49 protein-coding genes and 1 pseudogene (2 of these 50 cut by a window edge) are annotated in these 56,014 nt (G+C 68.3%); 13 read left to right on the top strand and 37 right to left on the bottom strand.

Annotated features, from left to right (window positions below):
• On the top strand, nucleotides 1-507 hold the 3' portion of the coding sequence (locus tag AC1VNX_RS29450; RefSeq protein ID WP_019656794.1) for a histone H1-like DNA-binding protein. Its footprint begins 3 nt before the window's first position; 507 of the gene's 510 nt are visible here — the last part of the coding sequence; the start codon falls outside the window, past its left edge; it ends in the stop codon at nucleotides 505-507.
• A gap of 99 nt (nucleotides 508-606) precedes the next feature.
• Here AC1VNX_RS29450 and AC1VNX_RS29455 read toward each other — a convergent pair whose 3' ends face one another.
• From AC1VNX_RS29455 to AC1VNX_RS29485, 7 genes are all read right to left on the bottom strand, one after another.
• Nucleotides 607-1,509, bottom strand: coding sequence for a carbohydrate kinase family protein (locus AC1VNX_RS29455; RefSeq protein ID WP_126021381.1), 903 nt, complete (start codon nucleotides 1,507-1,509; stop codon nucleotides 607-609).
• Between the two features lie 66 nt (nucleotides 1,510-1,575).
• Complete coding sequence (locus AC1VNX_RS29460; RefSeq protein ID WP_483161090.1) at nucleotides 1,576-3,102, bottom strand: zinc-ribbon and DUF3426 domain-containing protein; 1,527 nt, start codon at nucleotides 3,100-3,102, stop codon at nucleotides 1,576-1,578.
• A gap of 95 nt (nucleotides 3,103-3,197) precedes the next feature.
• A complete protein-coding gene (prmA, locus tag AC1VNX_RS29465; protein ID WP_483161091.1) occupies nucleotides 3,198-4,091 on the bottom strand; it encodes a 50S ribosomal protein L11 methyltransferase in 894 nt (297 codons plus the stop codon).
• Between the two features lie 19 nt (nucleotides 4,092-4,110).
• On the bottom strand, nucleotides 4,111-5,460 hold the full coding sequence (gene accC / locus AC1VNX_RS29470; RefSeq protein ID WP_125948340.1) for an acetyl-CoA carboxylase biotin carboxylase subunit: 1,350 nt from the start codon (nucleotides 5,458-5,460) through the stop codon (nucleotides 4,111-4,113).
• A gap of 120 nt (nucleotides 5,461-5,580) precedes the next feature.
• Nucleotides 5,581-6,054: an acetyl-CoA carboxylase biotin carboxyl carrier protein gene (accB, locus tag AC1VNX_RS29475; protein ID WP_483161092.1), complete on the bottom strand. Its 474-nt coding sequence runs from the start codon at nucleotides 6,052-6,054 to the stop codon at nucleotides 5,581-5,583.
• Between the two features lie 100 nt (nucleotides 6,055-6,154).
• Nucleotides 6,155-6,709 (bottom strand): TlpA family protein disulfide reductase, encoded by a 555-nt coding sequence (locus AC1VNX_RS29480; RefSeq protein ID WP_483161093.1) that lies wholly within the window; start codon nucleotides 6,707-6,709, stop codon nucleotides 6,155-6,157.
• Nucleotides 6,710-7,306 (bottom strand): hypothetical protein, encoded by a 597-nt coding sequence (locus AC1VNX_RS29485; protein WP_483161094.1) that lies wholly within the window; start codon nucleotides 7,304-7,306, stop codon nucleotides 6,710-6,712.
• A 110-nt stretch (nucleotides 7,307-7,416) separates the two neighbouring features.
• Here AC1VNX_RS29485 and mpl point away from each other — a divergent pair, with 110 nt between their 5' ends.
• Together mpl and AC1VNX_RS29495 are read left to right on the top strand one after the other, a co-directional pair.
• A complete protein-coding gene (gene mpl / locus AC1VNX_RS29490) occupies nucleotides 7,417-8,820 on the top strand; it encodes a UDP-N-acetylmuramate:L-alanyl-gamma-D-glutamyl-meso-diaminopimelate ligase (RefSeq protein WP_483161095.1) in 1,404 nt (467 codons plus the stop codon).
• Nucleotides 8,817-9,335 (top strand): cupin domain-containing protein, encoded by a 519-nt coding sequence (locus AC1VNX_RS29495; protein WP_483161096.1) that lies wholly within the window; start codon nucleotides 8,817-8,819, stop codon nucleotides 9,333-9,335. The genes mpl and AC1VNX_RS29495 overlap by 4 nt, the downstream gene beginning before the upstream one ends.
• 7 nt (nucleotides 9,336-9,342) lie before the next feature.
• On the opposite strand, the gene AC1VNX_RS29500 is transcribed toward AC1VNX_RS29495, so the two are convergent.
• From AC1VNX_RS29500 to AC1VNX_RS29525, 6 genes are all read right to left on the bottom strand, one after another.
• Nucleotides 9,343-10,461 carry a 3-deoxy-7-phosphoheptulonate synthase gene (locus tag AC1VNX_RS29500; RefSeq protein ID WP_483161097.1) on the bottom strand — a complete coding sequence of 373 codons (1,119 nt, stop codon included), beginning with the start codon at nucleotides 10,459-10,461 and terminating at the stop codon, nucleotides 9,343-9,345.
• A 240-nt stretch (nucleotides 10,462-10,701) separates the two neighbouring features.
• Nucleotides 10,702-11,241 carry a PH domain-containing protein gene (locus AC1VNX_RS29505; protein ID WP_483161098.1) on the bottom strand — a complete coding sequence of 180 codons (540 nt, stop codon included), beginning with the start codon at nucleotides 11,239-11,241 and terminating at the stop codon, nucleotides 10,702-10,704.
• An 84-nt stretch (nucleotides 11,242-11,325) separates the two neighbouring features.
• A complete protein-coding gene (gene tldD / locus AC1VNX_RS29510) occupies nucleotides 11,326-12,786 on the bottom strand; it encodes a metalloprotease TldD (RefSeq protein WP_483161099.1) in 1,461 nt (486 codons plus the stop codon).
• A gap of 33 nt (nucleotides 12,787-12,819) precedes the next feature.
• Nucleotides 12,820-13,974 (bottom strand): rod shape-determining protein RodA, encoded by a 1,155-nt coding sequence (rodA, locus tag AC1VNX_RS29515; RefSeq protein ID WP_483161100.1) that lies wholly within the window; start codon nucleotides 13,972-13,974, stop codon nucleotides 12,820-12,822.
• A gap of 32 nt (nucleotides 13,975-14,006) precedes the next feature.
• A complete protein-coding gene (locus AC1VNX_RS29520; protein ID WP_483161101.1) occupies nucleotides 14,007-15,860 on the bottom strand; it encodes a sensor histidine kinase in 1,854 nt (617 codons plus the stop codon).
• Between the two features lie 6 nt (nucleotides 15,861-15,866).
• Nucleotides 15,867-16,601, bottom strand: coding sequence for a response regulator (locus AC1VNX_RS29525; protein ID WP_483161102.1), 735 nt, complete (start codon nucleotides 16,599-16,601; stop codon nucleotides 15,867-15,869).
• Nucleotides 16,602-16,998: 397 nt separating this feature from the next.
• Here AC1VNX_RS29525 and AC1VNX_RS29530 point away from each other — a divergent pair, with 397 nt between their 5' ends.
• The 5 genes from AC1VNX_RS29530 (at nucleotide 16,999) to mtgA (ending at nucleotide 22,350) form a co-directional block, all read left to right on the top strand.
• Nucleotides 16,999-17,592, top strand: coding sequence for a YqiA/YcfP family alpha/beta fold hydrolase (locus AC1VNX_RS29530; protein WP_483161103.1), 594 nt, complete (start codon nucleotides 16,999-17,001; stop codon nucleotides 17,590-17,592).
• 126 nt (nucleotides 17,593-17,718) lie between these two features.
• Nucleotides 17,719-19,788, top strand: coding sequence for a ribonuclease catalytic domain-containing protein (locus AC1VNX_RS29535; RefSeq protein ID WP_483161104.1), 2,070 nt, complete (start codon nucleotides 17,719-17,721; stop codon nucleotides 19,786-19,788).
• A 49-nt stretch (nucleotides 19,789-19,837) separates the two neighbouring features.
• A complete protein-coding gene (locus AC1VNX_RS29540) occupies nucleotides 19,838-20,692 on the top strand; it encodes an energy transducer TonB (RefSeq protein WP_483161105.1) in 855 nt (284 codons plus the stop codon).
• A gap of 65 nt (nucleotides 20,693-20,757) precedes the next feature.
• Nucleotides 20,758-21,606, top strand: a complete 849-nt coding sequence (aroE, locus tag AC1VNX_RS29545; protein WP_483161106.1) for a shikimate dehydrogenase — start codon at nucleotides 20,758-20,760, stop codon at nucleotides 21,604-21,606.
• Entirely contained in the window at nucleotides 21,607-22,350 is a 744-nt protein-coding gene (gene mtgA, locus AC1VNX_RS29550) for a monofunctional biosynthetic peptidoglycan transglycosylase (RefSeq protein WP_483161107.1), read from the top strand. It begins immediately after the preceding gene.
• Here mtgA and AC1VNX_RS29555 read toward each other — a convergent pair.
• Entirely contained in the window at nucleotides 22,316-22,744 is a 429-nt protein-coding gene (locus AC1VNX_RS29555) for a ribosomal maturation YjgA family protein (protein ID WP_483161108.1), read from the bottom strand. The genes mtgA and AC1VNX_RS29555 overlap by 35 nt on opposite strands.
• On the opposite strand from AC1VNX_RS29555, the gene AC1VNX_RS29560 reads away from it, so the two are divergent.
• Both AC1VNX_RS29560 and AC1VNX_RS29565 read left to right on the top strand, forming a co-directional pair.
• Entirely contained in the window at nucleotides 22,745-23,626 is an 882-nt protein-coding gene (locus AC1VNX_RS29560) for a lysophospholipid acyltransferase family protein (protein WP_483161109.1), read from the top strand. It abuts the gene before it with no gap.
• Between the two features lie 7 nt (nucleotides 23,627-23,633).
• Nucleotides 23,634-24,623: a phosphatidate cytidylyltransferase gene (locus AC1VNX_RS29565; RefSeq protein WP_483161110.1), complete on the top strand. Its 990-nt coding sequence runs from the start codon at nucleotides 23,634-23,636 to the stop codon at nucleotides 24,621-24,623.
• 139 nt (nucleotides 24,624-24,762) lie between these two features.
• On the opposite strand, the gene AC1VNX_RS29570 is transcribed toward AC1VNX_RS29565, so the two are convergent.
• Nucleotides 24,763-26,841: a tetratricopeptide repeat protein gene (locus AC1VNX_RS29570; RefSeq protein ID WP_483161111.1), complete on the bottom strand. Its 2,079-nt coding sequence runs from the start codon at nucleotides 26,839-26,841 to the stop codon at nucleotides 24,763-24,765.
• Between the two features lie 150 nt (nucleotides 26,842-26,991).
• Between AC1VNX_RS29570 and ruvC the strand changes: the two genes are divergently transcribed.
• On the top strand, nucleotides 26,992-27,555 hold the full coding sequence (gene ruvC / locus AC1VNX_RS29575) for a crossover junction endodeoxyribonuclease RuvC (protein WP_483161112.1): 564 nt from the start codon (nucleotides 26,992-26,994) through the stop codon (nucleotides 27,553-27,555).
• A gap of 15 nt (nucleotides 27,556-27,570) precedes the next feature.
• Here ruvC and AC1VNX_RS29580 read toward each other — a convergent pair whose 3' ends face one another.
• Nucleotides 27,571-28,896: an aminotransferase class I/II-fold pyridoxal phosphate-dependent enzyme gene (locus AC1VNX_RS29580; RefSeq protein ID WP_483161113.1), complete on the bottom strand. Its 1,326-nt coding sequence runs from the start codon at nucleotides 28,894-28,896 to the stop codon at nucleotides 27,571-27,573.
• 128 nt (nucleotides 28,897-29,024) lie between these two features.
• Between AC1VNX_RS29580 and AC1VNX_RS29585 the strand changes: the two genes are divergently transcribed.
• Nucleotides 29,025-29,981 (top strand): LysR family transcriptional regulator, encoded by a 957-nt coding sequence (locus AC1VNX_RS29585; protein ID WP_483161114.1) that lies wholly within the window; start codon nucleotides 29,025-29,027, stop codon nucleotides 29,979-29,981.
• Between the two features lie 112 nt (nucleotides 29,982-30,093).
• Here AC1VNX_RS29585 and AC1VNX_RS29590 read toward each other — a convergent pair whose 3' ends face one another.
• From AC1VNX_RS29590 to dksA, 21 genes and pseudogenes are all read right to left on the bottom strand, one after another.
• The gene (locus AC1VNX_RS29590) at nucleotides 30,094-30,270 is read right to left on the bottom strand and encodes a hypothetical protein (protein ID WP_019656766.1); all 177 of its coding nucleotides are present in this window, start codon (nucleotides 30,268-30,270) and stop codon (nucleotides 30,094-30,096) included.
• Between the two features lie 18 nt (nucleotides 30,271-30,288).
• Nucleotides 30,289-31,212: a UDP-3-O-acyl-N-acetylglucosamine deacetylase gene (lpxC, locus tag AC1VNX_RS29595; protein ID WP_165909589.1), complete on the bottom strand. Its 924-nt coding sequence runs from the start codon at nucleotides 31,210-31,212 to the stop codon at nucleotides 30,289-30,291.
• Between the two features lie 310 nt (nucleotides 31,213-31,522).
• Entirely contained in the window at nucleotides 31,523-32,737 is a 1,215-nt protein-coding gene (gene ftsZ / locus AC1VNX_RS29600; RefSeq protein WP_483161115.1) for a cell division protein FtsZ, read from the bottom strand.
• Nucleotides 32,738-32,907: 170 nt separating this feature from the next.
• Nucleotides 32,908-34,137, bottom strand: a complete 1,230-nt coding sequence (gene ftsA, locus AC1VNX_RS29605) for a cell division protein FtsA (protein WP_081270183.1) — start codon at nucleotides 34,135-34,137, stop codon at nucleotides 32,908-32,910.
• 30 nt (nucleotides 34,138-34,167) lie between these two features.
• Nucleotides 34,168-34,956: a cell division protein FtsQ/DivIB gene (locus AC1VNX_RS29610; RefSeq protein WP_483161116.1), complete on the bottom strand. Its 789-nt coding sequence runs from the start codon at nucleotides 34,954-34,956 to the stop codon at nucleotides 34,168-34,170.
• Between the two features lie 2 nt (nucleotides 34,957-34,958).
• Nucleotides 34,959-35,942 (bottom strand): D-alanine--D-alanine ligase, encoded by a 984-nt coding sequence (locus AC1VNX_RS29615; RefSeq protein ID WP_483161117.1) that lies wholly within the window; start codon nucleotides 35,940-35,942, stop codon nucleotides 34,959-34,961.
• The gene (gene murC / locus AC1VNX_RS29620) at nucleotides 35,939-37,414 is read right to left on the bottom strand and encodes a UDP-N-acetylmuramate--L-alanine ligase (RefSeq protein ID WP_483161118.1); all 1,476 of its coding nucleotides are present in this window, start codon (nucleotides 37,412-37,414) and stop codon (nucleotides 35,939-35,941) included. Before murC ends, AC1VNX_RS29615 begins: the two co-directional genes overlap by 4 nt.
• A complete protein-coding gene (gene murG, locus AC1VNX_RS29625) occupies nucleotides 37,411-38,475 on the bottom strand; it encodes an undecaprenyldiphospho-muramoylpentapeptide beta-N-acetylglucosaminyltransferase (RefSeq protein WP_483161119.1) in 1,065 nt (354 codons plus the stop codon). Before murG ends, murC begins: the two co-directional genes overlap by 4 nt.
• A complete protein-coding gene (gene ftsW / locus AC1VNX_RS29630) occupies nucleotides 38,472-39,770 on the bottom strand; it encodes a putative lipid II flippase FtsW (RefSeq protein WP_483161120.1) in 1,299 nt (432 codons plus the stop codon). The genes murG and ftsW overlap by 4 nt, the downstream gene beginning before the upstream one ends.
• Nucleotides 39,767-41,920, bottom strand: a complete 2,154-nt coding sequence (gene murD / locus AC1VNX_RS29635) for a UDP-N-acetylmuramoyl-L-alanine--D-glutamate ligase (protein ID WP_483161121.1) — start codon at nucleotides 41,918-41,920, stop codon at nucleotides 39,767-39,769. The genes ftsW and murD overlap by 4 nt, the downstream gene beginning before the upstream one ends.
• Before the next feature lie 18 nt (nucleotides 41,921-41,938).
• Entirely contained in the window at nucleotides 41,939-43,117 is a 1,179-nt protein-coding gene (mraY, locus tag AC1VNX_RS29640) for a phospho-N-acetylmuramoyl-pentapeptide-transferase (protein ID WP_093299737.1), read from the bottom strand.
• 15 nt (nucleotides 43,118-43,132) lie between these two features.
• Complete coding sequence (locus AC1VNX_RS29645; protein ID WP_483161122.1) at nucleotides 43,133-44,575, bottom strand: UDP-N-acetylmuramoyl-tripeptide--D-alanyl-D-alanine ligase; 1,443 nt, start codon at nucleotides 44,573-44,575, stop codon at nucleotides 43,133-43,135.
• Nucleotides 44,572-46,140 (bottom strand): UDP-N-acetylmuramoyl-L-alanyl-D-glutamate--2,6-diaminopimelate ligase, encoded by a 1,569-nt coding sequence (locus AC1VNX_RS29650; protein WP_483161123.1) that lies wholly within the window; start codon nucleotides 46,138-46,140, stop codon nucleotides 44,572-44,574. Before AC1VNX_RS29650 ends, AC1VNX_RS29645 begins: the two co-directional genes overlap by 4 nt.
• A gap of 2 nt (nucleotides 46,141-46,142) precedes the next feature.
• Complete coding sequence (locus AC1VNX_RS29655) at nucleotides 46,143-47,897, bottom strand: peptidoglycan D,D-transpeptidase FtsI family protein (RefSeq protein ID WP_483161124.1); 1,755 nt, start codon at nucleotides 47,895-47,897, stop codon at nucleotides 46,143-46,145.
• Nucleotides 47,894-48,265 carry a cell division protein FtsL gene (ftsL, locus tag AC1VNX_RS29660; RefSeq protein WP_483161125.1) on the bottom strand — a complete coding sequence of 124 codons (372 nt, stop codon included), beginning with the start codon at nucleotides 48,263-48,265 and terminating at the stop codon, nucleotides 47,894-47,896. The genes AC1VNX_RS29655 and ftsL overlap by 4 nt, the downstream gene beginning before the upstream one ends.
• Nucleotide 48,266: 1 nt before the next feature.
• Nucleotides 48,267-49,190 (bottom strand): 16S rRNA (cytosine(1402)-N(4))-methyltransferase RsmH, encoded by a 924-nt coding sequence (gene rsmH / locus AC1VNX_RS29665; RefSeq protein ID WP_483161126.1) that lies wholly within the window; start codon nucleotides 49,188-49,190, stop codon nucleotides 48,267-48,269.
• An 8-nt stretch (nucleotides 49,191-49,198) separates the two neighbouring features.
• A pseudogene (mraZ, locus tag AC1VNX_RS29670) lies at nucleotides 49,199-49,626 on the bottom strand (division/cell wall cluster transcriptional repressor MraZ).
• Nucleotides 49,627-49,898: 272 nt separating this feature from the next.
• Complete coding sequence (gene hslU, locus AC1VNX_RS29675; protein WP_483161127.1) at nucleotides 49,899-51,221, bottom strand: ATP-dependent protease ATPase subunit HslU; 1,323 nt, start codon at nucleotides 51,219-51,221, stop codon at nucleotides 49,899-49,901.
• Between the two features lie 2 nt (nucleotides 51,222-51,223).
• Nucleotides 51,224-51,769: an ATP-dependent protease subunit HslV gene (hslV, locus tag AC1VNX_RS29680; protein WP_007832466.1), complete on the bottom strand. Its 546-nt coding sequence runs from the start codon at nucleotides 51,767-51,769 to the stop codon at nucleotides 51,224-51,226.
• Between the two features lie 56 nt (nucleotides 51,770-51,825).
• Nucleotides 51,826-53,508 carry an STAS domain-containing protein gene (locus tag AC1VNX_RS29685; protein WP_483161128.1) on the bottom strand — a complete coding sequence of 561 codons (1,683 nt, stop codon included), beginning with the start codon at nucleotides 53,506-53,508 and terminating at the stop codon, nucleotides 51,826-51,828.
• Nucleotides 53,509-53,557: 49 nt separating this feature from the next.
• Nucleotides 53,558-54,184, bottom strand: a complete 627-nt coding sequence (dksA, locus tag AC1VNX_RS29690) for an RNA polymerase-binding protein DksA (protein ID WP_093196966.1) — start codon at nucleotides 54,182-54,184, stop codon at nucleotides 53,558-53,560.
• Nucleotides 54,185-54,926: 742 nt separating this feature from the next.
• On the opposite strand from dksA, the gene AC1VNX_RS29695 reads away from it, so the two are divergent.
• Nucleotides 54,927-56,014, top strand: the 5' portion of a protein-coding gene (locus AC1VNX_RS29695; RefSeq protein WP_483161129.1) for a YdgA family protein. It continues 430 nt past the right edge of the window; only the first 1,088 of its 1,518 coding nucleotides appear in the window; the start codon lies at nucleotides 54,927-54,929; its stop codon lies beyond the right edge, outside the window.

Here is a 56,014-nt window from a genome sequence, read left to right on the forward strand (position 1 = left end):
GCAACTGCAAAGAAAGCTCCGGCTAAGAAAGCCGCTGCAAAGAAGGCTCCGGCAAAGAAGGCCGTGGCCGCCAAGAAGGCTCCGGCAAAGAAGGTAGCCGCCAAGAAGGCACCGGCCAAGAAGGTCGCTGCCAAGAAGGCTCCGGCAAAGAAGGTAGCAGCGAAGAAGGCAGCACCGGCGAAGAAGGCCGCTGCCAAGAAGGCTCCTGCCAAGAAGGCCGTAGCGAAGAAGGCGCCTGCGAAGAAGGCTGCTGCCAAGAAGGCCCCGGCGAAGAAGGCCGCTGCCAAGAAGGCGCCTGCGAAGAAGGCTGCCGCCAAGAAGGCCCCTGCAAAAAAGGCTGCGGCCAAGAAAGCCGCGAAAAAGCCTGCTGCCAAGAAGCCTGCTGCGAAGAAGGCCCCCAAGGCCGCTGCCCCTGCCAAGGCTGCCGCCGTAGCGCCTGCCCCTGCGGCGCAAACGACGCTGAATCCCCAGGCAGCATGGCCGTTCCCCACGGCCAGCAAGCCCTGAGTTTCTCAGCGGCCTTGAAGGCAAAAAGCCCGGCACCTCACGGTGCCGGGCTTTTTTATCGCCCCTGATCGCCCTTTCAGCGCTCTTTCAAAGAGAAGATCAGACGCCCAGCGCCTTGCGATCGATCTCGTAGTTCTGCGGGCCACGCTGAGCGATCTTGATCGCGCCGACCTTGTTGCCCAGCGCCGCGCACTGCGCGAGCGGCCAGCCCTTTTCCAGACCGAAGAGCAGCGCGCCACGCCATGCGTCGCCGCAGCCCGTGGGCTCGACCACCTCGGTGGCCACCACGCCCGGCACGTGCTCGCGCTCTCCGTCGGTCCAGATCTCGCAGCCCTCTGCCGCGAGCGTGACCACCAGACCGCGCACGCGCCTGGAGATTTCCGCAAGGCTCCAGCCGGTGCGCTGCGACAGCATCTTTCCTTCGTAGTCATTCACCACCACCCAGCTCGCCAGATCGACGAAATGGCGCAGCGCCTCGCCGTCGAACATCGGCAGCCCCTGGCCCGGATCGAACACGAAGGGGATGCCCGCGGCGGCGAACTGCTCCGCGTGCTGCAGCATCGCGTCGCGGCCATCGGGGGCGATGATGCCGAGCTTGATGTCCTCGCGCGCCGCCACCTTGGTGACGTGCGCCTGCTGCATCGCGCCGGGGTGGAAGGCGGTGATCTGGTTGTTGTCGACGTCGCTCATGATCATCGCCTGCGCGGTGAAGGTGTCGTCGAGCTGGCGCACGAACTCCGTGCTGATGCCCAGCGAGCGCATGCGCTCGAGGTACGTGGCGCCATCGCTGCCTAGCGTGGCCATCGGCAGCGCCGTGCCGCCTAGCGCATTGAGGCTGTAGGCGATGTTGCCAGCGCAGCCGCCGAAGTCGCGGCGTAGCGTCGGCACCAGGAACGACACATTGAGGATGTGCAGCTGGTCAGGAAGGATCTGGTCGGCGAACCGGCCCTCGAAAGTCATGATGGTGTCGAATGCGAGGGAACCGCAAATCACTGCTGCCATGGTTAGCCGTTGGTGTGGTGAGTGGTGGATGAAAAAGAGTAGGACGCATGCGTGCACGCGCTCGGCTCAGGGATAGAAAGCCTCGACGCGATAACCCGCGACAGGCGGCAGCGCAGCCGCTTCGGAGGCAGACAAGGTCAAGGGCAACGAGGCAGCACGATCCGCGCGCGCTGGCAGCACCGACGGAGCGCCGTAGTCCGCCGGCATCAGCACGCGGCGCACCACGGCGCGTTCCTGCGTGTCGAGCAGCGAGAGCTCGACGGCCGGCATCGCGAGCGGCACAGTGGCGCCGTTGCGCAGCGTGAAGCTCAGGCGGTAGTCGTTGCCGCCGCTCTTCTCGCGCGCGAAGGCCGCGCCTTCGATCACGATGTCGCCGATCTGGCGCAGCGCGCCGAGTTCGCAGCCCGTGTACTGGCACAGCGCCGTGAGCGCCGGCCGCAGGTTGGGCTGGCGCGCGACGATACCGTCGCGTTCGTGGCGAACGATCTGCAGGACGAGCAGTAGCGCCGCAAGCAACGCCAGCAGAACCAGCATCACGCGCACGCTCTTGCGGCGCCAGAAGCTCGGCGCCTTCTCCAGGGGCTCATCGTCTTCCGCGAAGGGATGACCCAGTGGCGGCTCGAAGATCGGGGAAAGCGCGGGATCGGGCTCGTCTCCGCTTGCCGTATCTTCACGCACCACAACAACCGGCGCCTTCGCGGCCGCACGCTCCTCGCGCGCCTTGGCGCTTGCGATCTTGTCCGACTTGATGCGTGCACGGCGCAGCGCCTTCTGCATCTGCACCTGGTCGTGTTCTTTCTCCAGCTGCTCGCGCTCGCCCGCCGCGCCATCGGCATCAGCGCCGTCATCGCTCGCGCGCTGGATGAGCGCGCGCGTCTTGATGACGCGCGGGGTGACCGGAAGCGGCGGCGCCGGTGGTGGCGGCGCGGGCGGCGGAGACGCAAGATTCAGGTCGATGTTCGGAAACGGCGGCAGCGTGCTCGGCGGCGGCTTCCAGGCCGGCTGCGTGGCGTCGAGGTCGGACCACGGCTCGTCGGCGGCGATGCCGTGTTCGGGCAGGGTCAGCGAGAACGCGGGCAGCGGCGACGCTGGCGGAGGAGCCAGCGGCTGCACCGGCGGCGGCACTGTCTGCGGTGTGTGGTCGAGCACCAGGGCATCCGGCGGAAGCAGGCGCTCGTCGTCCGTCAGCCAATCCTTGCGCTGGCGCTGATGCTCGGGCTCGTCGTCGAAGAAGTCCGCATCCTCGGCGGATGACGACGGAGATTCCTGCTCCGCAGGTTCGGCCGAGAGCGAGGGCTCCTCCGGCACAGGAGGAGGCGATGGTGGCGCAGGGGGCTCAGGCGACGGAGGCGCCGGCTCCGCAGCAGGCTGCTCGACCAGCCCCGGCATGAAGCCACTGCCCTGCACTGCTGGCGACCCACCAGGCGCGACCGCAGCGCCGCCAGCCCCTTCGGATGTCTCGTGCAGGTCGAGCGTCGCGTCGAACACATTGCTGCAGCGGCCGCAGCGCACCCAGCCATCCGAGATGCGAAGCTGGTCGCGCACCACCTTGAAGGTGGTGGTGCAGGCGGGGCAGCGCGTGACGAGACTCATGACCGGGCGATTGTAGGGTTGAGCCCTCGCCATGCGAGGGGCTCAGGGCCACGCAAGAGCCACGCAAGAAGCCGGCCGGGCGTTCCGCCGGCAGCTCAGCAGCGAGCGGTCATGAGGATCCAGCCGTCCTCGCTGTCGCTGACTTCGAGCGCCGCGTACGGCGCGTAGGCTTCTTTGAGTTCGTCGGCCTGCCGCTCGAGGATGCCGGCCATGACGAGCGATCCGCCCGCCTTCACATGGCCGCGCAGCAGCGGCGCGAGCAGTTTGAGCGGCGTGGCCAGGATGTTGGCCAGCACGATGTCGTACTCGCCCCTGGCAGCGTCGGGCAGGCCGGCCTTCAGCTTCACGCCGTTGGCTTCGGCGTTGAGCACGGTCGAGGAGACCGCTGCTTCGTCGATGTCGACGGCGTCGATGTCCGTCGAGCCGAACTTCGCGGCGCCGATCGCCAGGATGCCGGAACCGCAGCCGTAGTCGAGCACGCGCTTGCCAGCCAGGGCGCCCTCGCCGCGCGTCGCGATCCAGCGCAGGCACATGCGCGTGGTCGGATGCGTGCCGGTGCCGAAGGCCAGGCCCGGGTCGAGCCTGATGACCTGCTTCGCCTGCTCGGGCGGTTCGTGCCAAGTCGGCACGATCCAGAACTCGGGCGTGACTTCGACGGGCGCGAACTGCGATTGCGTCAGGCGCACCCAGTCCTGCTCGGGCACCGTCGCGATGCCGAGCACCTCGCAGCCTTCGTCGAAGAAATCCTGCAGCGCGAGCACCGAAGCGGCGTCCTTGGCCTGCGCCTCGTCGGGAAAGAGCGCGATCACGCGCGAACGCTGCCAGCCCTCCTTGGGCGGCGGCATGCCCGGCTCGCCGAACAGCGCCTGCTCGGCATCGGTCTGCGCGTCGGCGTCTTCCACCGACACGCTCAATGCGTCGAGCGCATCGAGCGCTTCGCACAGCGTCTCGACCCGGTCTTCAGGCGCCATCAGGCGGAGTTCGAACATCGCGCTTTCGCTTTCCGTGTCAGCGCTTGTGTGCGGCCAGCCACTCTTCGAGGTAGTGGATGTTGGTGCCGCCGCTCATGAACTTGGCGTCGACCATCAGCTCGCGGTGCAGCGGGATGTTGGTCTGGATGCCTTCGATCACCGTCTCGTTCAGCGCAGTGCGCATGCGGGCCATGGCCTGCTCGCGCGTGTCGCCGTAGACGATGATCTTGCCGATCATCGAGTCGTAGTTCGGCGGCACGAAGTAGTTGGTGTAGGCGTGCGAGTCGACGCGAACGCCCGGGCCGCCCGGCGGATGCCACATGGTGATGCGGCCGGGCGACGGCGTGAACTTCCAGGCGTCTTCGGCGTTGATGCGGCACTCGATGGCGTGGCCGTGCATCTGGATCTGGCGCTGCGTGAACGGCAGCTTCTCGCCGGCCGCGACCATGATCTGCGTCTTGACGATGTCGATACCGGTGGTGAACTCGGTCACCGGGTGCTCCACCTGCACGCGCGTGTTCATCTCGATGAAGTAGAACTCGCCGTTTTCGTACAGGAACTCGAAGGTGCCGGCGCCGCGGTAGCCGATCTTCTTGCACGCTGCGGCGCAACGCTCGCCGATCTTCTCGATCAGCTTGCGCGGGATGCCGGGCGCGGGAGACTCCTCGATCACCTTCTGGTGGCGGCGCTGCATGGAGCAGTCGCGCTCGCCAAGGTAGACGGCGTTCTTGTGCTTGTCGGCCAGCACCTGGATCTCGATGTGGCGCGGGTTCTGGAGGAACTTCTCCATGTACACGGCCGGATTGTTGAAGGCCGCGCCGGCCTCCGCCTTCGTCATCTGGATCGCGTTGACCAGCGCGGCCTCGGTGTGCACCACGCGCATGCCGCGGCCACCGCCGCCGCCCGCCGCCTTGATGATGACCGGGTAGCCGATCGCGCGCGCGATGCGCTTGTTGGTAGCGGCGTCGTCCGAAAGCTCGCCTTCGGAGCCGGGCACGCAGGGCACGCCGGCCTTGATCATCGCCTGCTTGGCCGACACCTTGTCGCCCATGGTGCGGATGTTGTCGGGCGTCGGGCCGATGAACTGGAAGCCGCTTTGCTCCACGCGCTCGGCGAAGTTGGCGTTCTCGCTCAGGAAGCCGTAGCCGGGGTGGATCGCCTCGGCGTCCGTCACCTCGGCCGCCGAGATGATCGCCGGCATGTTGAGATAGCTCTGCGCCGAGGGGGCCGGGCCGATGCAGACAGCCTCTTCCGCGAGCTTGATGTACTTCGCGTCGCGGTCGGCTTCCGAATAGACCATCACGGCCTTGATGCCGAGCTCGCTGCAGGCGCGCTGAATCCGGAGGGCGATTTCGCCGCGATTGGCAACCAGGATCTTCTTAAACATGTGCACCCCCGCGGCTGCATCGCCCGCACGCGGCGCGTGCCAGGGCAATTTGACGGCCTTCGCCCGTCCGCGCCGAGGCGCGAGCCCCCCGGTTCGCAACCAGAATCTTCTTGAACATGCTTACTCGATGATGAACAGCGGCTGTCCGTATTCGACCGCCTGGCCGTTTTCGCCGAGGATCTGGGTGATGGTGCCGGACTTGTCGGCCTCGATTTCGTTGAGGATCTTCATCGCCTCGATGATGCAGAGGGTGTCGCCCTCGTTGACCTTGCTGCCGACCTCGACGAACGCGGCGGCGCCAGGGCTCGACGAGCGGTAGAAGGTGCCGACCATCGGCGACTTCACCGCATGGCCCGACGGCGCGGCTTCGGCCGCCGCAGCGCTGGCAACGGCCGGTGCCGCCACGGCACCGGCGGCTGCGGCCGGCGCGGCGGCAGCGGCCTGAGGCGCTGCCAGGGTTTGCACATACTGCACCGGAGCGGCGCCGCCGCCCTTGACAATGCGAACCTTGCCTTCGGTTTCCGTGATTTCCAGTTCGGAAATATTCGATTCGGACACCAGATCGATCAGTGTCTTGAGTTTGCGCAGATCCATGGGACTCCAGTGCCGGCTGTGCCGGTCTTCAGGATATAACTTGTTCGAAAATCGGTGATTTTCGGCGTTCGGCGTCTAACGCCAGCGTAAGCAACTGATTCTAACCATGAACCAGTTCACGCCGCCAAGTGTCCAGGTCGCTCGTTTCGAGCTTGCCCATTTTACGGGCGGCCACCGAGCCGTTCGCGTTCAGGACCAGCGTGAAGGGCAACCCGCCACCCGTGTTGCCCAGATTCTTGACCAGTTCCGTGCCCTGCAGGCCGGCCAGGCCGGTTGGGTAGGTGACCGGAGTGCGTTGCAGGAACTTGCGCACCGCGCTTGGCTGATCGATGGCCAAACCGACCACTTGCCATCCGTTCGCGCCATTTTGACGGAAAAAGGCGTCGATCATCGGCATTTCCTCGACGCAGGGCGGACACCAGGTCGCCCAGAAGTTCAGCAGCAGCGGCTTGCCGCGCAGGCTCGACAGGGCGAGGTCACCGCCCTCCGGGCGCTCGAAGCTCTGGGCCCAGAAGGCCGCGTCGAGCATCTCTCCACCGCCCGCACCAAGGCTGCCGCCACGCTCCTTCCACCAGGCGCCGCCAAGCCCGGCGGCCGCAGCCGCTGCCGCCACGCCGGCATAGAGCATGCCGCGTCGGGTGGGCGAAGAAGTCATTCACTTGTCCTTTTCTCGTTCAATCAGTCGGCGCAATGCGGGCAGGTCGCCGCGCGGCACGCGCCCCTGGGCATCGGGCTTCAGGGCCCCGCGCAGGTCGTCGAGGTCGTACACCAGCAGGTGCACGCCGATTTCCTCGCCGAGCGCGCGGCTCGGCGCATGCACGCTCAGGGCTTCGACCTGCTCGCCGTGAAAGCCGGTCACCATGCGCGGCTCGTAGTCCACATGGTGATCGATCAGGGCTATCTCGGCCGATTTGGGATCATCGCAGAACAACTGAATATAAATGTCTGACAGCCGGGTGGCCGTTCCATGCCAGACGGCACCGCCCACATGGGGCCGGAAGGCGGCCATGCGCTCCATCCACTCGAGCGCGAGCAGGCGCAACGCATGCAATTCCTGGGGTTGCGTGTCGGCGCAAAAGAGCTCGATGTACTCGCGCACCTCGGCCTCGACCTCGTCGTTGTTCGGCAGCGCGGTGCGCGTCGAAAGGCCCAGGTCGCGCAGGGCCCGCCGCTTGGCCGGACCGTATTCGAGCCCCTCCTCGACGACGAGGCGGGCTGCTGCGGCGGCGATTTCACGCTTGGACGTGTCCATCGGGGCATTTTGCCCGCAGTAGGCGCCCCTCACATGAACATCAGTACGAAGCGCGGGACAAACGCGCGGCCCCGCCGAGGGCGAACACACCGCTTACCTAGAATCGACCGATGCACATTCATATCCTGGGTATCTGCGGCACTTTCATGGGCGGAGTGGCCGCCCTCGCGCGCGAAGCCGGCCATCGGGTCACGGGCTGCGACGCCGGCGTGTACCCGCCGATGAGCGACCAGCTGCGCGCCCTCGGCATCGACCTGATCGAGGGCTTCGGCGCCGACCAGCTCTCCCTGGCACCCGACATGTTCGTGGTCGGCAACGTGGTGTCCCGCGCCCGGCTGGCTGACGGAAGCCCCAAGTTCCCGCTGATGGAAGCCATCCTCGACGCCGGCAAGCCCTACACCAGCGGCCCGCAGTGGCTGGCCGAGCACGTCCTGCTGGGCCGCCATGTGCTGGCAGTGGCCGGCACCCACGGCAAGACGACCACCACCTCGATGCTCGCGTGGGTCCTGGAAAAGGGCGGCAAGGCGCCCGGCTTCCTGGTCGGCGGCGTGCCGCTGGACTTCGGCGTCTCGGCGCGGCTGGGCGACGGCCCCGCGTTCGTGATCGAGGCAGACGAATACGACACGGCCTTCTTCGACAAGCGCAGCAAGTTCGTGCACTACCGCCCGCGCACCGCCGTGCTGAACAACCTGGAGTTCGATCACGCGGACATCTTCGACGACCTCGCCGCCATCGAGCGCCAGTTCCATCACCTCGTGCGCACCGTGCCGGGCACCGGCCGGCTGGTGGTGAACGCCACCGAAGAAAGCCTTCAACGCGTGCTGGCCCAGGGCTGCTGGAGCGAGCTCGCGCGTTTCGGCGCGGGTGGCGAATGGCAGGCGCGCGGCCCCCACGACGCCTTCGACGTGCTGCTGCGCGGCGAGGTGGTCGGGCGGGTCGAGTGGGAGCTTTCCGGCCTGCACAACCAGATGAATGCGCTGGCCGCCATTGCCGCGGCCGAGCATGTGGGCGTGGCGCCGGCTGACGCGGCCCGGGCGCTCGGCAGCTTTCGCAACGTGCGCCGGCGCATGGAGCTGCGCGGCACGGTCGAAGGCAGCGACGGCGCGATCACGGTCTACGACGACTTCGCACACCACCCCACCGCGATCCGCACCACGCTCGACGGCCTGCGCAGGAAGCTGGACGACGCCGGCAGGAAAAGTGAGCGCATCCTCGCCGCCTTCGAACCGCGCAGCAACACGATGAAGCTGGGCGTGATGGCCGCGCAGCTGCCATGGAGCCTGGAATCGGCCGACCTGTCGTTCTGCCACACGGCCGGACTCGACTGGGACGTCGCCGCCGCACTCGCGCCGATGGGCGAGCGCGCCCAGGTCGCCGGGGCCATCGAGCCTCTGGTGAAGCAGATCGTCGCCGCGGCCCGGCCGGGCGATCACATCGTCTGCATGAGCAACGGCGGCTTCGGCGGCGTGCACGACAAACTGCTTGCCGCCCTGCGCGCGGCAGCCGCATCATGACCGCCATGCCCATCGCCCGAGCCCGCGAACTGGTCGAGACGCTGAAGCTTCAGCCGCATCCCGAAGGCGGCTGGTACGCCGAGGTGTTCCGCTCCGCGTCGAGCGTCACCCCGGCCGATGGACGCCCGCCGCGCAGCGCGCTGACCAGCATCTACTACCTGCTCGAGGCGGGCCAGCATTCGCGCTGGCATCGGGTGCTGTCCGACGAAGTCTGGGTGCACCTGGAAGGCGTGCCGCTCGCGCTGTGGACCTGCGACGCCGCGATGCGGACCGCGCCGGCCCACACGCGGCTGGGCCCGGTCGACATCCACGGCACTCGCCCCCAGCACGTGGTGCCCGCCGGCCAATGGCAGGCGGCGCAGCCGATCCAGGGCCACAGTTCGGGCGATTGCACGCTGGTCGCCTGCATGGTCGGGCCAGGCTTCGATTTCGCCGATTTTTCCTTGGTACCGCCCGACAGCGACGAGGCTGCGTCGATGCGGCACCACTGGCCCGACCTGGCCGGATTGCTCTAGCGCCTGCTCAGCCCCGGCGGCGCTTGACCGCCTGCGAGAGCGTGTCCAGCACCTGCACCGAGTCTTCCCAGCCCAGGCAGGCGTCGGTGATGCTCTTGCCGTATTCGAGGCCCGAGAGCTGGTCCTTGCCCGGCGTGAACTTCTGGGCGCCCGACTGCAGGTGGCTCTCGACCATCACGCCGAAGACGCGCCTGGAGCCGTCCGCGATCTGCCCGGCGATGTCCTTCGCCACGCCGATCTGCTTCTGGTGCTGCTTGGAGCTGTTGGCGTGGCTGCAATCGACCATCAGCGTGGGCGGCAGCTTGGCGGCCTCGAGGTCCTTGCAGGCGGCCTCGACGCTGGCGGCGTCGTAGTTGGGCGCCTTTCCGCCGCGCAGGATCACGTGGCAGTCGCGATTGCCGTTGGTCTGCACGATCGCGACCTGGCCGTTCTTGTGCACCGAGAGAAAGTGGTGGCCGCGCGCCGCCGCCTGGATGGCGTCGGTGGCGATGCGGATGTTGCCGTCCGTGCCGTTCTTGAAGCCGATGGGCGCCGACAGGCCCGAGGCGAGTTCGCGGTGCACCTGGCTCTCGGTGGTGCGCGCGCCGATGGCGCCCCAGGAAATCAGGTCGCCGATGTACTGCGGCGAGATCACGTCGAGGAATTCGCTGCCCGCCGGCAGGCCCAGGCGGTTGATGTCGATCAGCAGCTGGCGCGCGATGCGCAGGCCCTCGTCGATGCGGAAGCTCTCGTCCAGGTACGGGTCGTTGATGAGCCCCTTCCAGCCGACCGTGGTGCGCGGCTTCTCGAAGTACACCCGCATCACGATCTCCAGCGTGCCGGCGTACTTCTCGCGCTCGACCTTCAGGCGGCGCGCGTATTCGAGCGCGGCGGCCGGGTCGTGGATCGAGCAGGGGCCCATGATCACCAGCAGCCGGTCGTCCTTGCCGGCCATGATGTTGTGGATGCGCCGGCGGGTGTCCTCGATCAGCGTCTCGACCGCGGTGCCGCGGATTGGGAAGAAGCGGATGAGGTGTTCTGGAGGGGGGAGCACGTTGATGTCCTTGATGCGTTCGTCGTCGGTCTTGCTGGTTTTTTCGACGCGCGCATACCAGCTGTCGCTGGTGGGGGAGTTGTTCGTGCTCATGGTGCTTCTTCCTTGTGTGCTGCTGGAGTTGGAATCGAGGGGGCAAGAAAAAACCGCCGGGGCTTGAGGCCACCGGCGGTTTGAGGAGGGTATTCGTGTGTGCTGTTTACGCGCTCGCCTCTCGTCCGCCGGAAACCGGGAACCAAAAGTAGGCAAAAAAGTAAGCGCGGACAGCGGACATGGGGTGGCAATGTAGCACGGAAAAGCAAAACCCGGTCAAGGGACCGGGCTCGCTGTTGTTTACCGGTAGCCCGATTCGTTGGGGTTGTGGATGATCCAGATCAGGTTGCCGGAGGAGAAATCCCCCATGCCGCCGCCCGCGAAGATCAGGCGGCCCTGGCCCTTGTAGGTCATCTCGAAACGATGGCGGTCGCTGCCGAAATAGAAGGGAATGAAAGCCTTGCCGGTCACGTAGGCGCCCTGGTCGGTCGGCTGGCCGGCGATGTCGGTGACCTGCCGGGCGCTCATGCCGATCTGCAGGCGCGCGAACTTGCTGTTGCGCGCCGGGTTGCCGGTGATCTCGCCCTCATAGCCATTCAGTCCCTTGACGGTCTTGCCGCTGCCGGCCTCGACCTTGGACGAGTCGACCACGTTGCCCTGGGCATCCATGCCGGCCTTGGAACCACCACGCGCTGCGGGTGCCGGAGCAGCTGCAGCGGGTGCGGGCGCCGCCGCGGGCTGGCTGCCCGAGCCGCCGCGGGATGCGCAACCCGCGGTGGCCAGCGCCACCACGGCGGTCACGGCCCACAGAACAGCGGGCGAATTGATCCTGTTCCCCATCGAGATGCTCCTTGAATGCGTTCTTCGCAAAAAAAGGAGCGAAGCTTAGCAACGGGTGGAAACAGTCGACAAGTGCCGAAAGTCCTAAGCCGTTCCACCTACTGTGAGGCCGTCGATGCGCAGGGTCGGCTGGCCGACGCCGACCGGCACGCTCTGGCCTTCCTTGCCGCAGGTACCCACGCCCGAGTCGAGCGCCATGTCGTTGCCGATCATGGTCACGCGGGTGAGTGCGTCGGGGCCGTTGCCCACGATGGTCGCGCCCTTCACCGGGTACTGGATCTTGCCGTTCTCGACCCAGTAGGCCTCGCTGGCCGAAAACACGAACTTGCCGCTCGTGATGTCGACCTGCCCGCCGCCGAAGTTGGTGGCGTAGAGGCCCTTCTTGATGCTCGCGACGATTTCCTTCGGGTCCTTGTCGCCGCCGAGCATGTAGGTGTTGGTCATGCGCGGCATCGGCACATGGGCGTAGCTTTCGCGGCGGCCGTTGCCGGTGGGCTTGACCTTCATGAGGCGCGCGTTGAGCGCGTCCTGGATGTAGCCCTTGAGGATGCCGTCCTCGATCAGCACGTTGCGCTGGCTGGCGTTGCCCTCGTCGTCCACGTTGAGCGAGCCGCGGCGGTCGGCGATGGTGCCGTCGTCGAGCACCGTCACGCCCTTGGCAGCCACGCGCTGGCCGATGCGGCCCGAGAACGCGCTCGAGCCCTTGCGGTTGAAGTCGCCCTCCAGGCCGTGGCCGATGGCTTCGTGCAGCAGGATGCCGGGCCAGCCGGAACCGAGCACCACCGTCATCTCGCCGGCCGGAGCCGGGCGCGCGTCGAGGTTGGTCAGCGCCGCCTTCACGGCGTGGTCGACGTACTCGGCGATCTGCTCGTCGGTGAAGTAGGCCAGGCCGAAGCGCCCGCCGCCGCCGCCGGAGCCGATCTCGCGGCGGCCATTCTGCTCGGCGATCACCGTGACCGAGAGGCGCACCAGAGGCCGCACGTCGGCGGCCAGCGTGCCGTCGGCGCGGGCCACGAGCACCACGTCGTATTCGCTCGCCAGCCCCGCCATCACCTGCGCCACGCGCGGATCGCGCGAGCGGGCGAGCTTCTCGACCTTCTCGAGCAGCTTCACCTTGGCGGTGCTGTCGAGCGTGGCGATGGGGTCGATGCCCTGGTAGAGGGAGCGGCTGGAGGCGATCTTGCGGGCCGCCGTCTTCACCTTGCCGGCACGGCCGGCGGAGGAAATGGAGCGCACGGTGCGCGCCGCGTCGAGCAGCGAGGCCTCGGAAATGTCGTCGGAATAGGCAAAAGCGGTCTTCTCGCCGCTGACCGCGCGCACGCCGACGCCCTGGTCGATGCTGAAGCTGCCGGTCTTGACGATGCCTTCCTCGAGGCTCCAGCCCTCGCTTCGGGTGTACTGGAAGTACAGGTCGGCGTCGTCCACCCGGTGCGCGGTGATCTCGGCCAGGGCCTTGCTCAGGTGCGATTCGTCGAGCCCGAACGGCGTGAGAAGGAGCTGTTGCGCCGTGGCGAGGCGCTCGATGGTGGGTTCGCGAGAGATCATTTCGGGATTCTATGGCTCGCCCCCCATCCGCGCTCAGTTCTGGGCGAGCCTCCTCGCCCGGGCGATGGACATCAGGATGCCCAGCCCCAGCCCCAGCGTGACCATGGCCGTGCCGCCGTAGCTGATGAAGGGCAGCGGCACCCCCACCACCGGCAGGATGCCGCTGACCATGCCCATGTTCACGAAGGCGTAGGTGAAGAAGATCATCGTCACCGCCCCCGCCAGCAGGCGCGAGAACAGCGTCCCGGCGTTGGCCGCGATGACCAGCCCCCGGAAGATCAGCAGGATGAAGGCCGAGATCAGCGCCAGGTTGCCCATGAGCCCGAATTCCTCGGAATAGGCGGCGAAGATGAAGTCGGTGGTGCGCTCGGGAATGAATTCGAGGTGCGTCTGCGTGCCCTGCATGAAGCCCTTGCCGCCCACGCCGCCCGAGCCGATGGCGATCATTCCCTGGATGATGTGGAAGCCCTTGCCCAGCGGGTCCTTGCTCGGGTCGAGCAGCGTGCACACGCGCTGCTTCTGGTAGTCGTGCAGCACCCGCCAGTCGACGCCGTCAGCGCACAGCCGCGACTCGAAGCTCACGATGAGCGTGATGGCCACCGCGCCGATCACCACCGGCGGCACGATCAGCTTCCAGGGCAGCCCGGCGAAGAAGATCACCGACAGCCCCGCCGCCAGCACCAGCAGCGAGGTGCCCAGGTCGGGCTGCTTCATGATGAGCCCCACCGGCACCGCCAGCAGCATCGTTGCCACCACGAAATCGAGCGGCCGCAGCTGGCCTTCGCGCCGCTGGAACCACCAGGCCAGCATCAGCGGCATCGCGATCTTCAGGATTTCGCTGGGCTGGATCACCACGCCCACGTTGATCCAGCGCTGGGCGCCCTTCTTGGTGATGCCGAAGAGCGCCACCGCCACCAGCAGCGCCACGCCCATCGTGTAGAGCGGCACGGCCGCCAGCATCAGCCGCTGCGGCGGCACCTGCGCCACCACGAACATGATGAAGCCGGCCAGGAGCATGTTGCGGCCGTGGTCGACGAAACGGGTTCCGTGGTCGTAGCCCGATGAATACATGGTGAGCAGCCCGGCAAAGGCGAGCAGCAGCACGGCGAAGGCCAGAAAGCCGTCGAAGCCCTGGAAGATGGGCGCAATTCGACGCGCCAGGGAGGGCTGATTGAACACGGCGGACATGAGGGCGGATTATCCCAGCCCCGCCGGCCCCCTCAACCGAATTCGAGCTGAACGACCGTGCGCCCGGGTCGGCTTTCGACCGTCAGCCGGGCCCCGATGGCCCCTGAGCGCTCCGCCAGCGATCGCGGCATGAGCTTGGCGGTGTCGAAGCCCTTGCCGTTGTCGATCACCCGCAGCTGCACCGTCTTGCCCTTCATGCCGGCCTCGAAGCGCAGCACGGTGGCCTCGGCATGCCGCAGCACGTTGGAGATCGACTCGAACAGCAGGAACTGCAGCTGCCGCATGCCGTGCGCGTCCAGCCCCTCCACCGGCTCCACCTCGTCCACCGCCCATTCGAACTCGATGCCCGAGGACGCCAGCCGGGGCTCCAGCCGGTAGCGCGCCGCCGCGAGCAGCGCGCCCACGTCACCCGGCGGCAGGTGGATGGAATCGATCTGCAGCTTGAGCTGGTCCAGCGAATCGCGCAGCGTGCGCAGCAGGTCGCCAGAGCTGCTCTGGCCCGACTGCAGCTGGCGGATCGCCGAGCTGATGTGCGAACCCACGCCGTCGTGCATCTCGCGCAGGATGCGCTCGCGCTCGTGGGTGCGCGCCTGCACCTGCGCCGCAGCTTCGAGCTCGGCATAGGTGGCCGCCAGCTCGCGCTCGCGCTGCGCCACCCGCTCGGCCAGGGCCGCGACCGAGCCCCGCGCCTGCAGGGTCGCGGCCCGAAAGCGTCGCAGCACGATGAGGAGCAGCGCCGCGCCGAAGAACACCGACGAATAGCGCACCCAGGTGGTCTCGCCATAGGCATCGCTCAGGCGGATCACCAGCCAGTCACGCGCACCGAAGGCCACTGTGACCAGCGCCGCACCCGCAACCAGCAGGCGGTCGTCGCTCGGGGTGCGCAGCGTGGCGACCGCGAAGGCGCCGACGAAGGCGGCGATGAAGACGAGTTCGACGGCGAGCCAGCCGGTGAACCATGCCGGCTCGTCCCGCTGCAGCGACAGCGCGCTGAACAGCACCGTTCCGGCCACGACGCCCACCACCGGCCAGCGCAGCCAGCGGTGGCTGCGCTCGTTCGCCCAGCCCGCGAGGTGGTAGACGAACATCATGGAAGCAGCGGCCCAGCCGGCATAGAGGGCCGCCATCAGCACGCCCCACGACCCCCAGGACAGCGGCGGCTCGGCGATCAGCCCGTCGGCCACGCGCACCGCCCAGCAGAACTGCGCCAGCGCGGCCCAGAAGTAGATGGCCACGCGCCGCTGCACGCCGCTGGCGTCGACGTCGACCTGCGTGAGCCACAACGCCAGCGCGATGCCGCCGACGATCAGGCTGAAAGCCATCAGCAGCATCGTGCCGGTGAAACGCCATGCGTTGGCACCCTCGAAGAGCTCGTTGCGCACCGACGCGGCCGGCCCGATGACCACCTGCGACAGCCCCGCGAGACGGGCGGTATCGGCATGCAGGCGGATCTGCAGCAGGTTGTCGCCCTTGCGCAGCAGCTTGCCGGGCACCGGCACGTAGATGGGCGCCTTGGCGTAGTCCGCGTCGTTGCCGCGCTTCAGGTCGCCGTAGGTCTGCAGCAGCGCGTCGTTGAGCTGCACCTCGAAGACGTTGCCCGCGCGCGGGATGAAGATGCCCCAGGGTGTCTCGGGCTCGGCCTCGAGCGTGAACGGCAGGTCGAAGCTGGCAGTGCCGGGGCGTCCGTTGTGCTGCCGGTCCCAGTGGTACGAAAGCTCGACCGGTTCCGTGCGCGTGACGCCGTCGATCGTGGTCGTCACGGTGCCCTGTCGCAGTTCGATCGGCGCCTCGGCGGCGGACGCGACGGAAACACCCGAAACGCCGGCGAGCCCCATCAGGAGCATCGCCAGCCATGGCATCACCAGCGACACCCAGTTCGCTCGCATCTGCGCTCAGCCCGGATGAGACAACAGGCCGAGACGCGTCGCCTCGAAGACCGCCTCGCTCTTGGAATGCACCGCGAGCTTTCCGTAGAGGTTCTTGATGTGGGTCTGCACCGTGTGCACGCTCAGGCCCTTGAGCCGGGCGATCTCGGCATAGGAGAAACCGCGCGCGATCAGCGTGAGCACCTCGTGCTCGCGCGCCGAGAGCAGGCCGCGGTCGGCCTCCTCGGCGGCGGCCTCGGGCGCCGTGCCCGGCGTGGTGCCGGGGGGCACCGCGGTCTGCAGGCTGCGGTACTTGGCGAGCACTCGGCGCGCGATCATGGGCGAGATCGGCGAGGCGCCGGCCTTCATCTCGACGATGGTCTGCGCGATGTCCTCGGGCGCGGCGTCCTTATGGATGTAGCCCACGGCGCCGGCCTCGATGCTCGCGAGAACGTTTTCCTCGTCGCCGAAGACCGACACCACCAGCGGCTCGCAGCCCGGAAAGCGCGAGACGGCCTCGCGGATCACGTCGAGCCCGGTACCGTCGGGCATGCCGAGGTCGACCAGCAATACGTCGGGAATGGTGGTGGTGCGCGAGAGCCAGCCCAGTGCTTCCTGCACCGTGCCCGCGCTGCCGAGCCAGAAAAGGCGCGGGCTGCGCTGCACGCTCGCCTCGAAAAACGCGCGCGCGCGGCTATCGTCCTCGACCACGAGCACGCCCCAGCGGCGTAGCGTCGCGTCGTCCTGAGCCTCAATGTTCATGGGCAGAGCATAAGCCTCGGCACGCACCGGGAATCCGCGCGCGCATCCCCCGTTCATGGGATATGCCCGGCAAAGGGGCTGCACGAAACTCTCGCCGCTTTTTTGCCGGGATCGTTCGCACCTTCCTGCGCAGATGAAGTAGCCGGAATGTAGGTCATTCAAGCTGCGGCGGCCACAGCCTGAATACTTTCGAATTCCAAATGCATGGCACGCCCCCGGCAAGGGGATGCACAACGCCGGCGCGAACCGGGGCTCAGTAAGCTATGGCTTTACCGAAGAACCCGTACAGCCGGGTTTTTTGTATGTTGGAAGCGGCCTCGCGAGAACAGACCTCATGCAGAATTACCTGGTCCCGGCAAGCGAGGTGCGGCCGCCGCACCTCCCTTCTTTTTCTCGCATGGACCCGCAAACCACTCACCTGCTCTACCTGCACGGTTTCCGCTCCTCGCCGCGTTCGACCAAGGCCCGGGTCGTCGCGGACCGCGTCGCGCGGCGGCATCCGAACCTGCAATGGTGGTGCCCGCAGTTGCCGCCGTCGCCGCACGACGCGATCGACATGGTGATGAAGGGCATCGCGCACTGGCCGCGCAAGTCGATGGCGGTGGTGGGCTCCTCGCTCGGCGGCTACTACGCCACCTACGTGGCCGGCATGACGCGCTGCCGCGCGGTGCTGCTCAACCCGGCGGTACACCCCGCGCGCGACCTCATGCGCTACATCGGCGACCAGACCGCCTGGCACGATCCGGCCGAGCATTTCTACTTCCGCCCCGAATACATCCACGAGCTTCGCGCGATGGAAGTCGGCCCGCTCACGCGGCCCGAGCGCGTGTTCGCCATCATCGCCAAGGGCGACGAGGCACTCGACTGGCACGAGATGTCCGCACGCTACCCCGACAGCAACATCAAGCTGCTCGAGGGCGGCGACCACGCCCTGTCCGATTTCGAGAAGGCCCACCTCGACGACGTGATGGCCTTCATCAACCCCGTTTGAATTTCCAGGGACACCGCAGAACCGGCTTCGCCGGGCTGCCGGTGTCGCCCCCGGGAAGGGGGAAGGAGGCCACACGAAGTGGGCAAGCCTGGGGGAGAGCCCAATTCTGCGTGGGACAATCGACGGATGTTTGTATTGTTTGAAGAAGCCGGCAAGTACCTCGGCGGCCGCGTGCTGTCGGAGGCCGAAGCATCGGCGCAGGTCGAGCTCGACACCGGCAAGCGCGTCAAGGTCAAGGGCGCCAACATCGTCCTGCGTTTCGAGAAACCGTCGCCCGCCGACCTGATCGCCGAGGGGCGCTCGCTCGCCGCCGGCATGGACCTCGACCTCGCCTGGGAGTTCGCGCCCGAGGGCGAATTCGGCTTCGCCGAGCTGGCCGCCGAGTATTTCAGCGAGAAGCCCTCGCTCGCCCAGCAGGCCGCCGCCCTGTTCGCGCTGTTCGAGGCGCCGCACTATTTCCGCCGCGCCGGCAAGGGCCGGTTCAAGAAGGCTCCGGCAGAGATCGTCCAGCAGGCGCTGGCCGCCATCGAGAAGAAGAAGGCCATCCAGGCGCAGATCGCCGAATGGGCCGCGCAGCTGGCCGAGGGCGTGTGCCCGGCGCCCGTGCGCGAGCAGCTCTACAAGATTCTCTTCCGCCCCGACAAGAACGCCGCCGAATACAAGGCCGTGGTCGAGGCGGCGCGCGCCACGCAGCGTGCGCCGCTCGACCTGCTGGAGCGCGCCGGCGCGATCGACTCGCCCTACCAGTTCCACTGGCGGCGCTTCCTGTTCGAGAACTTCCCCAAGGGCACCGGCTTCCCGGCGCTCGCGGCGCCCGCCATCGCCGACGACCTGCCGCTGGCCGAGGGCGTGCAGGCCTTCTCCATCGACGACTCGCAGACCACCGAGATCGACGACGCGCTCTCGGTGCAGGGCCTGGGCTCGGGCACCGTCACGGTCGGCATCCACATCGCCGCGCCGGCGCTGGCGCTGACGCCGGGCAGCCCCATCGACAACGTGGCGCGTGCGCGCATGTCCACGGTCTACATGCCGGGCTACAAGATCACGATGCTGCCCGACGAGGTGGTCGACACCTACACGCTGCTCGAAGGCGGCGACCGCCCGGCCGTGTCGCTCTACGCGCGCTTCGACGAAGCCACGCTGGAGCTGCAGGGCACCGAAACCAGGCTGGAGCGCGTGCCCATCGTGGCCAACCTTCGCCACGACCAGCTCGACACCGTCGTCACGCAGCAGTGGCTGGAAGACGCCACCTTCGACGCCGACAACACGCCCGAAGCCGCGACCCGCATGCGCGCGCCTCTCTCGTTCCTGTTCCGCCTCGCGAAGCAGTTGAAGGCGCAGCGCGAGGTGGTGCGCGGCAAGCCCGAGAACTTCAACCGGCCCGACTACAACTTCCGCCTCGTCGGCAACGACGGCGCGGAGCCCACCGGCAGCGAGCAGGTGCAGATCAGCACGCGCCAGCGCGGCGCGCCGCTCGACCTGATCGTGTCCGAGGCGATGATCCTGGCCAACAGCAGCTGGGGCGGCTGGCTCGGCGAACTCGGCGTGCCGGGGCTCTACCGCAGCCAGGCCAGCCTCGCGCCCGGCATCAAGGTGCGCATGGGCACGCGCGCGCTGCCGCACGCCGGCCTGGGCGTGAAGAGCTACGCCTGGAGCACCTCGCCGCTGCGCCGCTACACCGACCTGGTGAACCAGTGGCAGATCATCGCCGCCGCGCGCCACGGCAAGACCGCCGCGCTGGCCGCGCCCTTCAAGCCAAAGGACGCCGACCTGTTCTCCATCCTCTCTGGCTTCGACGCGGCCTACGCCGCGTACAACGCCTACCAGGGCGGCATGGAGCGCTTCTGGACGCTGAAGTACCTGCAGCAGCAGGGCATCGCCGAGCTGGAGGCCACCGTCATCAAGGACCTGCCCAACGGCGCGCTGGTGCGTGCCGACACGCTGCCGCTGGTGTTCCCCGTGGCCGGACAGCAGGAACGCGGCGCGCGCCTGCGCGTGAAGCTCGGCGAGATCGACGAGATCGCCCTCGACGTGAGCGGTACGGTGCTCGAACGCCTCGACACGCCGAAGGCCGGCGATGCCGCCGCCGAAGAGGAAAGCGACGACGGGGAAGAAGAAGTGGTCGCAGGCCCGATCGCCATTGCCGTCGACCTGAACGACAGCGAGGCAGCCCCCGAAGAAAACACGCCAGCATGAACCCCGGCGGATCGTCCGGAGATATGCGGCCCCTGGAGGAGTCTAGAGAATGAACTTCAAGGACCTCAGCACGCTGCAGATCGCTCTGGGCGTGTCGGTCGTTGTGCACGCGGCGCTGCTCACGGTGCGCTTCGTCGATCCCGAATCCTTCAACAAGGTCTTCAGCGACACGCCGCTCGAAGTGATCCTGGTCAACACCAAGACCAACGACAAGCCCGACCCCGCCGCCCGGCTGCGCGCGCAGACCTCGCTCGCGGGCGGCGGCGACCTCGACAAGGGCCGCGCCACCAGCCCGCTGCCGCCGTCGAGCTTCACCACCGTGGGCGACTCGTTCGAGGACGCGCAGCGCAAGGTCGACGCCATGCAGGCCGAGCAGATGCAGATGCTCACCCAGCTCAAGCGCGACCTGGCCGCGATGCCCGCACCCGACCCGCGCAACCCTGGCGACCCGGCCGAGGCCAAGGCGCAGGAGGAGAAGCGCCGCCAGATGATCAACCTGCTGGCCGAGATCGAGCGCCGCGTGAACGAGGAAAACGCGCGCCCCAAGAAGCGCTTCCTGAGCCCCTTCACGCGCGAGGCCGCCTTCGCCACCTACGTCGATTCGCTGCGCCGCCGGGTGGAAGCCCAGGGCACGGCCAACTTCCCGACGCTGGCCGGCAAGAAGCTCTACGGCGAGCTCACGATGACCATCACCGTCAACTTCGACGGCCGCCTGCTCTCGACAGTGGTCGACGAGAGCTCGGGCACTCCCATGCTGGACAAGCGCGCCCAGGCCATCGTCGCGAGCGTCGGCAACTTCGGCACCTTCACCGACGCGATGCGCAAGGAGCACGCGGACCAGATCGTGATCCGGCCGCACTTCCGCTTCGCGCACGACGGCTCGGTCGAACTCTCCTCGCAGTAACCGGAATCCCCAAGCAGCCAGCAGCCGCACGAAAAGGGCAGGCGCAACCAAGGAAGGCAGACACCATGGACCTGTACTGCGTCATGGGCAACCCCGTCGAGCACAGCCGCTCGCCCCGCATCCACGCGCGCTTCGCGCAGCTCTGCGGCCAGCAGATCGAGTACGGCCGGCGGCTGATTCCGCTCGGCGCCTTCGCCGAAGGCATCGCGGCCTTCCGAAGCGAAGCCGCAGAACGCGGCGACGCCGCGCGCGGCTGCAACATCACCGTGCCCTTCAAGTTCGAGGCCGCCGCGCTCGCGCAGCACACCAGCGAACGCGCCCTGCTCGCGCAGGCGGTGAACACGCTGCGCTTCGAGGCCGATGGCGCCATCCATGCGGACAACACCGACGGCATCGGGCTGGTCAACGACATCGTGCGCAACGCGGGCGTACCGCTCGAGGGCAAGGCGCTGCTGCTGATCGGCGCGGGCGGCGCCGCTGCCGGCGTGCTGGGCCCGTTGCTCGACGCGGGCGCCTCGCGCGTCGTGGTCGCGAACCGCACAGTGGACAAAGCCGTCGAGCTGGTGCGCCGCCATGCGGCCATCGCGCTGCGCCATGGCGCCTCGCTCGAAGCCTGGGCGCTCGACGAAGTGCCGGGCGCCTTCGACGTGGTGGTCAACGCCACCGCCTCCAGCCTCGCCGGCGACGCGGTGCCGGTCAAAGCCAGCGTGCTGCGCGAGGGCGGGCTCGCGGTCGACATGATGTACGGTCCGGCTGCTGCGGGCTTCATGGCCTGGGCCAAGGCGCACGGCGCGGTGGCGCGCGACGGGCTCGGCATGCTGGTCGAGCAGGCGGCCGAGTCCTTCGAGATCTGGCGCGGCGTGCGGCCGCCTTCGGCGCAGGTGCTGGCCGAGATCCGCACCGAGCTGAAATAAATGAAGGCCGTGCTGCGCCTCATCGCCTGCCTCGCGGTGGCGGGCGTGGCACTGCAGTTGTTCTTCGTGGTGCGCATCGCGGCGATGGCTGTGATCGATCCGCAGAGCACCGCCTTCCAGCGCTCCGAGGCTTTCCAGATCGCCGTTCATGAAGGCCGCGGTGGTGGCTGGCGACAGGAGTGGGTGCCCTACGCGCAGATCAACGACACGCTCAAGCGAGCGGTCATCGCGAGCGAGGACGCCGGCTTCGTCGACCACAACGGCGTGGAATGGGAAGCCATCGAGCGCGCACGCCAGCGCAATGCCAGGGCCGAAGAGCTGGCCGCCAAGCGCGCCGCGCGTGCCGTGGCGCGCGGCAAGCCGGTGCGGCCCGTGCAGCTGCGCGGCGGCTCGACCATCACGCAGCAGCTCGCGAAAAACCTGCTGCTGTCGGGCGAGCGCACCATGCTGCGCAAGGGGCAGGAGCTGGTGCTGGCCACGCTGCTCGAAGTGCTGCTCGACAAGCGGCGCATCCTGGAGATCTATCTGAACAACGTCGAGTGGGGCCAAGGCGTGTTCGGCGCCGAGGCGGCCTCGCAGTACTACTTCCGCAAGCCGGCCTCGCGCCTGGGCACCGGCGAGGCCGCGCGCCTCGCGGTGATGCTGCCCAGCCCCAAGTTCTTCGAGCGGCGCACCGGCTCGCCCTACCTGAGCGGACGCGCATCGACGGTCATGGCTCGGATGCCAGCGGCCGAGCTGCCCTGACGAGCCCGCCGCGCAGGCCCTCGATGGCCAGCACGGCCGCAAAGCCGATGGTGTAGGCCAGCACGTCCCACCAGTCGGCCGTGCTGCCGAGCACGATGCGCAGCGCGCGGTTCGGAATGTGCAGGTGCCACGCCGCCGCGAGGTACTGCCCGAGTTCGACGGCAAGGCCCACGCCCAGCGCGGCCAGTGCCAGCGGCAGCACGCGCGCGCCGATCGCGGTCTTGAACACGAAGTACACCCACACCACGGCCAGCACGTCGCCGAAGAAGCTGCGCAGCCAGCCCCAGTGCGCGCCGACGGTGGCCAGCAGCAGCAATACGAGAAACAGGGCCACCGCCCACGCCAGTGAAAGAGGATCGAAACGCCATCGCATGACCCGTATCATCGCGCCCATATGCTGGCAAAGCTCACGGGTTGGCTGCTTCTTGGGATCGTCCGCTTGCTCACGGGCGCGCAGGCGCGCTGGTACGGCTGTCCGCCCAAGGCCGAGCAGCGCATCTACTTCGCCAACCACCAGAGCCACGCCGACCTGGTGATGATCTGGGCGGCGCTGCCGGAAGAACTGCGCAGCATCACGCGGCCCATCGCGGCGCGCGACTACTGGGCCAACACGCCGGTCAAGCGCTGGATCACGACGGAGGTGTTCAACGCGGTGTATGTGGAGCGGCAGGCCACGAGCGCGCCTGCCGCTGCACCGGCAGCATCTGCTGCTCCCGAAGCGCCGCCACCGGCGCCCGCCGCACACCCCGTCGCCCGAACACTGGACGAACGCATCGAGCCCTCGATGGAGCCGCTGCTGCCCCTGACCCCGCCGGCACCGCCCGCCGAGACCGTACCCGGCGCGCAAGGTCAGCTCGACTTGCCCGAGCCCCCTGCCCCACCGCCTGCGCCGCCACCTGAACCACCACCGCCCGCGGCGCCCGAACCCGCGCCTGCACCGACTGCCCCTGCCCCCGACCCGCTCGCTCCGCTTGTCGAAGCACTGCGCAGCGGCGACTCGATCATCATCTTTCCCGAGGGCACGCGCGGCCATACCGGCGAGCCCCAGAAGTTCAAGTCGGGCCTCTACACGCTGGCCACCATGTTCCCCGAGGTGGTGCTGGTTCCGGCGTGGATCGACAACGTGCAGCGCGTCATGCCCAAGGGCGAGATCGTGCCGGTGCCGATCCTGTGCTCCGTCACCTTCGGCGCGCCGATCCGCGTGGAGCAGGACGAAGAGCGCCGCCCCTTCCTCGAGCGGGCGCGCGCCGCCGTGATCGCCTTGCGCGACGTCTGACGACGACATGAACCAGTTCCTGCGCAGCCTCAGCCCGACCCAGCAGGTCGCGGCGCTCTTTCTCATCATCTTCGGCGTGCTCGCGATCGCGAGCACCGCCGCCCTCTTCCTGGGCTTCAGGGAAAAGCGCAACCCAGTGCACGACGCCGCCTGGCAGGCCGAGCTGGCGCACTTCCGCAAGCTGCTGGGCACCACCTGGTTCATGGTGCTGGTCTTCTGGATCGGCTGGGCGCTCGGCGAGACCGTGGCCACGGTGCTGTTCGCGCTCATCTCCTTCTTCGCGCTGCGCGAGTTCATCACGCTCTCACCCACGCGGCGCGGGGACCACCGCAGCCTGATCCTCGCCTTCTTCGTGGTGCTGCCGATCCAGTTCTGGCTGGTGGCCACGGCGCGCTTCGACCTGTTCACCGTGTTCATCCCGGTGTACGTGTTCCTCGCGATCCCGGTGGCCAGCGCGCTGGCCAACGACCCGAGCCAGTTCCTGGAGCGCAACGCCAAGCTGCAGTGGGGCATCATGGTCTGCGTCTACGGCATGAGCCACGTGCCGGCGCTGCTGCTGCTGAGCTTTCCGGGCTACGAGGGCAAGAGCGCGTTCCTCGTGTTCTTCCTGGTGTTCGTGGTGCAGACCTCGGTGCTGGTGCAACACCTGATCTCGCGGCGCATGCAGCGCGAGCCCTTCGCGCCCAACGTGAGCCGCAGCTTCAACTGGACCAGCTGGGCCATCGGCATCGCGGTGGCGAGCCTGGTGGGCGCGCTGTTCTCGTTCATCACGCCCTTCAGGTTCGGGCAGGCGCTGGCGGTGTCGGTCATCGCCTGCATCTCGGGCTCGATGGGGCACTTGGTGATGAAGGCGCTCAAGCGCGACCGGGGCATTCCGAACTGGGGCCGCAAGGATGCGGGCGTGACCGGCGCCAACGGGCTGCTGGATCGCGTCGATGCGCTGTGCTTCGCGGCGCCGATCTTCTTCCACTCCATCCGCTGGTACTTCAACGCGTGAACTTGGCTAACCCCCAGGCTGCGCGCACTTCGTGTCGCTTCGCCAACCCCCTTGCAGGGGCAATACCGGTGGCCCGGCAAAGCCGGTTCCACGGTATTCCTGGAAAAAAGCCTGAGACGGATCGGGTTGGGTGGCGGCCTCAGGCCTTGCGCCGCACCACGCGGCCGAAGACTTCCTTTGCCTTTCGGCCCAGCGCCTTGGCCTTCAGCGCCTGCAGCTCGCGCGCGAGGCGCGTGCGCTGCTCGGCCGACAGCGCGGTGCCGAAACGGCCCAGCGCGGCTTCGAGGGCCGCGCGCTGCGCCTCCACGCGCCCCTGGCGGCCTTCAGCCTCGGCGAGCCATTCACAGGCGTTGACCACGCGCTCGCGCAGCGCGGCATCGCCCGAATCGCCGAAGCGGGCTATGAGAGCGCGATAGGCCTTGATCTGCCCGGCAGGGTCGCCCAGCTTGTCGAGCGCCTTGGCCTTGTTGATCATCGACTTGGCGGCCCAGAGCTGCAGCGTGCCTTCCCTCGCGCTGCTGGTGCGCGCGATGGCCTCGTCGTAGCAGGCCACCGCGGCTTCGAGCTGGCGTGCCTGGCGCAGCGTGGCGCCTTTGCGGAACAGCGCGCCCACCACGCGACCGCGCAGGTCGGGCAGCTCGGAATTGCCCCAGCGCGCGACGATCTCGTCGTGCACGCGCATCTCGTCGTCATGCCGGCCCAGGCGGTCGAGCGCTGTGCTCTTGTATTGCAGGCACAGCGCGACGGTCTCCTGCATCTCGGTGGAAGGGTCTGCGCCGTAGCGCGCGTCCATGGCGTCGGCGGCGGCGATCACCTCGTCGAAGCGCTCCAGCGCCACCAGGCAGAAGGCCTTGTGGACCAGCGCCCGCGCGCACTGGCGGCGCAGCTCCGGGTGCGGCGACGCGGCATGCGCGGCCAGCACCTCGTCGAACAGCGCGATGGCCTCGCGCGACTCGCCTGCGTCGCCGTGCTTGCGGCCCTGCCTGACCTTGTCCCGCACCTCGTCGCGCACTTCGGCCGGCAGCTCCGGCAGGTTGCCTTCGGCATCGGCCTTGCGCAGCTTCTTCAGGCAGGCCTGGCGGCCGGCGGTGGCCTTGGCAAGCGTGTCCTGCAGCTCGGCCGTGAGCGTGCCCTGCAGCTGCCTGGCGAGCTGCTGGTAGACCTCCAGCGCCTCCTCGGCCCGGCCCAGCCGTTCGAGCAGCACGAAGCCCTTGTTGAGCAGCGCGCTCGCCACGGTGCGATGCACCACGGCGTCGGTGTCGGCGCCGAAAGTGGCAAGCAGCCGCTCGCAGGCGGCCAGCGCGGCCTCGCCATCGTCCGACTCGCGCAGGCCCGCCGACCAGTCGTAGGCGCGGCGCACCGCCATGCGCCGCACCTGCGGCGAGGCATCGTGGCCATAGCGGTCGAGCAGCCAGCCGACCAGCTCCGCGCGATTCGCATGCTCGTCGATGCCGAAACCGTCGAAGAAGAGCGTCAGCGCGCGCACGCCCTCGATGCGCAGTTCGGGCGCCGCATGGGCCAGGCCGGCCTCGATCTGGTCGGCCACCGCGAGGCACATCACCTGCGCCTGCGCATGCTGCGCCAGTTCGCGCAGGTTCAGCACCGAGGCCAGGCGCGCGCGCGCCACGCGCAGCACCACGCCGGGGTCGGTGCTGCCGTCGAAACGTTCGATCGCCTCCTCCAGCGTGGCGAGCGCATCCTGCGGCAAGCCGCGGTGATGCTCGACCTCGGCCTTGAGCAGCCGGGCCTCCACGCGCCAGGTGTCGAAGGCGGCATCGGGCTGGCTGTCGAGCAGCTCGCTCATGGCGTCGCAGGCCTCGCAGCGCGCGGCGGGCTCGTCGATCCACCATGTGCGCTGGTAGAGCGCGTGGGCGATGTGCTCGCGGATCTCGGGCTCGGCGCGCTGGCCGTGCGCCGCGATCAGGCGGTCGAGCATGGCGAGCGCGTCGGCGGGGCGGTGCATCTGGCGCAGCATGTGCGCCAGCAGGCGCAGCGTCTGGCAGCAGGGCACGACCACGCCAGGCTCGGGCTTCGCCGCGAACTCGTCGAGCAGACGGGCGCTCGCGGCCAGCGCTTCCTTGCGGCGGCCCAGGTCGTCGAGCAGCTCGATGCGGCGGAAGCTGGCGCTCGCGCGCTCGGCGGGGTGCATCTGCAGGCGCGCGATCAAGGCTTGCACCTCGTCCAGTTGCTGCTGCGCGGAGGAGTCGACTACATTCACATTCGCTTCCTTGAATGGCGCGCCCCGCGCGTGGCGGGGCGGACGGTACGGACCGGGGCGCATTCTGCCCACGATCAGCCGGCTTTAGCCCCTCTGCTCGCAACTCTTTTGACAATCTTTTCCCGGGCTTAGGCCTTTACGCTTCCTTTCATGCGCATTCTCGGCATCGACCCCGGCTTGCAGACCACCGGCTTCGGCGTGGTCGACGTGGACGGCCATGCGCTGCGCTACGTAGCCAGCGGCACCATCAGCACCCGCCACCTGGGCACCGGCAACAACCTGCCGGCGCGGCTGAAGGTGCTGTTCGACGGCATCGCGGAGATCACCACGCGCTACCAGCCCGATGCATCGGCGGTGGAAATCATCTTCGTCAACGTGAACCCGCAGTCCACGCTGCTGCTGGGGCAGGCGCGCGGCGCGTGCGTGACCGCGCTGGTCAACAACAACCTCTCGGTGGCCGAGTACACGGCGCTACAGATGAAGAAGGCGGTGGCCGGCCATGGCCAGGCCGCGAAGGCGCAGGTGCAGGAGATGGTGCGGCGGCTGCTCGACCTGCCCGGCCTGCCGGGCGCCGACGCGGCGGATGCACTGGGCATCGCCATCACGCATGCGCAGGTCGGGCGTTCGATGGCGCGGATTGCGGAAGCGGCCGAGGCATCGAAGACCCATGCGACGGTCCCCGCCGGCACCTACCGGCAGGGGCGCTCGCGCTGAGCCGAAGAGGCGCCGTCAGCGCACGATGTAGCGCAGTTCGCCGAGCTGCCTGCGGCGCTCGCGCACTTCAGCGGCCACCGATGCCGCATCGCCATTGAGAGCGCGTGCGATCCAGCCTGCGAGCTGCGGCATGTCCCCGGGCGTGAAGCCCAGCCGCACGATCTCGGGCACGCCGAGCCGCAGGCCGTTGATGTCGCCTTCCACGGGCGCGATCGGCAAGCCAATGCCGCAGGCTAGCAGACCGCCCTGCGCGAGCTTCTTCGCCGCACTCTGGCCGCCGCCCCAACGCGCCGCCTCCAGCGCGAACTGATGCGATTGCGTGAAGCCGCGCGCCTTCGCGAACACGGGTAACCCTCGCGCATCGAGTTCACGCGCCAGTGCCTGCGCGGTCTCGCGCATTGCGGCCGCATATGCGGTGCCGTGCACCTTCCAGTCGAGCAGGCCACGGGCCAGGGCAGCCGTGCGGCCCGCATCCGAGTTGGCCGTGAGACCGGGATAGGCGATGGCGTCGATTCGCTCCATCAGCGCCGCGTCGTTCGACACGATCAGCCCGCCCGCCGGCCCGCCCAGGCTCTTGTAGGTGCTCATGGTGATCGCATGCGCGCCCTGCTCGAGCGGCTGCGGCCACGCCTTGCCGGCCACCATGCCCGAGAGATGCGCCGCGTCGAACAGCAGCTTCGCGCCCACGCTGTCGGCGATCTCGCGGATCTCGGGCACCGGGTGCGGAAACAGGTTCAGGCTGCCGCCGATGGTGATGAGCTTCGGCTTCGCCTCGCGCACCAGCTTCGCCAGCGCGGCGATGTCGACCGTGTAGCCATCGGCATCCACCGGCGCGGAAACCGGCTTCAGGCCATAGAGCCCAGCGGCGCCCGCCGCATGGTGCGTGACGTGGCCGCCGATGCTGGGCGGCGGCACGACGATGGTGTCGCCAGGCTGGCAGGTCGCCATGAAGACGTAGAGATTCGACAGCGCGCCCGAGCTCACGCGCACCTCGGCGAACTTCGAACCGAACACCTCGGCCGCCAGCTCGGCGGCGACAACTTCGATGCGCTCGATGGCCTCCAGCCCCATCTCGTACTTGTCGCCGGGATAGCCGAGCGAGGGACGCGAACCGAGCCCGCGCGACAGCAGCGCCTCGGCAGCGGGGTTCATCACGTTGGTGGCGGGGTTGAGGTTCAGCCCGTCCACATCGTGGATGCGGTGGTTGTCGGCCACCAGCCGTTCGATCTCGGCGGCCACGCCTGCGGCGTCGCGGGAGGCGGCATCGGCGGCGATGGAAAGCACGTGGTCCTCGCTGGCAGCGGGAACCCAGGGGCGGCGTTGCAAAGCGGCGGCAGGCATGTGGCGGATCTCGCTATGAAAGGGGATGGCCGCATCGTCGCCCGCCATTCGCGTCGGGGCAAACCGGATAATCTGGCCCCGAGCCGTAGAAAAACTTGGCCTGAAACTTGGCCTGAAGGACTCCTCCGATGCCGCTCGCACCGCCGCGCCCCCGCCTGCCGCCGCACACCGCCGTGCGCGCCTTCGAGGCGGCAGCCCGCCATGGCAGCTTCGCGCGCGCGGCAGAAGAACTCTTCGTCACGCCGGCGGCCGTCGCGCAGCAGATCAAGGCGCTGGAGACCTGGGCCGGCGGCGCGCTCTTCGAGCGCCACAGCCAGGGCATCCGCCTCAGCGCGCACGGGCGGCGCGCCTTGCCTGCCCTCAGCGCAGCCGTCGACCAGCTCGGCCTGGCCGTTCAGGCGCTACGCCACGAGACCCAGACTGCAGCGCGCCGCAGCACGCTGCAGGTGGCCGCGCTGCCGGCCGTGGCGCAGCTGTGGCTGTCGCCGCGACTTTCACGGCTGAAGGCGGAGCTGCCCGGCGTGCAGGTGTCTGTGACCGCGCTGGAGCAGCCGCCGAACTTCCGCCGCGAGCCCTTCGATCTGGGCCTGTTCTATGCGCGCGCCGGCGAGCGCATCGAGAGCGCGGCCGGCGCACAGGCGATCCCGCTGGTGCGCGACCGGCTGCTGCCCGTATGCAGCCCGCGCCTACGCGAGCCTTTGCCCAGCGGCCGTCCGCGCACGCTCGAAGACCTTGCGCAGCTGCTGCAGCGCTGCGGCGGCCTGCACGACACCGTCTGGCGCGACGACTGGCAGCGCTGGCTGCAGGCCGTGCGGCCCGGCTCCACAGCCGGCGAAGTCGAGGCACTCGCGGCAGGGCCGGACTTCTCGCTCTACAGCCTCGCGCTGCAGGCGGCGCTGGATGGCGAAGGCGTGCTGATGGGCCGCGAGCGGCTCGTCGCACCGCTGCTCGCGCAAGGCAAGCTGCATGCGCCCTGGGGACGGCCGAAGGCACTGGGGGATACGGTGATGCTGCTGGTGCCTGCACATCGCAAGGGGCCGCTGCTGGCGCGGCAGGTGCAAGCGTTGCAGGCGCTGGCGGCCTGAGAGTTGAGTCTGCGGAACACCGTGGAACCGGCTTTGCCGGGCCACCGGTGTTGCCCCCGGAAGGGGGTTGGCGAAGCGACACGAAGTGCGCACAGCCTGGGGGTGAACCTGGCTACGCGACCCGCTCCGCGATCAACACCGCAAAGAAACCGAAAGCCGCCAGCAACGTCCACTTCAGCACGATCCAGCCGATGCGGCGGTACTTGACCTGCCCCGTGCCCGCGTAGAACGCGAAGCACACGCCCGCCACCAGCAGAAGCAGCAGGATGGCCCAGCGAAACAGAAGCATGTGAGAGGAGCGAGCGGCCTACCAGGCCCGCGCGACTTCGCCGAAACCGCGCGGGGCGCGCTTCTCGTCCTCGAAGGTCACGACCTCGTAGGCGTCGCTGTGCGAGAGCAGCTCGCGCAGCAGCTTGTTGTTGAGCGCATGGCCCGAACGGAACGCGGTGTAGGCGGCCAGGAGCGGCTTGCCGATGATGTACAGGTCGCCCATCGCGTCGAGGATCTTGTGCTTCACGAACTCGTCGTCGTAGCGCAGGCCGCCTTCGTTCAGCACCTTGGTGTCGTCCATCACGATGGCGTTGTCGAGGCCGCCGCCGAGCGCGAGGCCCTTGCTGCGCATGTACTCGACTTCCTTCGTGAAACCGAAGGTGCGGGCGCGCGCGATGTCGCGGCTGTAGGAGCCGGTGCCGAGGTCGAACTCCACGCGCTGGCCGGTGGAGTTGACGACGCGATGGTCGAAGTCGATCTCGAAGCTCAGCTTGTAGCCGTGGTAGGGCTCCAGGCTCGCCCACTTCTCGTTGGCGCCCTCGCCTTCGCGCACCTCGACCTTGCGGGTCACGCGGATGAAGCGGCGCGGCGCCTTCTGCAGCGCGATGCCCGCGCTCTGCAACAGGAACACGAAGGACGATGCCGATCCGTCGAGGATCGGCACTTCATCGGCCGTGATGTCGATATAGAGGTTGTCGATGCCCAGTCCCGCGCAGGCCGACATGATGTGTTCGACGGTCTGCACCTTGGCGCCGCCGGTGGAGACCGTGGACGCCAGGCGCGTGTCGGTGACCGACTCGGCGGTCATGCGGATCTCGGCCGGCTCGGGCAGGTCGACGCGGCGGAACACGATGCCCGTGTCGGCCGGTGCCGGCCGCAGCGTCAGCTCCACGCGCTGGCCGCTGTGGAGCCCCACGCCCACGGCGCGGCTGATGGACTTGAGGGTTCGTTGTTGCAGCACGGCCGGGATTTTAGGCGCGCGACGGGCGTGGCGGCCTATGCCCCTCGCTATGGCACCGATAGACATGGGTTCTATGCAATTCCTTCGAATTGGCCCTAAATGGACGCAAAGGGCACGAGGCGAGCGCAGCGCCTAGAGCCAGCAGACGTCCCTTTCAGGTCGTCCCTGTGCCCCTTACGCCCTCTCGTGCCCTCTGCGTCCGGATGGCCGCTTCGCGAAACACCGAGGAACCGGCTTTGCTGGGCCTCTGGTGTTGCCCCCGGTAGGGGGTTGGCGAAGCGACACGAAGTGCGCGCAGCCTGGGGGCGAGTCAGTCTGCCTGGCGGCGCAGGAAGGCCGGGATCTCGAAGTCGTCCATGCCGCCCGAGGACAGCGCGTCCACCTTCGCCGCGGCCATCGTGCGGTTGGTGCGCCACACGCTGGGAACGGCCATGCCGTCGTAGTTGGGCTGGCTGCCGCCCGTGCCGCCGGCGTGACCCACGCCACCGAGCGTCGGCACGGTGAACGGGATGTTGTCGGTGCCGGTGCGGATCACTTCCAGCGTCGGCTGCTGACGGCGTGCGTCGGCGCGTGACAGGCCGGTGGCCACCACGGTGACGCGCATCTCGTCGCCCAGGCTGTCGTCGTAGGCGGCACCGTAGATCACGTGCGCGTCCGGCGAAGCGTAGGCGCGGATGGTGTTCATCGCGAGCTTCGACTCGTTCAGCTTCAGCGAGCCCTTCGACGCCGTCACCAGCACCAGCACGCCCTTGGCGCCCGAGAGGTCGATGCCTTCGAGCAGCGGGCAGGCCACGGCCTGTTCGGCGGCGATGCGCGCGCGGTCAGGGCCGGCTGCGGCAGCGGTGCCCATCATGGCCTTGCCGGGCTCGCCCATCACGGTGCGCACGTCTTCGAAGTCGACGTTCACGCCGCCGTACTCGTTGATGATTTCCGAGATGCCGCCCACGGCGTTCTTCAGTACGTCGTTGGCCTGCGCGAAGGCTTCTTCCTGCGTGACGTCCTCGCCCAGCACGTCGAGCAGCTTCTCGTTGAGCACCACGATCAGCGAGTCGACATTGGCTTCGAGTTCGGCCAGGCCGGCATCGGCGTTGGTCATCCGGCGACCGCCTTCCCAGTCGAAGGGCTTGGTCACCACACCCACGGTGAGGATGCCCATTTCCTTGGCCACGCGTGCGATCACGGGAGCGGCGCCGGTGCCGGTGCCGCCGCCCATGCCGGCGGTGATGAACAGCATGTGCGCACCGTCGATGGCGGTGCGGATGTCGTCCACCGCTGCCTCGGCCGCGTCACGGCCCTTCTCGGGCTTGCTGCCGGCGCCCAGGCCGCTGGTGCCCAGCTGGATGATCTTGTGTGCGTTGCTGCGCTGCAGGGCCTGTGCGTCGGTGTTCGCGCAAACGAACTGAACGCCCTGCACGCCACGCTCCATCATGTGGGCTACCGCATTGCCGCCGCCACCGCCGACACCGATCACCTTGATCTGCGTGCCCTGGTTGAACTCTTCGACTTCGATCATTTCGATGGTCATTTTTAACTCCTTGAATCTTGCAGTTGCCGTTATGTGTCTGTGAATATTTCTTGTGTATTGACGGGATCAACGATGAGACCGTCGCGATGGTGGACCTGTTCGTCGCCATCGCTCGTTGAAATGCATCGGGGGGCTGCCGCGCGCGAGCCAGAGTGGAGACTTGATCATGGCTAGAAATTCCCCACGATGAAGTCCTTGAAACGTCCGAATGCAGTCTTTACCGACCCATTCTTCTGCGCGACCTTGAAGCCGCGCATGCGTGCGAAGCGTGCCTCCTCGAGCAGCCCCATCACCGTCGCGGCGCGAGGCTGCGCGACCATGTCCGACAGCGCGCTCGAATACTTCGGGATGCCGCGGCGCACCGGCTTGAGGAAGATGTCCTCGCCAAGCTCCACCATGCCCGGCATCACGGCGCTGCCACCCGTGAGCACCACGCCCGACGACAGCACTTCTTCGTAGCCCGACTCGCGCACCACCTGCTGCACCAGCGAGAAGATCTCCTCGATGCGCGGCTCGATCACGCCGGCCAGCGCCTGCTTGCTCAGCATGCGCGGGCCGCGGTCGCCCAGGCCCGGCACTTCCACCTGCGTATCGGGGTCGGCCAGCAACTGCTTGGCGAAGCCGTTCTCGACCTTGATGTCTTCCGCGTCCTTGGTCGGCGTGCGCAGCGCCATCGCGATGTCGCTGGTGATGAGGTCGCCCGCGATCGGGATCACCGCCGTATGGCGGATCGCGCCATTGGTGAAGATCGCCACGTCGGTCGTGCCCGCGCCGATGTCGACCAGCACCACGCCCAGCTCACGCTCGTCTTCGGTCAGCACCGCCTGGCTCGAGGCCAGCGGGTTCAGCATCAGCTGGTCGACTTCCAGGCCGCAGCGGCGCACGCACTTGATGATGTTCTCGGCCGCGCTCTGCGCACCGGTCACGATGTGCACCTTGGCCTCGAGCCGCATGCCGCTCATGCCGATCGGCTCCTTCACGTCCTGGCCGTCGATCACGAACTCCTGCGGCTCCACCAGCAAGAGGCGCTGGTCGCTGGAGATGTTGATGGCGCGCGCCGTCTCCACCACGCGTGCCACGTCGGCGGGCGTCACTTCCTTGTCCTTCACCGCCACCATGCCGCTCGAATTGATGCCGCGGATGTGGCTGCCGGTGATGCCGGTGTAGACGCGGCTGATCTTGCAGTCGGCCATCAGCTCGGCCTCTTTCAGCGCCTGCTGGATGCTCTGCACGGTGGCATCGATGTTCACCACCACGCCGCGCTTCAGGCCATTGCTCGGCGCGATGCCGAGGCCGGCCAGCTTCAGCTCGCCGCCGGGCAGCACCTCTGCCACGACCACCATCACCTTGGCGGTGCCGATGTCGAGTCCTACGACCAGGTCTTTGTATTCTTTGGGCATTGGGATATGTCCTCGATTCCTCGGTATTCGCTACTTGATTTTTCTTGGGGCCTCGGGCGAGACCGTGGTGACGCCGCGCAGCCGCAGGGCATACGCGTCGTTGTGGCGCAGGTCCGCGCCTTCGACGTCGGCCATGGTGCGGCGGTACTGGCCCGCGACCTGGGTCACGGTCTTCAGGAAGCGCTGCACACGGGCCGTCACCTCTTCGCTCTGGCCGCGGCCGAGCTCGATCTCCGCGCCGCTGTCCAGCACCACCTTCCAGCTGCCCCGGCTCGACAGCGAAAGCTCGTCGATGCTCAGGTCGTAAGGCTGGAACTGCGGCTGCAGCACGCGGTACATGCCCAGCACCTGGCCGGCCTGCTCGATCGGGCCGTCCAGGCGCGGCAGGTTGTCGTCCACCTCCGCCACGTTGGCCTCGAACACGTCGCCGAAGCCGTTGATCAGCTTCGAGCCCGCCTCGTCGCCCCAGTTGGCCACCGGCACCTGCTCGGTCAGCGTCACGCGCAGCTTGTTAGGGAACTCGCGGCGCACCACCGCGCTGCGCACCCACGGCACCGACTCGAAGGCCGCGCGCGCGCGGGCCAGGTCGATGGTGAAGAAGTTGCCCGACAGCTGCGGCGCCACGTTGGCGCGCAGCGTGACCGCGTTGTTGTGGGTGACCTCGCCGTCCACCTTGATGCCGGCGATGGGGAAGAAGGGCTGGCGCAGCACCCACCACGCGCCCGCCGCAAGCAGCATGAGCGCCACCATCGCGAAGGCAATGTTCGCGACGATGTTCATGAGCTTGACGTCGAAGGGCGCTGGGATGCTGTCGGCCATGGCTATAGCGAGCCTCCCGTTGCGTCCAGCGTGGCGGAAGCCAGCACCCGCAGGCACAGCTCCTCGTACGGGATGCCAGCGGCGCGCGCGGACATCGGCACCAGCGAATGGCTGGTCATGCCGGGCGAGGTGTTCATCTCCAGCAGGAAGGGCTTGCGGTCGCTCGCGCGGATCATCACGTCGGCGCGGCCCCAGCCGCGGCAGCCGAGCGTGCGGTAGGCGGCCAGCGTGATGCGCTGGATCTCGCGTTCCTCGGCCTCGGGCAGGCCGCTCGGGCACTGGTACTTCACGTCGTCGGTGAAGTACTTGTTCTGGTAGTCGTAGGCGCCCTCGGGCGCGGCGATGCGCACCACCGGCAGCGCGCGCGCGTCGAGCCCGTGGCCGAGCACGGCGCAGGTCACTTCCTCGCCCTCGATGAATTCCTCGCACAGCACGTCGGCGTCGTACCTGGCCGACAGCGCCACCGCGGCCTGCATCTGCCTGTCCACGTCGTTCGGGCCCTGCACCTTCGTCACGCCGATGGACGAGCCCTCGCGCGGCGGCTTCACGATCACAGGCAGGCCGAGCACGTCGGGCACGGCCATGATCTGCTCGCGGCTTTGCTGGTCGAAGGCCAGGCGCACGTACTTGGGCGTGGGCAGGCCGTCGGCCTGCCAGATGCGCTTGGTCATGACCTTGTCCATCGCCACGCTCGAGGCCATCACGCCCGAGCCGGTGTAGGGAATGCCGAGCAGCTCTAGCGCGCCCTGCACGGTGCCGTCCTCGCCGTGGCGGCCGTGCAGCGCCACGAAGCAGCGCGCGAAGCCTTCGCTCTTGAGTTCAGACAGGTCTCGCTGCGACGGATCGAAGGCATGCGCGTCCACGCCGCGCGAGCGCAGCGCGTCTAGCACGCCGGTGCCCGACATCAGGGAGATTTCGCGTTCGGCGGAACTGCCGCCGAACAGCACGGCAACCTTGCCGAAGAGTTTGGGGTCCTGAAGGCTCATGAGGCCCTCCCTTTGCGCGAAGCGCGCTCGGATGTTGAAGGGGCGGCGGCGCCGGTTGCGGCACCGGCCGCGCCGAGCTCGACCACCTTGGCAGGCACCGCGCCGATGGAGCCCGCGCCCATCGAGAGCACCACGTCGCCCGGGCGGGCGTTGTCGAGAATGGTGCGTGGCATGGCGGCGATGTCGTCGACGAACACCGGCTCGACCTTGCCCGCCACGCGCAGCGCGCGCGCCAGCGTGCGGCCGTCGGCCGCCACGATGGGCGCCTCGCCGGCGGCGTAGACCTCGCCGAGCAGCACCGCGTCGGCCGTGCCGATGACCTTCACGAAGTCCTCGAAGCAGTCGCGCGTGCGGGTGTAGCGGTGCGGCTGGAAGGCCAGCACCAGCCGGCGGCCGGGGAAGGCGCCGCGCGCGGCCGCGATGGTGGCGGCCATCTCCACGGGGTGATGGCCATAGTCGTCGATCACGGTGAAGGTGCCCGAGGCGCCCTCGCCCTGAACAGGCACTTCGCCGTAGCTCTGGAAGCGGCGGCCCACGCCCTTGAAGCCGGCCAGCCCGCGCTGCACCGCCTCGTCCGAAATGCCGAGCTCGACCGCCACCGCGATCACCGACAGCGCATTGAGCACGTTGTGCTCGCCCGGCAGGTTCAGAACGATGGGCAGGTCAGGCAGCGTCACGCCGTTGCGGCGCTGCGCGGTGAAGTGCATCTGGCCGCCGACGGCGCGCACGTCGATGGCGCGCACCTGGGCGTCCTCGCCGAAACCGTAGCTGGTGACCGGGCAGGTCACGTCGGCCACGATCTCGCGCACCGCCGGATCGTCGGTGCAGAGAATGGCCACGCCGTAGAACGGCATGCGGTGCAGGAAGTCGACGAAAGCCTTCTTGAGCTTCGCGAAGTCGTGCCCGTAGGTTTCCATGTGGTCGGCATCGATGTTCGTGACCACCGCCATCACCGGCAGCAGGTTCAGGAACGAGGCGTCCGACTCGTCGGCTTCCACCACGATGTAGTCGCCGCTGCCGAGCTGCGCGTTGGCGCCGGCGCTGTTGAGGCGACCGCCGATCACGAAGGTCGGATCGAGCCCGGCGGCCGCGAGCACGCTCGCCACCAGGCTGGTGGTGGTGGTCTTGCCGTGCGTGCCGGCAATCGCGATGCCCTGCTTCAGGCGCATCAGCTCGGCCAGCATCAGCGCGCGCGGCACCACCGGAATGCGCTTTTCGCGCGCAGCCAGCACCTCGGGGTTGTCCGGCTGCACGGCGGTGGAGGTGACGACCGCGTCCGCGCCCTCGATGTGCGCCGCCGCATGGCCCACGAAGGTGCCGATGCCCAGGCCCGCGAGCCGGCGCAGCGTGGCGCTGTCGGCCAGGTCGGAGCCGGAAATCTTGTAGCCCAGGTTGAGCAGCACCTCGGCGATGCCGCTCATGCCGGAGCCGCCGATGCCCACGAAGTGGATGTGACGAATCGCGTGCTTCATCTTGCAAGCTCCTCGCAAGCCTGGACGACCGCCTCGACGGCCTCCGTCTTCTGCATGGTCTTGGCCTTCGCGGCCTTCTCTATCAGCGCGTCGCGCCCGGTTTTCTGTAGCAAGTCAGCCAGCAATTCAGGAGTGAGGTCGGCCTGCTGCACCAGCCAGCCGCCGCCCGCGTCCACGAGGAAGCGCGCGTTGGTGGTCTGGTGGTCGTCGACCGCCGAGGGGAAAGGCACGAACAGCGCTGCTGCGCCGACGGCCGCGATTTCTGTGACGGTGCTGGCACCGGCGCGCGCGACGATCATGTCGGCGTCCGCATAAGCCTGCGCCGTGTCTTCGATGAAGGGCGTGAGCTCGCCCTCGACGCCGGCGGCCTCGTAGTTGGCGCGCAACTCGTCGATCTGCTTGGCGCCGCTCTGGTGCAGCACCTGCGGGCGCGCGGCCGGGTCGATGCGGGCCAGCGCCTGCGGCACCACGGTGTTGAGGCCGCGCGCGCCGAGGCTGCCACCCACCACCAGGAGCTTCAGCGGCCCGGTGCGGCCCGCGAAGCGCTCTGCCGGCTCCGGCTTGGATGTGAACGCTGCGCGCAGCGGGTTGCCCACCCATTGCGCCTTCTTCAGCACATTGGGGAAGGCGGTGAACACGCGGTCGGCCACGCCTGCCAGCACCTTGTTGGCAAGGCCGGCCACCGAGTTCTGCTCGTGCAGCACCAGCGGCTTGCCGACCAGCACGCCCATCATTCCGCCCGGGAAGGTGATGTAGCCACCCAGGCCCACCAGCACGTCGGGCTTCACGCGGCGCACCACGCCCAGGCTCTGCCAGAAGGCGCGCAGCAGCTTCAGCGGCAGCAGGAACAGCGTCAACGGGCCCTTGCCGCGCACGCCGCCGAACTGCACGGGCTCGAAGGCGAAGCCGCGCGGCGGCACCAGTTTTTCTTCCATGCTGCCGGGAGCGCCGAGCCAGTGCACCTTCCAGCCGCGCTCGCGCAGGGCCTCGGCCACCGCGAGTCCGGGGAAGATGTGGCCGCCGGTGCCGCCGGCCATGACGAGTGCGGTGCGCGTCGTCATACGCGACCTCCCCTCATGAGCACGCGGTTCTCGTAGTCGATGCGCAGCACGATCGCCAGCGCCACCAGGTTCATCAGGATGGCCGAACCGCCGAAGCTCATCAGCGGCAGGGTCAGGCCCTTGGTCGGCAGCGCGCCGAGATTCACGCCCATGTTGATGAAGGTCTGGAAGCCCAGCCACACGCCCACGCCCTGGGCCACGAGGCCCGAGAACACGCGGTCGAGCGCGATGGCCTGGCGGCCGATGTGCATGATGCGGCGCGTGAGCCACAGGAACAGGCCGATGATCAGCAGCACGCCGACGAGGCCGAATTCCTCGCCGATCACGGCCAGCAGGAAGTCGGTGTGCGCCTCGGGCAGCCAGTGCAGCTTCTCGACGCTGCCGCCCAGGCCCACGCCGAAGATCTCGCCGCGCCCGATGGCGATCAGCGAGTGCGACAGTTGGTAGCCCTTGCCCAGCGCGTGCTCCTCGCTCCACGGATCGAGGTACGCGAAGATGCGCTCGCGGCGCCACGGGCTGCTCGCGACGATGGTGCCGAAGGCGACCACCACCAGCGCGGCGATCAGGAAGAACATGCGCGCGTTCACGCCGCCCAGGAACAGGATGCCCATGGCGATCACGGCGATCACCATGAAGGCGCCCATGTCGGGCTCGGCCATCACCAGCATGCCGACCACCACCACCGCCACGCCCATTGGCAGCACGGCGCGGAAGAAGCGCTCCTTGATCTCCATCTTGCGCACCATGTAGCTGGCGGCGTAGAGCACCATCGCCAGCTTGGCCAGCTCCGAGGGCTGGAAGCGCATGAAGCCCATCGGCAGCCAGCGGCGCGCGCCGTTCACGTTGATGCCGATGTGCGGAATGAGCACCGCCACCAGCAGCAGCAGCGAGGCCACGAAGAGCCAGGGCGCGGCGCGCTCCCAGGTCTTCATCGGGATCTGGAAGGTCAGCAGCGCGGCGATGAAGGCGAACACCACCGATGCCGCATGCCGCGTGAGGAAGTACGAGGCGCTGTAGCCGGCGCGCGCGAAGCGCGGGTTGTCGGGCAGCGCGATGGAGGCCGAATACACCATGATCAGGCCCCAGGTCAGCAGCGCCACCGTGACCCAGACCAGCGCCTGGTCGAAGCCCAGCACGCGCATCGGCGTGGCTTTTGTCTGCGCGATGCCGGCGCCGCCCAGCCGCACGGGCAGGTGCACGGGCAGCGAGTCGATCCCGCTGCGCGCGCGCCTGAACCAGCCGCCGAAACGGCTGGTGGATGGGTTGGGCGTGGCGCCTGATGCGGCAGAGTTCAAACCTGCTCCTGCGTCGTCGAGTCGCCCAGGCCGCGCGGGCTGTCCTCGTAGGCCTGCACGGCCTCGCGGAACACCTCGGCGCGGTGCGCGTAGTCCTTGAACATGTCGAAGCTCGCACAGGCCGGTGACAGCAGCACGGCATCGCCGGGGTTGGCGCGCGCGGACGCGAGCTTCACGGCTTCGTCCATCGAAGCGGCATGCAGCAGCGAGACGCCGGTCGATGCCAGCGCGGCCTCGATGAGCGGCGCGTCGCGGCCGATGAGCACCACGGCGCGCGCGTACTGGCGAACGGGCGCGGCCAGCGGCTCGAAGTCCTGCCCCTTGCCTTCGCCACCGAGGATGACGACCACGCGGCGTTCCTCGCCCAGGCCGGTCAGCGCGGCGGCAGTGGCGCCCACGTTGGTGCCCTTGCTGTCGTCGAAGTACTCGACCTCGTCGATGATCGCGACCGGCTCCACGCGGTGCGGCTCGCCCTGGTACTCGCGCAGGCCGTAGAGCATTGCATTCAGCGGGCAGCCGGCGGCGCTGGCCAGCGCCAGGGCGGCAAGCGCGTTCATGGCGTTGTGGCGGCCGCGAATGCGCAGCGCGTCGGCGGGCATCAGCCGCTGCAGGAAGATTTCTTCCTCGACCACGGCGCCGCGCTTGCGCTTCTGCGTTTCGTCGGCCTCCAGCGCACGCACCAGCCAGGCCATGCCGTTGACGCGCTCGATGCCGTAGTCGCCCGGGCGCAGCGGCATCGCGGAACCGAAAGTGACGTGCGTGCGGATCTGCGGACGCTGCAGCTTGACCTTGACGGGCGCGGGCAGCATGGCCATCACGCCGGCATCGTCTCGGTTGAGGATCATGAGCCCGTGCGCGCCGAAGATGCGCGCCTTGGCCGCGCCGTACGACGCCATGTCGCCGTGCCAGTCCAGGTGGTCCTGCGTGAGGTTGAGCACCGTCGCGGCCGTGGGCTCGAAGCCCTGCACGCCATCGAGCTGGAAGCTGGACAGCTCCAGCACCCACACGTCGGGCAGCGTCTCGGCATCCATGTGCGCCGAGAGCGTGTCGAGCAGCGTCGGGCCGATGTTGCCGGCCACGGCCACGGTCTTGCCCGCGCGCTCGACCAGCTGGCCGGTGAGCGAGGTGACCGTCGTCTTGCCGTTGGTGCCGGTGATGGCGAGCACCGCGGGCGTGTAGCCCTTGGGCGCCTCGGGCTCGACGGGCGGTGCCAGCTCGAGCTGCGGCGAAGGTTCTTCCTCGACGGCAGCAGAGGCCGGATTGGTGGCGGAGAGCTCGGCGATGCGCGCGACGAACTCCGCGGCTTCCTTGGCTGCCGTCGGGACGTAGGGCTTGCCGGTGGTGGGCAGGCGTGAAATGGTCGCGGGCGCCGTTGCCGGAGCTTCGGGCGCTTCGGCAGCGAGGGCTTCCGGCGCTTCTTCGGCGGCAGTTGGTTCGGCGGTTTCCGGCGCCGACTCAGGCGCGGGCGCTGCTTCGGACGCTGGTTCCGCAGCGGCCTCGGCTGGCACCGCCACTTCGCCTTCCTGCGGCGGCGACACCGCAACGCTGATCGATGGATCGCGCGGCATCGCTTCGGCCATCGCGGGGGTGGCCGGCTCGGGTTGGGCTTCAGCGGCTTCCGCTGCTTCTACTGGCGCAGGCGCTTCTGCAGGCTCGACCGGAACCTCGGCCTCGGCAGGCGCGGGCTCTTCCAGCGCCAGCTCCGCCTGTGCTTCGGGCACGGCGGGAGCTTCGGCAACCGGCTCGGCTTCCGCAGCAACGACAGCCTCCGGCTCCGGCTCGGCTTCGACCACCGGTGCTTCCACCGTGCGCAGATCCAGCAGTGCACGCGCGAAAAGATCCAGCTCGCCGCCGACCGGCAGGCCCACGGCGCGCGCCGCATCCGCCACCGGCGCGATGGTCGCGGGCGACAGGCCCGGCGAGCGGTACACGGCGCGGATCGGCGTGCCCTCGACCAGCGCGGCCGAGAACGACCCGCCGACGAAGTTCACGCCGGGCAGTTCCTCGCGCAGCTTCGGAAGCAGCGCCGGCGCCTCGCGCGTGTCGGCCACGGTCACGACCGCACCGTGCCGCGCGCACCAGCGCGCCATCGCCAGCCCGGACGCGCCGAGGCCGAGGATGAGGACGGGGAGGTCTTTCAGGTGCCGCATGCTTTTCTTCTTTTTCTTTCACCGCAGCTTCAGCGTCGAAAGGCCCACGAGGCACAGCAGCATCGTGATGATCCAGAAGCGCACCACGACCTGCGTCTCGCGCCAGCCGCTCTTCTCGAAGTGGTGGTGCAGCGGCGCCATCTTGAGCACGCGCCGGCCTTCGCCGAAGCGCTTCTTCGTGTACTTGAAGTACGTGACCTGCGCCATCACCGAGATCGCCTCGACCACGAAGATGCCGCCCATGATGAAGAACACGATCTCCTGGCGCACGATGACCGCGATGGTGCCCAGCGCGCCGCCCAGCGCCAGCGCGCCCACGTCGCCCATGAAGACCTGCGCCGGATGCGTGTTGAACCACAGGAACGCGAGCCCCGCGCCGGCCATGGCCGAGCAGAACACCAGTAGCTCGCCCGAGCCGGGGATGTTGGGGAACAGCAGGTACTTGGAGTACACCGCGCTGCCCGTGACGTAGGCGAACACGCCCAGCGCCGAGCCCACCATCACCACCGGCATGATCGCCAGGCCGTCGAGGCCGTCGGTCAGGTTCACAGCGTTGCTCGCGCCCACGATCACCAGGTAGGTGAGGATCACGAAGCCGATGCCGCCCAACGGATAACTCACTTCCTTGAAGAAAGGCACCAGCAGGTTGATCTTGGGCGGGAAGTCGAGGTCGAAGCCCGACTGCACCCACGCGAAGAACAGTTGCACCACGCGCCAGTTGGAGCTTTCCGAGATGCTGAAGAGCAGGTAGAAGGCCGCGATCAGGCCCACCACCGACTGCCAGAAATACTTCTCGCGCGAGCGCATGCCTTCCGGGTCCTTGCGCACCACCTTGCGCCAGTCGTCCACCCAGCCGATGGCGCCGAAGCCCATGGTGACCCACAGCACGATCCACACGAACCTGTTGGAGATGTCGAACCACAGCAGCGTGGCGAAGGCGATGGCGAACAGCACCAGCACGCCGCCCATGGTGGGCGTGCCGCTCTTGGTGAGGTGCGTCTCCATGCCGTAGCCGCGCACCGGCTGGCCGATCTTGAGCGCCGTGAGGCGGCGGATCACGTACGGCCCGGCCACCAGGCCGACCACGAGCGCCGTCAGCGCGGCCATCAGCGCGCGGAAGGTGAGGTACTGGAAGATGCGCAGGAACCCGAACTCGGGCGACAGCGTCTGCAGCCATTGAGCGAGGGTCAGCAGCATGTGGTTTCGCGCGGCTCATGCGTCATGACCGGCCTCCTTTTGTTGTTGTGGTTGTTGTTGTGCCTGCTCGACGACCTGCACCACGCGCTCCATCTTCATGAAGCGCGATCCCTTGACGAGCACGCTGCCGACTTGCGGCAGGCGCGCGAGCACGGCCGCGCTCAGCGCCTCGAACTCCTTGAAATGGCGTCCGTCGGCACCGGCGAAGGCGGCGACGGTGTGCGCCGTCGCGTCGCCCAGCGTGTAGACGGACTCGATGCCGCGCTCGCGGGCGTGCTCGCCGACCTCGGCGTGGAACTCCGGCGAGCGGTCGCCCACCTCGCCCATGTCGCCCAGCACCAGCAGGCGCGGGCCCGGCAGGGCCGCGAGCACGTCGATGGCGGCGATCACGGAATCGGGGTTGGCGTTGTAGCTGTCGTCGACCAGCGTGATCGCACGGCCGCCGGACAGCTCGATCTCGCTGGCGCGCGAGCGGCCCTTGACCGGCTCGAAGGCCGACAGGCCGACGCCGATGGTTTCCAGCGACACGCCGGCCGCGAGCGCGCAGGCGGTGGCGGCGAGCGCGTTGACGACGTTGTGCCGGCCCGCGATGCGCAGGCGCGCATCGAAGTCGCCAACCGGCGTGCGGATGCTCACGGCCCAGGCGCCCTGCTTCCATTCGGCCTGCTGCAGCGAGACGTCGGCGTCCTCGTGCTCGCCGAAGGTCAGGCAGCGGCGCGAGCCGCCGTCGTGCGCCATGTCGGTCCACAGCGAGGTGAACTCGTCGCCGTAGGGGAAGATGGCCGTGCCGTCTTCCGGCAGCACAGCGAACACGGCGGCGTTCTCGACGGCCACCGCCTCGACGGTGGCCATGAACTCCTGGTGCTCGCGCTGCGCGTTGTTGACCAGCGCGATGGTCGGGCGCGAGATGGCGGCCAGCCGCGCGATCTCGCCCGGGTGGTTCATGCCCAGCTCGAGCACCGCGCGCTGGTGCTGCGCGCGCAGGCGCAGCAGCGTGAGCGGCACGCCGATCTCGTTGTTGAAGTTGCCGGCCGTGGCGAGCGAGCGCTCGGCGCGGAAGGCGAAGAGTACGGCCGCGATCATCTGCGTGACCGTGGTCTTGCCGTTGCTGCCGGTCACGGCGATCAGCGGCAGGTCGAACTGCGCGCGCCAGCCTGCGCCGAGGGCGCCGAGCGCGGCCAGCGAGTCGGGCACCTCGAGGCCGGCGAGGCCCGCGGCCTCCAGCCCGTGGTGCGCGATGGCGGCCACGGCGCCCTGCTTCTTCGCGTCGGCCAGGAAATCGTTGGCGTCGAAGCGCTCGCCCTTGAGCGCGACGAACAGGTCGCCGGGCGCGAGCGTGCGCGTGTCGGTGTGCACGCGGGCGATGACGATGGAGCCGTCGCCCACCAGCCGCGAACCCGGAATCCATTGCTGGATCCGGGACAAGGTGATGTCGAGGGGCGTCGTGATGCCGGTCATGCCGCTGCTCCCCTCTTTGCCAGCGCCTGCAGCGCATGGGTCTTGTCCGAGAACTCGATGCGCTGGCCGGCGATTTCCTGCCAGGCCTCGTGGCCCTTGCCGGCGATCAGCACGACATCTTGCGGGGCGGCCTGCGCGATCGCGTCGGCAATGGCGGCTGCGCGGTCGGGCTGCACCTGCGCCGCGTCGGGGCGCGAGAAACCTCGCAGCACCTGGCTGATGATCGCGTCGGGCTTTTCGCTGCGCGGGTTGTCGCTGGTGACGATCACGCGGTCGGCCTGGCGCTCTGCGACGGCGGCCATCATCGGGCGCTTGATCGGGTCGCGGTCGCCGCCGCAGCCGAACAGGCACCACAGCGCGCCGCCGCGCTGCTTTGCCAGCGGGCGCAGGCCGATCAGCGCCTTGTCGAGCGCATCGGGCGTGTGGGCGTAGTCGACCACGGCCAGCGGGGCGCCTTCGCCGGTGCCCGCGCGGTCCATGCGGCCGGGCACGCTGGTGAGGTTGGCGCAGGCGGCCACGGCTTGCGCCAGCGTGAGGCCCAGCGCGCGCAGCGTGCCGAGCACGCCCAGCAGGTTCGAGACGTTGTACTGGCCGATGAGCCCGGTCGACAGGCGCTCCACGGAAGCCGTGCCGTGCTCCGCCACCGAGAACTGCAGGCCCTGAGCGTCGTAGCCGATGTCGCGCGCCACGAGGCGGGCCGGCTTGCCGGCGGCCGAGACGGTCCAGACGTCGAGCGCGCCGATGCCGGCGTCGATCAGGTTCGCGCACAGGCTGGCGCCGTGCGTGTCGTCGATGTTGATCACCGCCGCGCGCAGGCCGGGCCAACGGAACAGCTCGGCCTTGGCCTGCCAGTAGGCGTCCATGCTGCCGTGGTAGTCGAGGTGGTCCTGCGTGAAGTTGGTGAACACGGCCACCGCGATCTGCGCACCGTCGAGGCGGCGCTCGGCGATGCCGATGGACGAGGCCTCGATGGCGCAGGCGCCGAAGCCGTTCGCGACCAGCGCGCGCAGCTCGCGCTGCATCATCACCGGGTCGGGCGTGGTGAGGCCGGTGTAGGTCAGCTCAGGCGGCACGCCGATGCCCAGCGTGCCCATCACCGCGCAGGGCGACGGCGCATCGCGCTGCATGGTGCCGTCGGGCTTCATCACGCGCACGCCGCCCGCCGCGCGCAGCGTGGAAAGCGATTCGGCCAGCCACCAGGCGGTGGAGGTCTTGCCGTTGGTGCCCGTCACCGCAAGCACTTCGAGCAGGGCCGAGGGGTTGTCGTAGAAGGCCGAGGCGATCGGGCCGGTCGCGGCCTTCAGGCCGGGGTAGCTCACGATGCGCTCGCGGTATTCGTCCTGGTCGAAGCCGAAGGGCTCGACGCCCTCGTGCTCCACCAGGCACACGGCGGCGCCCTGCGCCAGCGCGGCCGCCACGTGCCTGCGGCCGTCGGTGGCGGCGCCCGGCCAGGCGATGAAGACGTCGCCCGCGCCCACGGCGCGGCTGTCGGCGTGCAGCGCGGCCTGCGGCGCGCGCTCCTTCAGCCAGGCGGCGACCAGTTGGGGGGAAGTGAAGGTCAGCATGTTCAGAAGCTCTCGTCGACGCCCTGCGTCATCACAAGCGGTTTGACCGCCAGATCGGGCGGTACGTTCATCATGCGCAGCGTCTGCTGCACGACCTCGCTGAACACGGGAGCGGCCGCCAGGCCGCCGAAATACTGCCCGTCGCTGGGCTCGTCGATCATCACCGCGACGATGATGCGCGGCTTCTCGATAGGCGCCATGCCGGTGAACCAGGCGCGGTACTTGTTGCTGGCGTAGCCCTTGCCGACCTGCTTGTGGGCCGTGCCGGACTTGCCGCCCACCGAGTAGCCCACCGTCTGCGCGCGCGTGCCGGTGCCGCCGGGGCCGGCGGCCATCTGCAGCATCTTGCGCACCGCGAGCGCGTTGGAGGGCGAGAACACGCGCACGCCGACCGGCGGCTCGGAGTTCTTCAGGATGGTCACCGGAATCAGCGAGCCATCATGCGCGAACGCGGTGTACGAATGCGCCATCTGGAACAGCGAAGCCGACAGGCCGTAGCCGTAGGCCATGGTGGCCTGCTCGACCGGCTTCCAGGTCTTCCAGGGGCGCAGCCGGCCCGTGACGGCGCCGGGGAACTGGATCTGCGGCTTCTGGCCGTAGCCGAGCGCGGTGTAGGTGTCCCACATCTCGTGCGGGGTCATCTTCTGGGCGATCTTGAGCGCGCCGACGTTGCTCGACTTCTGGATCACGCCCTCGACCGTCAGCGTGCCGTAGTTGTGCGTGTCGCTGATGGTGAAGCCGCCGATCTGGTAGCGGCCGGGGCCGGTCTCGATCAGCGTCGATGGCTTCACGCGGCCGGCTTCCAGCGCCATGCCCACCGTGATCGGCTTCATGGTCGAGCCAGGCTCGAAGGTGTCGGTGATCGCGCGGTTGCGCAGCTGCTCGCCGGTGAGGTTCTGGCGCTTGTCGGGCACGTAGCTCGGGTAGTTGGCCAGCGCCAGCACCTCGCCGGTGACGGAATCGAGCACCACCACGCTGCCGGCCTTGGCCTTGCGCGCGGTCACGGCGTCGCGCAGCTTCTGGTAGGCGAAGAACTGCACCTTGCTGTCGACGCTGAGCTGGATGTCCTTACCGTCCAGCGGCGGCACGGTCTCGCCCACCCCCTCGACCACGCGGCCCAGGCGGTCCTTGATGACGCGGCGCGAACCGGCCTTGCCGGCCAGGTCCTTGTTGAAGGCCAGCTCGATGCCTTCCTGGCCGTTGTCTTCCACGTTGGTGAAGCCCACCACGTGCGCTGCAGCCTCGCCCTCGGGGTACTGGCGCTTGTATTCCTTGCGCTGGTAGATGCCCTTGAGGTTCATGGCCGCGATCTGCTTGGCGATGGGCTCGTCGACCTGACGCTTGATCCAGACGAAGGTCTTGTCCTCGTCTTCCAGCTTCTTGTCGAAGTCCTTCTGCGGCATCTCGAGCAGCTTGGCCACCTGCTTGAGCTTGGCGCGCACCTCGGGGTCGTCGCGCTCGATGTCTTCCGGAATGGCCCAGATGCTGGGCGCGACCACGCTGGAGGCGAGGATGAGCCCGTTGCGGTCGAGGATGCGGCCTCGGTTGGCCGGCAGTTCCAGCGTGCGCGCGAAGCGCACCTCGCCCTGCCGCTGGAAGAAGCTGTTGCCGATGACCTGCACGTAGGCCGCGCGACCGGCCAGTACCAGGAAGCCGAAGGCGATGCCAGCGACGATGAGCTTGCTGCGCCACACCGGCGTCTTGCTCGCGAGCAAGGGGCTGGTGGTGTAGCGCACGCTGCGGTTGCCTCGGCTCATCGTGCGGCCCTCGCTGCCGTGGCCGGCTTGGTCGCCGGCTTTGCTGCCGGCTTGGTCGTGGCGGCAGGCATGGGCGCCACCGGCGCGACGGCGGGGATCACCGAGCCGTCGGGGCGCACGTACTGCGTGATCGCCGGCGAGGTGGTGCGCATCTGCAGCTGCTCCTTGGCAAGCTTCTCCACGCGCAGCGGCGTGGCTTGCGCGCGCTTCTCGACCTGCAGGCGGTCGCGCTCGGTCTCGAGGCGACGGGCGTCTTGCTGCACGCGGTCGAGCTCGGTGTAGAGCTGGCGCGACAGGTACTGCGTGTGCACAAGGTACAAAGCCGTCGCGATGACGGCCAGCAGGAGGAGCAGATTTACACGGGCCATGTCAGTCGGCCCCGGTACGTTCTGCCACGCGAAGAATGGCACTTCGCGCTCGCGGGTTCCCGCTCACCTCGGCTTCGGAGGGCTTGATGCGCTCCAGCGCGCGCAGCTTCATGACCTTGGGCGCGGCAAACGGCGCGCGGCGGTCGTAGACCTCCTTGGAGTGCTTCGCGATGAACTGCTTGACGATGCGGTCTTCCAGCGAATGGAAGCTGATGACCGCGAGCCGTCCGCCGGGCTTCAGAACGGAGAGGCTGGCTTCTAGCGCCTGTTGCAGCTCTTCAAGCTCGGCGTTGATGAAAATCCGAAAAGCCTGAAATGTGCGCGTTGCAGGGTTCTGGCCCGGCTCGCGGGTTTTGACCGTGCCAGCCACGAGCTCGGCCAGTTCGGTGGTGGTTGAAATTGGGCCCCGTTCTTGTCGGCGAGCAACAATCGCCTTTGCAATCTGAACAGCAAACCGTTCTTCGCCATAGTCACGGATCACCTCTGCAATCTGCTGGAGTTCGGCCGTTGCCAGCCACTCGGCCACGCTCTCGCCGCGCGTGGTGTCCATGCGCATGTCGAGCGGGCCGTCGAAACGAAAACTGAAACCGCGCACCGGGTTGTCGATCTGCGGCGAGCTCACGCCCAGGTCCATGAGCAGGCCGGCGACGCTCGCATCGGGCAGTTCGCCGATCGAGCGGAATCCCTGGTGGCGGATGGAAAAACGCGCATCCGAGATGCGCGCTGCTTCGGCCACTGCTTCCGCATCCTTGTCGAATGCGATGAGCCTGCCTTCCGGCGCCAGCCGCGCGAGGATCGCGCGCGCGTGCCCTCCCCGTCCGAAGGTGGCGTCCACGTAGGTGCCGGCAGCTGCAGTGCTGCCGGATAGAAGAGCTTCCACCGCCTCGCCGAGCAAGACGGTCGTGTGGGTCCAGGGCGTATTCACGGTGCCCCTCAGAACGCGAAGTCCTGGAATACGTCCGGCATCTCGCCCTGGGTGGCCTCGGCCTCCTTGGCCTCGTAGGTGGCTTTGTCCCAGAGTTCGAAGTGGTTGCCCATGCCCAGCAGCAGCGTCTCGCGCGTGATGCCGGTGGCCGCGCGCAGCTCGGGCGACACGAGGATGCGGCCGGTGCCGTCCATCTCGACGTCCATGGCGTTGCCCAGGAAGACGCGCTTCCACCACTGCGCCGACATCGGCAGCGCGGCGATGCGCTCGCGGAATTTTTCCCATTCGGGACGGGGAACACCATCAGGCATCCGTGCGGATGCTTGGTGATCGTGAGCTGGCCGCCTGCGGTCGCGCTCAGGACGTCACGATGCCGGGTCGGCACGGAGAGCCGCCCCTTGGCATCCAGACTGAGCGATGAAGCGCCTTGAAACACGACCACGAAACCCCTGTGTTGGGAGTGCTGCGGCACCCGAAAGGGGCACTACCCGCACTTTTTCCCACTTAACTGCACTTTTTTGCACTGTAGCAGGAAACACTTCGGAAGCAACTGGCCGTTTGGGCTATTTTTTGTAATGGAATCAACGACTTAGCGCCGATTCCAAATCCTTGGAATCGGCGAATTTCGTTGAAAATGAAGTACTTAGCTCACGCAGTGAAAGTGATGCGTGAAGGATTCCCCCGTTACAGGGGGAGAGAGAAGCAGCTTCAGAGGATGAAGCGCGAAAGGTCTTCGTCGTGACTTAGTGCCGCAAGGCGCTGGTCGACATAAGCGGCATCGATGCGGATCGATTGCCCTTCGAGGCGGGTCGCGTCGAAGCTTACCTCATCCAGCAGGCGCTCCATCACGGTCGACAGGCGGCGCGCGCCGATGTTCTCGGTGCGCTCGTTCACCTCGAAGGCGATGGTGGCCAGCCGGTTCACGCCCTCGGGTGTGAATTCGAGCGTCACACCCTCGGTGGCGAGCAGCGCCTGGTACTGCTTCACCAGCGAGGCGCGAGTCTGCGTGAGGATGCTCTCGAAGTCCGCCACTGAGAGCGACTGCAGCTCCACGCGGATCGGAAAGCGCCCCTGGAGCTCGGGAATGAGGTCGCTGGGCTTGCTCAGGTGGAAGGCGCCGCTCGCAATGAACAGCATGTGGTCGGTGCGCACGACGCCGTACTTGGTGCTGACAGCCGTGCCCTCCACCAGCGGCAGCAGGTCGCGCTGCACGCCCTGGCGCGACACGTCGGAGCCCTGGGCTTCGCTGCGGGTGGCGACCTTGTCGATCTCGTCGATGAAGACGATGCCGTTCTGCTCGGCATTGGCGATCGCCTGCGTGCGGATCTCGTCCTCGTTGACCAGCTTGGCGGCTTCCTCGTCGGTCAAGAGGCGCAGCGCTTCGGCGATCTTGAGCTTGCGCATCTTGCGCTTGCCGCCGCCGAGCTGGCCGAACATGCCGCGCAGCTGCTCGGTCATTTCCTCCATGCCGGCCGGGCCCATGATTTCGAGCGGCGCGCGGGTCTCGGCGAGGTCGAGTTCGATTTCCTTGTCGTCGAGCTGGTGCTCGCGCAGCTTCTTGCGGAAGGCCTGGCGGGTGGCGTTGCCGGTGTCGGCGGCAGCACCGTCGGCACCGCGCGCGGGAGGCAGCAGCACGTCGAGGATGCGCTCCTCGGCCGCGTCCTCGGCTCGCGCGCGCACCTTCACGCTCTCCGCCTCGCGGGTCTGCTTGACGGCGATCTCGGCGAGGTCGCGGATGATCGAATCGACGTCCTTGCCCACGTAGCCCACCTCGGTGAACTTGGTGGCCTCGACCTTGATGAAGGGCGCGTCGGCCAGGCGCGCGAGGCGGCGGGCGATCTCGGTCTTGCCCACGCCCGTGGGGCCGATCATGAGGATGTTCTTCGGCGTGATCTCGTGGCGCAGCTTGTCGTCGACCTGCTGGCGGCGCCAGCGGTTGCGCAGGGCGATGGCCACGGCGCGCTTGGCCGCCGGCTGGCCGACGATGTGGTTGTCGAGCTCGGAAACGATCTCCTGGGGGGTCATGGACATGGTCAGAGCGCTTCCACCGTGTGGTTCATGTTCGTGTAAATGCAGATTTCTCCGGCGATCGCCAGCGATTTGCGCACGATCTGCTCGGCCGAAAGCTCGGTGTTCTCGATCAGCGCCTTGGCCGCCGACTGGGCATAAGCACCGCCCGAGCCGATGGCGATCACGCCGTCTTCGGGCTCCAGCACGTCGCCGTTGCCGGTGATGATGAGGGAGGTGGTGGCGTCGGCCACGGCAAGCATGGCTTCGAGCTTGCGCAGCACGCGGTCGGTGCGCCAGTCCTTGGTGAGCTCGACCGCGGCGCGAGTCAGGTGCCCCTGGTGCTTCTCGAGCTTGGCTTCGAAGCGCTCGAAGAGCGTGAAGGCGTCGGCCGTGGCGCCGGCAAAGCCTGCGAGCACCTTGCCGTGATAGAGGCGGCGCACCTTGCGCGCCGTGCCCTTGATGACGATGTTGCCGAGAGTGACCTGCCCGTCCCCGCCGATGGCGACCTGGTCGCCCTGGGGGGTCTTGCGGCGCACGCTCACGATGGTGGTGCCGTGAAACTGTTCCATCGCAGCCATCTGGGGGTGCGCGCCGGCAATGCAACCGCCGCAAGGCGGTGCGAATTTCAGTTTTTCCTAACAGCCACCGTGGCGTGATCGGCAATGCCTACCAGGTTGAACAGCGCCGCGATGAGCCGGTGCGCATCGACGAACTGCACGCGCTCGCCGTTGGCATCGCGCGTGCGCACCCAGCTCAGCAGCGTGCCCGCCGCGGCAAGGTCCATGCGCAGCAACGCCGCGCACGAGATGACGGGCGCCGTGGTGTGGCGCAGGTCGTTGTCCAGCCGCTGCCAGTTCGACAGCGACTCGCCCCGCAGGTCGCCCGCCAGCGCGGCAAAACCGCTGTCGGTGGAAGGAAAGCTTTCCGAATCACCACCGACCGACAGCAGCGACCATACCGAGCTGGGCCGGCTCGCCGGCGGCGCGGCCAGCGTGGTGCACTCGCCCTTCGGGTCTGCCCAAGCTGGCGGCGACACCTCGTAGGTGATGCAGTAGTTGAGCGCCACCAATTCGAAGTCGTCGGGCAGATGCATCATGCGCAGCGCCGCCAGGTGCAGCTGCCACCAGATGTCGTCGGTGCCGCGCTCGTTGTTGGGCGCCGCCTCCGACAGCACGGCCAGCAGCTGCGCCGAGCCCATGAAGCGCAGCTGCACCGGCGAATCGGCCCAGTGGGTGAAGAGCACGCGCAGCGGTGCGGCAGCTTCGGGCTCGATGGCATGCAGGCCGCGCCAGTCGAGCGTCCACACCGAGCCTGCCTTCGACAGCGCGCGGGTGAGGTCCATGAGGCCGTCGCGCGCCAGGCGCGCGGGGCAGGTCCAGTCGGCCTGAGCGCCGCTTTCGGAGACGCCGGCAGCTTCCTCGCTCGCGGTGACCGCCTTGACGCTGCGCGCCAGTTCTTCCAGCGAGACCCAGTCGGGCCCCATGCGCCGCATGCGCTGCGCATAGCGCATGCGGGCGGCGGCGAACTTGGCGGCATCGCCGGTGGCACGGTACAGGTCGAAGAGCGCCCGCCAGCGGTTGTCGTCGCGCTCGGAGGCTGCGTCGGACGCGCTTTCGACGGGCGACACGCTGTCGGGAGGGGAAGCCAGCGCCTGCAGCAGGATGGCCTCGGCGCCGATGTCGTCGCCGTGGGCGAAGCGGATCACCGCCTCCTCGAGCGCGCCGTCGTGCGCAAGGCGCGACGACAGCAGCGGCACGGCAGCCACTGCCGGAGCAGCGGCAGCGGCCTCGCCACCGCTGCGGGCAACCTCCACCGCCAGGGAGGGCGCAGCGGGCTCCGACAGCAGCTCGTCGGTGTCCACCGGCGGCAGGGTTTCGGCGCCGGCATCGGGCGGCGGGTTGACCAGCGCCTCGCCGTTCGGCCCGCGCCCCTTCCACCACTGCTGCGACATCTGCTGCTCGATCTCGTCGATCTTCTTGAGCGTGAGCGCGCGGCCTTCCGATCTCTCGGAGGAGCTGTTGGCGTTGAAGGAAGACGGCGTGACCGTCGCCTCGAAGGCGTGCGCGGCGGCCTCGCGCTGGCGCAGCTTGCGCAGCATGTCGAACTCACGCCGGCGAACGAAATCGTTGCGCTGGCGCCGCTCGATCATCTCCTTGAGCATTTCCCGGCTGTAAGTCTGCGCGGGCAGCGAGGAGTCCGAGGCCGAACTCGCGGAGGAAGGCGCATCCAGCTCCGACCAATCCTTCAGAGGATTGCGGACAAACTTGGCCACCTTCGAAAAAAGGCGCCCCGATTCTTCCTTTGGCATTCGGCGAAGGCTATCGAAGAGACTGGCTTTTATCTACCCTGGTCTCGTTTCAATCCCCGAACATCTTCTGCTTGAGTTCGCGGCGCTGCTGCGCCTCGAGCGACAGCGTGGCCGTCGGGCGGGCCAGCAGGCGACCGACGCCGATGGGCTCGCCGGTCTCGTCGCAGTAGCCGTAGTCGCCGGCGTCGATGCGCTGGATCGACTGCTCGATCTTCTTGAGCAGCTTGCGCTCGCGGTCGCGGGTGCGCAGCTCGAGGGCGTGTTCTTCCTCGATGGTGGCGCGGTCGGCCGGGTCGGGCACGACCACCGTGTCTTCACGCAGGTGCTCGGTGGTCTCGCCGGCGTTCTCGAGGATGCCGCGCTTGAGTTCTTCGAGCTTCAGGCGGAAGAACGCCATCTGCTTTTCGTTCATGTACTCGTCGTCCGGCATGGCGATGACTTCGGCATCACTCAGTTCGGCGGGCGACTTGGTCTTCCAGTTGTTGGCCAGTTTTGGGTCTTTCTTGATGGCGAGGGGCGGCGGAGGCACCAGCGCATTGGAATGGCTCTGCGAGAAAGTGGACTTGGCGGCCGTCGATGCCACCGACTGCGGCATCGAGGGGACGGTCAGTTGCGACAGCCGGGACACGCGGCCACCACGCGCGGCGGGAGCGGGCGTGGCGGTTTGAGCGGGCATCGAGGGTGTCGCCGGGGCGGAAGTGGAGGCGGCAGCCGTTTTTTTCATGGGGATCGGGGGGACAGAGGAAACAGCCGCAGGACGGCCGACGGGTTTGGATGACGATGGGCCCGCGCCCGCGGTCTTCGTGGCGGCAGTTGCAGGCTTGGCGGACTTCTTGGTCGCAGCGGTCTCGGCCTTGGCCGGTGGTGCTGCGGGCTTCTTGGACGGGGCGCTTTTCTCCTTGGTCGCGGGAACCGTGGAAACCTTCCTGGCCGCGGATACAGCCTGCTTCGCAGCCGGCGCCTTTTTAGCGGCGGGCTTGGTTGCTGGCGTGGCCTTGGCGGCGGGTTTCTTCACGGTGACTGGCTCCTTTGACGAACTGGAACGCGCTTTCACTGGGTGTCTCCTCCCATCGGAGCCCCTTGCGACCTCCGGCCGCACAGGCTCCCGTTGTCGGGGTGCCCGCCAAGTGGCGAACCCCGGGGTTATACCCCCGAAAGCCCGCCAGAAACGTACGGCGCCCCGTGCCGGAAGTCACATCTTGTCCATGGGAGCAGGACGTGGCTTGCGAAACAGGCGCGCGATTGTATAGAGAACTCGAAGCCGCGGGACATGTTCCGGCGTGCTGTGCGACTCCGTTAGCATCGCCCGGCGCCGCCGGAGGGGGCGGCGCGCGGGCCCCGGCCTTTGTCCATATGGCGCAGGGGGCCTATCCGATCATTCCGATCAATCGCAAGACAGACACAAGAAAGCACAAGCCTTGAACAAGAAAGCAGTTTTGGGAGTCCTGGCCGCGGCCATCGCCGTTGCCTACGGCGGCAGCACCTGGTGGGCCGGGTCTCAGATCAAGTCGCGCTACGACACCGCGCTGGACGAATTGCCGAAGCAGACCGCGCTGGTGCGCGTGACCGAGCGCAAGTACGAGCGCGGCTTCCTGGGCGCCGTCAGCACCGTCACGCTGGAGATCGGCTGCGCGGCCGACGCTGCCGCCGCCAACCAGGCTGCCAGCCAGCCCGCCGCCGGCCAGGAGGAAAAGGAAGAAGAAGAAGACGCCGAGGAAGACGGCGGCTCCGCCATCAAGCCGCCCAAGCAGCTGCGCCTGACCTTCCGCGACACCATCCGCCACGGCCCGCTGGCCGGCGGCACCCTGGCGGCCGCCACCATCGACAGCGAACTGGTGCTCGACGACAAGGCGCAGGCCGAGGCGAAGAAGCTGTTCGGCGAGGCCAAGCCCCTGTCGGCCCGCACCAGGGTCGGCTTCGACGGCGCCTTCACTTCCGACCTGACGGTCGCCCCCGCCAAGCTGGCCGAGGACGGCAAGGGCCGTCTCGACTGGCAGGGCATGAAGGTCCGCATGGAAGTCAACGCCGCGCGCACCCAGGCCCGCTACGACCTCAGCATGCCCGGCCTCGACTTCAACGACGTGCGCAGCGGCATCACCATGAAGATGGGCAAGCTGACCGCCAAGGCCGACATGGACAGCAGCGCCGGCTGGTTCCTGGCCACCGGCAAGAGCGAAGGCCGGCTCGACAGCCTCGAATTCGCCGTGCGCAAGAAGGCCGCCGAGGACGGCTCCGAGCCGCCGAAGGCGCTACCCGCCGTCGTGCTGCAGGGCATCGACCTCGTGGGCGAAGCCGGCATCAAGGACGGCCTCTACGCCTCCACCGGCACCCTCAAGGGCACCGGCAAGATCGGCGAGACAAAGATCGACAGGTTCGAGCTGACCAGCGGCGCACGCCGCATCCACGGCGCCGGCTACAGGAAGCTGGCCGACGCCTGGATGCAGTCCGCCGCCATCAACGGCTGCGGCAAGGGCGGCAGCAAGGCCTCCCAGGCCGCCATGCAGGC

Source organism: Variovorax sp. TLI9-5A, from assembly GCF_056867935.1.

Excerpts from the sequence above, each read along its gene's own strand:
- AC1VNX_RS29455 (WP_126021381.1), bottom strand. The coding sequence starts at position 1,509 with ATGGCAGCAGTGATTTGCGGTTCCCTCGCATTCGACACCATCATGACT.
- AC1VNX_RS29460 (WP_483161090.1), bottom strand. The coding sequence starts at position 3,102 with ATGAGTCTCGTCACGCGCTGCCCCGCCTGCACCACCACCTTCAAGGTG.
- prmA (WP_483161091.1), bottom strand. The coding sequence starts at position 4,091 with ATGTTCGAACTCCGCCTGATGGCGCCTGAAGACCGGGTCGAGACGCTG.
- accC (WP_125948340.1), bottom strand. The coding sequence starts at position 5,460 with ATGTTTAAGAAGATCCTGGTTGCCAATCGCGGCGAAATCGCCCTCCGG.
- accB (WP_483161092.1), bottom strand. The coding sequence starts at position 6,054 with ATGGATCTGCGCAAACTCAAGACACTGATCGATCTGGTGTCCGAATCG.
- AC1VNX_RS29480 (WP_483161093.1), bottom strand. The coding sequence starts at position 6,709 with ATGACTTCTTCGCCCACCCGACGCGGCATGCTCTATGCCGGCGTGGCG.
- AC1VNX_RS29485 (WP_483161094.1), bottom strand. The coding sequence starts at position 7,306 with ATGGACACGTCCAAGCGTGAAATCGCCGCCGCAGCAGCCCGCCTCGTC.
- mpl (WP_483161095.1), top strand. The coding sequence starts at position 7,417 with ATGCACATTCATATCCTGGGTATCTGCGGCACTTTCATGGGCGGAGTG.
- AC1VNX_RS29495 (WP_483161096.1), top strand. The coding sequence starts at position 8,817 with ATGACCGCCATGCCCATCGCCCGAGCCCGCGAACTGGTCGAGACGCTG.
- AC1VNX_RS29500 (WP_483161097.1), bottom strand. The coding sequence starts at position 10,461 with ATGAGCACGAACAACTCCCCCACCAGCGACAGCTGGTATGCGCGCGTC.
- AC1VNX_RS29505 (WP_483161098.1), bottom strand. The coding sequence starts at position 11,241 with ATGGGGAACAGGATCAATTCGCCCGCTGTTCTGTGGGCCGTGACCGCC.
- tldD (WP_483161099.1), bottom strand. The coding sequence starts at position 12,786 with ATGATCTCTCGCGAACCCACCATCGAGCGCCTCGCCACGGCGCAACAG.
- rodA (WP_483161100.1), bottom strand. The coding sequence starts at position 13,974 with ATGTCCGCCGTGTTCAATCAGCCCTCCCTGGCGCGTCGAATTGCGCCC.
- AC1VNX_RS29520 (WP_483161101.1), bottom strand. The coding sequence starts at position 15,860 with ATGCGAGCGAACTGGGTGTCGCTGGTGATGCCATGGCTGGCGATGCTC.
- AC1VNX_RS29525 (WP_483161102.1), bottom strand. The coding sequence starts at position 16,601 with ATGAACATTGAGGCTCAGGACGACGCGACGCTACGCCGCTGGGGCGTG.
- AC1VNX_RS29530 (WP_483161103.1), top strand. The coding sequence starts at position 16,999 with ATGGACCCGCAAACCACTCACCTGCTCTACCTGCACGGTTTCCGCTCC.
- AC1VNX_RS29535 (WP_483161104.1), top strand. The coding sequence starts at position 17,719 with ATGTTTGTATTGTTTGAAGAAGCCGGCAAGTACCTCGGCGGCCGCGTG.
- AC1VNX_RS29540 (WP_483161105.1), top strand. The coding sequence starts at position 19,838 with ATGAACTTCAAGGACCTCAGCACGCTGCAGATCGCTCTGGGCGTGTCG.
- aroE (WP_483161106.1), top strand. The coding sequence starts at position 20,758 with ATGGACCTGTACTGCGTCATGGGCAACCCCGTCGAGCACAGCCGCTCG.
- mtgA (WP_483161107.1), top strand. The coding sequence starts at position 21,607 with ATGAAGGCCGTGCTGCGCCTCATCGCCTGCCTCGCGGTGGCGGGCGTG.
- AC1VNX_RS29555 (WP_483161108.1), bottom strand. The coding sequence starts at position 22,744 with ATGGGCGCGATGATACGGGTCATGCGATGGCGTTTCGATCCTCTTTCA.
- AC1VNX_RS29560 (WP_483161109.1), top strand. The coding sequence starts at position 22,745 with ATGCTGGCAAAGCTCACGGGTTGGCTGCTTCTTGGGATCGTCCGCTTG.
- AC1VNX_RS29565 (WP_483161110.1), top strand. The coding sequence starts at position 23,634 with ATGAACCAGTTCCTGCGCAGCCTCAGCCCGACCCAGCAGGTCGCGGCG.
- ruvC (WP_483161112.1), top strand. The coding sequence starts at position 26,992 with ATGCGCATTCTCGGCATCGACCCCGGCTTGCAGACCACCGGCTTCGGC.
- AC1VNX_RS29580 (WP_483161113.1), bottom strand. The coding sequence starts at position 28,896 with ATGCCTGCCGCCGCTTTGCAACGCCGCCCCTGGGTTCCCGCTGCCAGC.
- AC1VNX_RS29585 (WP_483161114.1), top strand. The coding sequence starts at position 29,025 with ATGCCGCTCGCACCGCCGCGCCCCCGCCTGCCGCCGCACACCGCCGTG.
- AC1VNX_RS29590 (WP_019656766.1), bottom strand. The coding sequence starts at position 30,270 with ATGCTTCTGTTTCGCTGGGCCATCCTGCTGCTTCTGCTGGTGGCGGGC.
- ftsZ (WP_483161115.1), bottom strand. The coding sequence starts at position 32,737 with ATGACCATCGAAATGATCGAAGTCGAAGAGTTCAACCAGGGCACGCAG.
- ftsA (WP_081270183.1), bottom strand. The coding sequence starts at position 34,137 with ATGCCCAAAGAATACAAAGACCTGGTCGTAGGACTCGACATCGGCACC.
- AC1VNX_RS29610 (WP_483161116.1), bottom strand. The coding sequence starts at position 34,956 with ATGGCCGACAGCATCCCAGCGCCCTTCGACGTCAAGCTCATGAACATC.
- AC1VNX_RS29615 (WP_483161117.1), bottom strand. The coding sequence starts at position 35,942 with ATGAGCCTTCAGGACCCCAAACTCTTCGGCAAGGTTGCCGTGCTGTTC.
- murC (WP_483161118.1), bottom strand. The coding sequence starts at position 37,414 with ATGAAGCACGCGATTCGTCACATCCACTTCGTGGGCATCGGCGGCTCC.
- murG (WP_483161119.1), bottom strand. The coding sequence starts at position 38,475 with ATGACGACGCGCACCGCACTCGTCATGGCCGGCGGCACCGGCGGCCAC.
- murD (WP_483161121.1), bottom strand. The coding sequence starts at position 41,920 with ATGCGGCACCTGAAAGACCTCCCCGTCCTCATCCTCGGCCTCGGCGCG.
- mraY (WP_093299737.1), bottom strand. The coding sequence starts at position 43,117 with ATGCTGCTGACCCTCGCTCAATGGCTGCAGACGCTGTCGCCCGAGTTC.
- AC1VNX_RS29645 (WP_483161122.1), bottom strand. The coding sequence starts at position 44,575 with ATGACCGGCATCACGACGCCCCTCGACATCACCTTGTCCCGGATCCAG.
- AC1VNX_RS29650 (WP_483161123.1), bottom strand. The coding sequence starts at position 46,140 with ATGCTGACCTTCACTTCCCCCCAACTGGTCGCCGCCTGGCTGAAGGAG.
- AC1VNX_RS29655 (WP_483161124.1), bottom strand. The coding sequence starts at position 47,897 with ATGAGCCGAGGCAACCGCAGCGTGCGCTACACCACCAGCCCCTTGCTC.
- ftsL (WP_483161125.1), bottom strand. The coding sequence starts at position 48,265 with ATGGCCCGTGTAAATCTGCTCCTCCTGCTGGCCGTCATCGCGACGGCT.
- hslU (WP_483161127.1), bottom strand. The coding sequence starts at position 51,221 with ATGTCCATGACCCCCCAGGAGATCGTTTCCGAGCTCGACAACCACATC.
- hslV (WP_007832466.1), bottom strand. The coding sequence starts at position 51,769 with ATGGAACAGTTTCACGGCACCACCATCGTGAGCGTGCGCCGCAAGACC.
- AC1VNX_RS29685 (WP_483161128.1), bottom strand. The coding sequence starts at position 53,508 with ATGCCAAAGGAAGAATCGGGGCGCCTTTTTTCGAAGGTGGCCAAGTTT.
- dksA (WP_093196966.1), bottom strand. The coding sequence starts at position 54,184 with ATGCCCGCTCAAACCGCCACGCCCGCTCCCGCCGCGCGTGGTGGCCGC.